Raw genomic sequence first — 57,671 nt, forward strand, 5'->3', positions numbered from 1 at the left:
ATTCTTTCTTACCTTTTGAACGAAAAGAAACTTAGGTACAGCGAATTGAGAAAACGACTGATTGGAATTTCCGAAAGAATGCTAATTGCAAAACTAAAAGAATTGGAAAATGATGGTCTGGTAAACAGGATTGTTCATCAGCAAATACCACCAAAAGTTGAATACGAATTAACAGAACTTGGGCTTTCTCTCAAACAAATTTTAAAGTTAATGGATAAATGGGGCGAAGATAATGTAGCAAGGTAAACGGGGTTAAAACTTCGTTTTACGAGAATAGTCTGTAGAGCATATATAAAAGCGACAAAGGATCTGCAAGTCCTCTGTCGTTTTTTCTTTATTTACTAACTTACTCGTGCTGTATCAAATGCTGTAAATCGGGTTCATTCTTGATACGTTCCATTTCGCTTTCCACAATCTGCACTACGTCTGTTTTGACCTGCCTGTAATCGGAGCTGCCGTGTATTCGGAAAATTGAACGGTTTGTTTTAGTTGATATTTCAATGGCATAAATAAATAGTTGTTGCCTGATTTATTTAATTTAATATAATAACACTTCACAATCAAAACCGTTATTCTGCAAAATTTTGATTACTACTTCCTCTGATATTTCTGACAGACAATCAACGCGTAAAATTTTGTCGCAATCTTCAAGGTCAAAATTCCATTGCGTTTGTTGAAGTTCATCCAAATGTGGTTGTAATGACTGAATGTCAATCTCTGTGAATACCGAAGTTTTAAATATATAAATCACTATACTGAAATTTATTTTTATAATCCTTTTTTACCTTCAAGCCAATAACCTTGTGAGCGTATCTTTCCTGCGGTTTTGCTTTTCAAAACCTGTCTGAATGTTTGAACTGATTTTACGTTTCCTGATAGAACAAAACTTGCGGTATGCCAGTCCAATGTTTGAAAAAAAGGTAAATCACTTATCCATTTTTCATTTCTGAAAGAATCATTTTTGGGAAATACAGTATAGCTTTCCAAGTCTAATAATTCGGGAACATTTTTATTTTCTTCGTCCAATTCAAAATAGAACTGAAATTGCTGTTGATTTTGTTTCAAAAGTGGAAGAAACGAACAGGCAAGTCCTAATGAAGTTTCATCTCCAAAAACAAATTGTTGTTTTATGTTTCGTTCATAAAACTTTTTCCCTCTTGGTGGACTGACAAACAATTCGTCATTTGTTTTTAACGAATTGATAAGCTGGCTTCCAATTCCGTTGCCGTGAATATGAAAAACAATGTCAAAAATTCCATTTTCGCTATCGTGATAAGCAACTGTATAATTTCTAAATTCTGTTTCACTTACACGAACTACGCTTGCGAAACCGATTTGAAAGGTCCATTTTGATATATCTCCTTGAAAACGTATCTTTTTTATTTGTGGACTTAAATAAGCTATTTCCATAATTTTCACATTGGGTCGTAAAGAATTTCCAAATAAATTACTGACCCATTTGGGTATACTTGAAATCATTGTTTGTTATTTTAAAACTCACTGCAAAGGAACAATGAACAATAATATCAAACAATAAAAGAAAAAGGTAAGTATTGGACTATTCACGGTTTTTGTTCCGAAAGGTTAAAGCAGACATTCCCGTGACTTTAGTAAACAAGCGTGAAAAATAGGGGTAATCATCATAACCCAATTCGGTTGCAATTTCTTTTACCGATTTGTTAGAATGATAAAGCAAACGTTTCGCTTCTAAAATCACACGTTGTTGTATATGATGTGTAACGGAATAACCTGTTGTGTTTTTTACACACTCGTTTAAATATGTAACCGAAATGTTTAATTGCTGTGCGTATTCTGTCGGGCGTTTTGCGGTTGTGAAGTTATGCTCCAGCAAGGCTTTAAACCCTTTTGATACAATTTCAAAGCGTGAAAGTTTGTCAAGCGGTTTTGATTGGATTAAATATTGTGAAGTAACTAAAGCAACCAAAGTATTGCAACTGTCTTTTAATAACGAATGGTATAGTTTGTTGTTTTTTCTTTCAAAAATTTTTATGCTCAATGATACCGCTTCGCAAATAATATCAAATGTTTCTTTGCTTAATGATAAAGGTTTTGCAGGCGTAATGTCTTCCAAAAAATTCAGGTATTCAGAATTTAGATTTTCATTACTGATGGCCCAAATGCTTACAACTGCGTTTTTAAACGATAAGGTTCGATGCACCTGATTTTGATGAATAAAGATAACTGATGACGGTTTTATGGTGTATTTCTGAAAATCAATTTCAATTGTAGTTGTTCCTTTTTCTTGCAAGAAGAACAAATGATATTCGTCCCTGTGCGACTGTTTTATGGTGTCAAATTCTTCAAAATGTTCGTAGGAATAAAAATCTTCGCTCGTCATTCTTCCAATAAAAATGCCTGTGCCGAATATATGCGCAATAGAATTTACAGGTATGGCATTTGATTTTTTCGACATTGTTTTTCAATTCATTGTGCAAAGATAACTTTTTGTGTTTTGCTATATATGCCAATCACTATAGGACAGTGATCAAAAGCTCGCTCGATTTGGAAATGAAGAGCAACCGTAAAACGGTCATCGAAAAGAAAAGCCATTTATTTGCATGAAGTCGGGGAAAAATTGTTTCCGGTCGAAGAGAGATGCATAAAGAACGAAATCAACAGGGACACCTACGACCGAACCTCAAAGGTGCGATTGAACGGTTGAATAATGACCAGGGCAAAGCGTTTATCTTAGAAGACAATCACCTAAACCTATTGATCGATATGCACCACGTATATAAGGTGTCCGATGCTCTGCAAAAAAGGGAATTTGTGAACACGGTGTTCGACAGCAATCTGTACTACGAAAACGGTATTTATCGAACATCTACAATGCTCGGTTTATTGTCGCATAACCATTTTGAAAATGAAAGAAAAAGAATTGCTGATTTACGAAAGAAAAGAGGGATCTTCTTGATGAAGACCCTCTCAGCGGAGAGAGAGGGATTCGAACCCCCGGACCTGTTACAGTCAACGGTTTTCAAGACCGCCGCATTCGACCGCTCTGCCATCTCTCCGGGCGCAAAATTAGGGGTGTGGCCTCAATCAGCAAAATAGATTTTGGTTTATCGCAGATTTTTTTTTGAATAAAAAAGACCCGCCGGTAGAGGGCAGGCCTGGTCTTCATATATACGGGTATTAAAAGTCAAATTTTAAACGGATCCCCGCTCCGCCGTAATTCAGGTTTTGACGGGTGCTGACCTTCACCTGTCTCTTAATAAATGGCTCAAGGGAAACAGCATTCCTGCCGGAGATTTTTTGCCTGAAACCAACAGACAGGTTATAAAACCCCAGGAAAGGTATATGCTCATCGGCCGTTACAGGTTGCGATGTTACATTTTGCTCATTGAACATTACCGACCGGTCTTCTTTCAAACCACCCATATTACTTTGTACAGTCACTTTTTCATTCCGGCTGTCTAAATACGTATATTGCCTCTGATCATTAATAACCACCAGCCCTGAAACCCCTGCAGAAGCGTAAAGCTTTTTACCAATATTATAATTCACCTCCACCGGTATATCAATCCCCGAAAGAGAGCCGTCAATTTGCTGCAGGGTGCTGATTTGCTGCGGCGCGGTAACATAACTGTTAGAGGACATGACTCTTTGTGTATTTTTTAATGAGCCGGAAGCAGAGGAAACCTCAGGCATACTGAGCGGCTTACTGGCCATTGCTGCATCTCCGAGTGATGGTGAGGCGGCACCCTCATACGAGCGCGAAGCTGTAACTTTGGTATGGGCAATACCTGAGCTGATCCTGATCTTGTCATTAATAGCATACCCTAATGAAAATCCATAACCCATGTTCACTCCCAGATCCCCAAATAACGGCGATATAAAAATACCTGGTTGCCACCTGCTGCTTTTTTCACCCCGGTTTCTTTTTTCTGCGGAAGCCGCAGTCGAAACTGTAATAAGCCGGGCATTATCTTTTAAAACAGCTTTTTGGTCCTGGTTGTTATCTTCAACAATTTTATTTTTCCAAAAGTCAATTTCGGGTTGTTGTGCCTGCAGTTCCTGAATAGCCGGTACATGCGCTGTTTCCGGAGATTTATCAGGCAATGCGGCAGGAATTACAGTGGGGCCGGGCTGCACTAATACGGCCCGGGATTGTGTTGCAGTTTTTGGGGCGGCAAAAACAATAATTCCATTATTATTATGAACAGTGCTGTTTTTCTTATCAAAAGAAACAATGTCTTCTTTTTGCTCAGCAGATGCCAGGGTATTATTACCAGAAAGCTTATTACTATCAGCCGATTGATGATGAGCCTCCATATCTCCTGCAAGAGGAATATTGATATTATCCTTTTTTCCTGTGTCAAAAACACCGGTAATTAAAATTAAACCGGCAATAACAGCGGCAGCAACAGCCCATTTCCACATCGCAACAACAGCGTTTCTTTTCACAGCGGGTTTGTTCCCGGCTGCAAAACGCTCCCATGCGCCTTCGTCGTACAGCTCCTCATGGTTCTGTAAAACGCTTTTTAAGTGGTTAAAAATATCGTCGTTTTGCTCCTTCATGCTCTAAAATTTTCGCTATATAAAGCCTTTAACTTTGTTTTAGCCCTGGATAAATACGACCGGCTTACATTTTCGGGGATATTAAGAAGCCCCGAAATTTCCTGGTGCGTAAATCCTTCTATTTCGTATAAATTAAAAATTGCTTTCTGGGTTTGAGGCAGCTCATTGAGCAGTTTTAGAATATCCTTGGCCTCTGAATTATATATATTAGCGTAGTTAACGGAGGCCACCTGCACATCTGTTACCTCCTCCCTGCCAAATTCGATCCGTTTTCTACGTAAATAATCAATAGCCGTACGTGAAGCTATTTTGGCCACCCATGCTTTAAAAGACGCCGTTATATCTCCTGTCTGCCTCAGCGCATTAAAAGTTGTTATATTATTAAATATCTTAATAAAGCTATCATTTACCAGTTCTTCTGCAAAGTGAAGATCACTTACATAACGAACCACTACACCCTTCAGGTAGCCATAAAAGCCCCTGTAAAGTGCCTCCTTATGATGCTCAATGTTATTTTGGCATCCTTTCAATATAAGCTCCAGTGCTGCTCCGCTTAATGCCAATGTCTGTTTTTTTAGCCGGCTTATTATTCCTATCGTCAGTTTTGCCACGCTCGCATGTACACCTGTGCAAACATGAGCAAATTATACAATCACGCCTGTTTCAAAGTTCCTGCCCCTCCCCTGATCCTAAAAAATCAGCCCTGCCTGTAAACAAGCGGGGGCTGATTGCAGTTTCCATAAAGTACGGATCAAAATCTAATAATACAAAGGATTATGTGTAAAAGAACTGATCCTTATACGGGTACCGGCAGTCTCATTACCGTTTATATAGCCACCGTTCCACACAGTGTATATTCTGCTGTTCACTAAATTAACCGGGTCTGACGTAGCCAGCAAGGTAGATTGTCCTGTAGCTCTTATCTGAAATACCACATTTACTCCCGATTTATAACTAAAGAAATTACCGGCAGTTTTATAAGTAATATTCGTAGCTATAGGTGTCGGATTATCTTTTACATACAGGTCTAACGCCGGTGCATCGGGGCTCATATTGGCAAAGCGAAGGCGAACAGAGTCTGTACCGGCAGCCCGGCTGCTGTCCCTCAGCAATACTACGTCCATTTTAGAAGCGGTATCTACTATAAAAACGCTGTAATGTTTACCCGCTTCAAACGCCAGGTCTTTGGTGAATAGCGGAGTGGAGCTTGCCGCCCAGGCACTGAATACCTTGAAATTGCGGTTCCCAGGAGTAGCTCTCAAATAATCGATCCGGTCGGTAAAGTTAAAAGTAGTTACCCCCAGGCGGTTATTATCAAATGACACATCTAAAGCCGGCGCACCGGCTGCGGCATGTATAATTTCCACCTGCGCGAACTGGTTAACAGGATAGTCTGATCCAGAATCGCTTTTGCTGCACGAGGCCAGGGCCAGCGCTGCCAAAACTGCTACAGTAAAACCCTGTAGTGGTTTGATACGTAGAAAATTAGTAGCTTTCATCTTTTAATATTCTTTTAAATAAAGTATGGATTAAAAATCAAAAATCAGCTGATTTAAATGTTATAACGTTAATCAAAGTTCAAACGCAACACAGGTAGCAAATTAAATAATCTTTTTTTTAAGCACTGCATAAAAATAAGGACACCCGGCATTCTGCCATTTTTGCATATTTACAGCTTCGGCACAATCATTGAAAATACGCTTATGCTGTACTGTAGGAAGCACAACAGCAAATTATATAAAACAAAAAATCATAAATATTATGGGTAAAATTATTGGTATAGATTTAGGAACTACCAATAGCTGCGTTGCGGTTATGGAAGGTAATGAGCCGGTAGTTATTGCTAATGATGAAGGCCGCCGCACCACGCCTTCTGTAGTGGCGTTTTTAAAAAATGGCGAACGTAAAGTAGGTGACCCTGCAAAAAGACAGGCTATCACTAACCCTGTAAATACGATTATGTCTGTGAAGCGCTTTATGGGTCGCCGCTTCGATGAAGTGGGTGAAGAGATCAGCCACTGGAGCTATAAGGTAGTCAAAGGCGACAATAATACAGTTCGGATTGATATAGATGGCAGGTTATACACTCCCCAGGAAATTTCTGCCATGATTTTGCAGAAAATGAAGAAAACAGCCGAGGATTACCTGGGCCAGGAAGTATCTGAAGCCGTAATTACGGTACCGGCGTACTTTAACGATGCACAGCGCCAGGCTACCAAAGAGGCGGGTGAAATTGCAGGGTTAAATGTTCGCCGTATTGTGAACGAGCCTACTGCTGCAGCTTTAGCCTATGGGATGGATAAAGGAGGCAAAGACCACAAAATAGCCGTATTTGACCTGGGTGGCGGTACTTTTGATATTTCAGTATTAGAACTGGGTGATGGCGTTTTCGAGGTAAAATCGACCAATGGCGATACACACCTGGGTGGAGATGACTTTGATAAAGTAATCATGGACTGGTTAGCAGACGAGTTCAAAACCGATGAAGCTATTGATCTGCGCAAGGATCCAATGGCTTTACAACGCCTGAAAGAAGCTGCTGAAAAAGCTAAGATAGAACTCTCAAGTTCTTCTGAAACAGAGATTAATCTACCTTATATAACTGCAGTAGACGGTGTACCTAAACACCTGGTTAAGAAATTAAGCCGTGCAAAATTTGAACAATTGGCTGATGATCTTTTTGCCCGTTGCTTAAAACCTTGTGAAGCGGCTCTCAAAGATGCCGGCATGAAACCAGGTGATATCGAAGAAGTGATCCTGGTAGGTGGTAGCACCCGTATCCCAAAAGTTCAGGAAATTGTAGAGAAATTTTTTGGTAAAAAACCGAATAAAGGCGTAAACCCGGATGAAGTAGTGGCAATAGGGGCTGCTATACAGGGAGCTGTGCTGACCGGCGAAGTAAAAGATGTATTGCTGCTCGACGTTACCCCGCTGTCTTTAGGTATTGAAACTTTAGGCGGCGTAATGACAACGTTGATCCCTGCCAATACTACCATCCCAACTAAAAAATCAGAAGTATTCTCTACAGCATCTGATAATCAACCTGGTGTACAAATTCATGTAGTGCAGGGTGAACGCTCAATGGCTAAAGATAACAAGAGCCTGGGTATGTTTAACCTGGATGGTATTCCGCCGGCTCCCCGCGGTGTGCCTCAAATTGAAGTGATGTTTGATATTGACGCAAATGGTATTATGCATGTTACCGCAAAAGATAAAGGAACCGGTAAAGAGCAAAAGATCCATATTGAGGCAGGTAGCGGTTTGAGTAAAGAGGAAGTTGAAAAAATGAAAGCTGAGGCAAAAGTTAATGAAGCGGCTGATAAAGCAGAAAAGGAAAGAATTGATAAACTGAACCAGGCAGACAGCCTTATATTCCAGACTGAAAAGCAATTAAAGGAATACGGTGATAAAATTCCGGCTGATAAAAGGACAGTTATTGAAAATGCGGCAGCAAAGCTGAAAGAAGCCCATAAGCAACAGGACATCACTGCTATTGATGCTGCTATGACTGAATTAAACAATGCGTGGACCTCGGCAAGCGAAGATATCTATAAATCTGGTCAGGCAGCAGGTCCAGATGCAGCAGGTGCGCAGGCACAGCAGCCCGGAGACCAACAGGCAGGCAGCACTGGTTCCGCAGCTGAAGACGTAACAGATGTTCCTTATGAAGAGGTGAAGTAAAATTTTAGTTAAAAACTAAAATATATTGATAATAAGAGTTGTCGTTTTATACGGCGACTCTTTTTTTGTAAATGTTGGGAGCATGAGGCAAAGCTACATAATATGTAATATTATTTACAAAAGCACTGTCAGGCAGAGCTTCATCTGATGCAATTTATCTAAATGGTATAAAACTGCCTGACCTGCAGGTATTAACAGGAACAACATATAGCTGCCTTTCGCAGCAATGATAATTACGCTGCGATGAAAAAGTTGTAAGCCTTTAAGCTGTTTCTTTTTTTAAACTTTTTTATTGGTTCAAAAAACAGCTATCTTTTTTTATTTCCTCCTATCTTTGCGATACTAAAAAGATGGAAAGATGAAGCTATTTATTGCCGGTATCCTTGTACGCATACATTAAGTACCCCCGGTTTTTGCATTCCCGAATCAGGAGCTGAGACTTCAGCACCTGGTTATACTTTCCACTAACTTCACAATTACATATAAATGACTTCAATTCATAAAGGTGCTGGTAAGGCAGTCCTATACCTGCGATTGCTAAAAGAATCTTTACAGGGCAAAGAAATTGACTATACTACAGTAAGCATACCTAAAGCCGTCATTATGCTGGCTATTCCCATGATGTTGGAGATGATGATGGAATCGGTATTTGCATTGGTAGATCTGTATTTTGTAGGCCACCTGAAAGAAAGCAGTATTGCTATACAAACGGTTGGGTTAACAGAATCTGTGTTAACCGTTATTTACTCTGTAGCTATTGGTATGAGCATGGCAGCAACGGCTGTTGTAGCCAGACGCATTGGAGAAAAAAACAGCGAGGAAGCATCCCATAGCGCTGCCCAGGTGATTATTATTGCATTTGCGGTTAACACGGTTTTAAGCATTGCAGGGGTGATTTATGCCAAAGAAATATTAATGGCAATGGGAGCAACTGAACCGGCAGCAGCACATGGAAAAATATTTACGCAAATAATGATGGGTAGCAGTATTGCTATTATGCTATTGTTTTTAATAAACGGTATTTTCCGTGGTGCGGGTAATGCTGCAATCGCTATGAAAAGTTTGTGGGTAGCCAATATATGTAATGTAATATTATGCCCCATTTTCATAAATGGATTAGGCCCCATCCCTGCCATGGGCCTTACAGGCGCAGCAGTGGCGACAGCTACCGGAAGAAGCATTGGGGTGCTGTACCAGATATACCACTTATTGAGAGGCAATGGGTTAATACGTTTGGCAGCGAGGCATTTTAAACCTGACCCAAAGATTATCAGGTCGCTGATAAAGATCTCAACCCCCGGTATTTTCCAGTTTGTAATAGCTTCCTGCAGTTGGATCGTATTAGCAAGACTGGTAGCTGTAACAGGTGGCGAGGATGGAAGTGCAGGTTACCAGACCGCATTGAGATTAATGATGTTTTTTATGTTACCAGCCTGGGGATTGAGTGGTGCCGCATCAACATTAGTAGGACAAAACCTGGGTGCTAACGCGCCGGACCGAGCCCAGCAAAGCGTTATGAAAACCGTAAAGTACAACGTTGTTTTTATGATCGGGGTATCGCTTATATTCTTTCTATTGGGAGACTGGCTGGTTGGTTTCTTTAGTGAAGTGGAACATGTGCGCTCAGTAGCTAAAAGAGCCATGTATATCATGGCATCCGGATTTATTTTTTACGGAGTGGGTATGGTGATGATCAATGCATTTAATGGATCGGGTGACACGTGGACTCCAACCAAAGTTAATTTTTTTGGATTTTGGCTATTCCAGATTCCGGTGGCGTACCTGCTGGCTAATTATTTAAAGCTTGGGCCAACCGGTGTTTTTATAGCCATTCCCGTAGCAGAAGCTGCCATTACTATCGTATCTTTTATATTGTTTAAAAAAGGCCGCTGGAAGCTAAAAAAGATATAACATTCTATATGCTATAGAATACCGGCAGAGCGATATTGCTGCTATTTTTTAGTATAAACCAGGTAATCCCAGGGCTGCATACTAAAGCTTTTCGAAGCCGTAAATTCTTTCAATATGCCTGAAAATATTTCATTAAAGGATCCGCTCAGTTGTTGATCTGTAATATCAAAATGAACAGGTTCCCGCGACCAGTTCAGCACTACCAGCACTTCATCCTTCCCGTTTTTCCGCAAATAGGCAAAAATCTTATCATCAGCAGTCGTTGTCAATAGAAGGGTTTGCGCCTGCGGGTCGCCACCTCTTAACGCCGGGTTACTGCTATGAAGGTTCAGCAATGTTTTATAAAAATCGTGCAGTTCATACCTGCCCGTCCAGGGAATAGGATCTTTATCAAAAAATTCCAGGCGCTTATCTTTTAAAGGCAGCTCCTGCCCGCTATAAATAAGTGGCACACCATTCCAGGTACAGCTGAACACTGCAAGCGATTTGGCCATATCTCCATATTTTTCGTATTCCGTTCCGTTCCAGCTATTTTCATCATGGTTAGTGGTAAACCATGCGCGCATGCTGCTATCTCCTATTGCATTATACTGTTGCAAAAGGCTGGACAGCTCATGTAATGGCTGATGCTGCTGATAAAAATCCTTTGTTTTATGCATCCATTTCCAGGAATAACTTGCATCGAAAACCTTACCGTAGTCTGGATTTTCGAGCTCATCAAACTCTCCCAGCCAGAATAAAGGCTTTACCGCATCTACCTGAGGCCGTGCTTCCTGCCAGAAATCTACTTCTACCCACGATGCCAGGTCACACCTGAAACCATCAATATCACATTCTTTCACCCAAAACTTCATGGCTTCTATCATCGCTTTACGCAACCCGGGATTCTGATAGTTCAGCTCAATAATATCATCCATACCGCTGGCCACATGAAAAGTGCCTGTAGCAGAATCGTGTAAATAATAATCAGGATGAGATTTTGTCCAGACATGATCCCAGCCGGTATGGTTAGCCACCCAGTCTATAATTACTTTAAAACCCTGCTGATGAGCCGTATCTACCAGGTTTTTGAAATCATCCAAAGTCCCAAACTCAGGATTGATAGCGGTATAATCGGAACAGGCATAGTAGCTACCCATAGTTCCCTTCATTTTTTCCTTCGCAATAGGTGTTACGGGCATAAACCACAATACCTGCACACCCATATCTTTCAGGCGGGGCAGTTCCTTTATAAAAGCATTAAAAGTTCCTTCCGGTGTATATTGTCTCACATTTACCTCATAAATATTCGTTGAATGCTTCCAGTTTGTATTATGCGTGATTTCTGACATTTTGCTTGTTTTATTTTGTTGATGATCTTTTCCTTCTTTTGGCATCAGCTTGCAGGATGTTACTAAAGTAATGACTACGGCTAATAAAGCTAATTTGCTCATAAAGAAATGTTTTGAGATGAAGATAGGAAAATATTTTGTTCCGGCTGGCAGCTATTTATGTGGGTGCATTTCAAAATTATTATAAAGTAATCGTGTCATTTGAGAAGTCCGTTTGGATCAGTGAGAAGTAAGTCTGTCTCTTGGGAGAGGAGGTTTTCGGGCACGACAATTAGAATGCCCTATTTCTGTTTCTTCAATGCCAATACCCTGTTCCTGTTTATCTTTGCATGCATGAAGCAGTTTGACGTACCCGTTTTTTACAGAAGCGCTCTTATATCAGCAATTAAAAAGCGTAGAAAGGAAAATGACAAGCTTAAAAAAGATTTCACTCCTACCCTGCTCGATTTCGGACCTGTACACATTTATCTTGCAAGGCATTTTGGCTTTTGCTATGGCGTGGAAAACGCCATTGAGATTGCATTTAAAACGGTTGAAGAAAACCCGGGCAAACGTATTTTCTTATTAAGTGAAATGATCCATAATCCACAGGTAAATGCAGATCTCGTAAAACATGGTGTACAGTTTTTACAGGATACATACGGGAAAGAGCTCGTTCCTTTTGACAGTCTTACCAAAAGCGATATTGTGCTAATACCGGCCTTTGGCACCACACTATCCATCGAAAAAAAGTTAAATGATATAGGTATTCCCACCGAAAAATATAATACCACCTGCCCTTTTGTTGAAAAAGTATGGAACAGAAGCGCTGCTATTGCGAAAAAGAATTACACTATTATTATACATGGCAAGCCTTCTCACGAAGAAACAAGGGCTACTTTTTCACATGCCGCTTCAGGTGCACCTGCAGTTGTAGTAAAAGATATGGAACAAACTGTAAGGCTGGCAGGTTATATTACAGGTGAGCGCTGTGCTGATGATTTTTATGAAGAATTCAAAGGGCAGTACAGCCAGGGTTTTGACGTATTAAAGGACCTGGAAAGGATTGGCGTGGTCAATCAAACCACTATGCTGGCCAGCGACACGCAGGCGATAGCCGATTATCTCAAACAGGTAATGACGGATAAATATCAATTGACAAAAGAATCTTTAGCCGAACGGTTTGCCGATACCCGGGATACGCTTTGTTATGCCACAAACGACAATCAAACATCTGTGTCGGCCATGCTGCGTACCGATGCCCACCTTGCTTTTGTTGTAGGCGGGTATAATTCGTCTAATACTTCGCATCTTGTAGAACTTTGCGAAGAACAACTACCTACTTATTATATAAACAGCCCTGAAAAAATTGTTTCTGATAAGGGAATATTGCACTATAATTTTCATACCGGCCAGGAACTGCTGACTCATAATTATTTACCAGTAAAACAGCCTGTAAAAATATTAATAACCAGTGGTGCCTCCTGCCCTGATGCCCTGGTAGAAAAAGTCGTAGAAAGGGTAACCGGATTTTTCCCCGGAGCAACCCCTATCGAAGAAATGGCATTACTTTTCAGTAATGCAGCAAATGATCAGTAAGCGGTTTGAAGCAGGGCTTCCAGCTGGTTATTACCCTTAGAAAGCATATCTTTAATAATGCGGTAGCTCCTCATAGCGCTATCGTTCAGGTCGTTCTTTATTGCCTTTTCTTCAAGCAGCTCAAAATGCGGCATCAGCTTTTTGCCTATAATAACTGCTGTAGAAGATTTCAATTTATGGGCCAGCGCTTTCACGTCAGCATAGTTACCGGAATTAACAGCTATGTCCAGTTCCTGCATCTGAGGGGGTACCTGTGTAAGAAACAGCTCAATAACTTCTTTTTCAAATTCTTTATTATTATCGGACAGTTCATGCAGGTAACTCAGATCTACTACAGAAGACTCTGTTGAAAATAATTGCTGAGACTGGATGGTTGTAATATCAGCCTTACCGTCTTTAGCATGTACAGACGGTTCTATATTTCCGGCCATTAAAGCACTTATCATTTCGAACAGCTTTCTTGTATTTACCGGTTTCGTCAGATATTCATTCATTCCGGCTTCGAGGCATTTTTCTCTTTCTCCTGCAAGCGCATGCGCTGTGAGCGCAATAACCGGCAACTTAACTTTAAGATCGTTCCGGATAATTTTAGTGGTATCATATCCATTCATATCAGGCAGCTCAATATCCATCAATATAATATCGTAAAAATTTTTTTTCACTTTATCTATAGCCTGAGCGCCAGTTTCTGCAACATCTATCTTCACATTCGTACCCAGAAAAATACCGTTGATCAATTTTATGTTCAGCATATTATCCTCTACAAGCAATATGCGCAGGTCTTCTAAAAACGACAGGTCCGCCACAGATTCCACAGTTTTGGCATTTACCATTTTAGTTGAATCGTAATGAGCAAAAGGCATTGTAAAGGTAAATATAGAGCCCACGCCCAGCTCACTGGTTACAGATATTTCCCCACCCTGGCTTTGAACAATATGTTTAGCAATGCTTAATCCAAGGCCCGTGCCCCCGTAAAGGCGTGTGGTTTCTACCCCTGCCTGTTCAAATCTTTTAAACACACGCGATAATTTGTCCTTGGAAATACCAATACCCGAATCTTTTATTTTAAATTCTATTACCGATCTTTTTTCATCAGATGCGATCATCCTTGCAAAGATCAAAATACTTCCTCTTGGAGTAAACTTAATAGCATTGCCAACAATATTGGTAATTACCTGGGTTAAGCGTACCGGATCTCCAATCACCACATCGGGTACATTGGCATCACATTCATAACTGAGCGTAATATCTTTACTCCTGGCTTTAGGCAGGTATAAACTGCAAATGGAGTTTAAAATACCATCAATGCTTACAGGATGTTCTTCAAAAACCATCATATTGGATTCGAGCTTGGAAAAATCCAGTATGTCATTCAATAATCTCAGTAAATTCTCACCTGCTGACTGAATAATCCGCACATATTCATTTTCTTCAGCGCCAATATCCCGTTTGCCCAACAATTCGGCAAAGCCCAGGATCGCATTAATAGGTGTCCTGATCTCATGGCTCATATTGCTTAAGAAGGACTCTTTTAATTTTAAAGATTCCTCAACCAGCTTTTTAGCCTGTATAAGTTCACGTTCAAACTCCTTAATATTACTTATATCATCAAATACAGAAATAGCATATTCCAGTTGTCCCCTTTCGTTATAAATGGGTATAGCGCTTACCCTGAAAGGAATTTCTGCACCGTTTACCACAATGGTGGTTTCATTAAACCCTATATTTTCTTCTCCGTGAATAGCATGGGTAATAAACAGTTTATCGCGTAGCTCATGCTTGAGCGTACTGTTAGGCACTGTAACATTATCCGGAGATTCAAAAACACTGCCATCCGGAAGCAGTTGCTGGCTAAGTGATGCTACAGCCTTATGGTTGGCATGGTACTCATTGCTTTTGGTATTTACTATGATAGTACCAACCGGTAGCTTGTCGAGAATGCTCTCCAGCCTTACTTGTGATTTTAGTAAAAGCTGCTCTGTATTAATCAAACGCTGATAGATTTTTCTGATATAGCCAAGGGTAAACAGTATGATTAAAACAGCAACAATAACGCTTATTATTACCACATAGATCACTTGGTTGAAACTATCATTTTCCTGCTTCAACTTTTGTGATTGCAGCGCTTTTTCGGTGTTTATAAAATTCAGAACACTATATCTTAACTTATTAATAAGCCTGTTTTCTTCGCCATTATTAAAAAAGCTCCATGCTTCTAAAAACGAAATGTACCTGCGTTTAACGATGATGCTGTAAGCTATTTGTCTTTGCTCATTTACCAGCACATCAATACTGTCTAAAAGCATCCGCTGCCTGTACAGCATAGGCAAACGCTTCAGAGAACTGATCCGGATCTGTAAGATCCGGCTTGAAATATCAAATGATTTAAGATAAGAAGAATCGTTGGATATAATATAGCCCCTGTAAGCAGCCTGAACATCCTGTACCGCATTCAGTACATCCTGGGATTGGGTGATAATAATACCGGAAAGATTGACATCGCGCATGGATTTTTTATACCGGACGGTTCTTGAGTTAGCATAAATTCCAAGTCCTATTAAAATAAGCGCGCTTATAGATAAAGCGATTGTTATTTTTACCTTTTCAGATAGCTTTATAGATTTCCCTGCATTCATTTATACTTTGACTGTCAAATTGTTGAAAGGACTCACCTTGGCCTCTTTAGGAATGTCCCAAAGCGGGTTTAAAGGCAAGACGTAAATATAAGCATTAATCTATCACAAATATTAGGGATTCCAAGTTTGCTGTTTTTTTTTAAATTTGCACTGTCGTTACTTATGATATAATATACCAAAAATGAAAATCTACCTCAAAATTAATCTGCTGTTCAAAAAAACATGGTTCTTCAAAAAATCGCCGGGAAAAAAGAATTCAGACATTTATAAACTGATCGAAAAAAAATGGTGGATGGGAGATGATGTATTTGCCGATCAAAAACCATTTCTGATCAATCCGGGTAAAAATATTTCCAGAATATTGTAGTTAATTCATTATTTATTATTCATCATTACTGTATTCAGCCTGTTGTTTTATTAAAAAAACGTTTGTTAAAATCAATTTTATCCTTACCTTTGCCGTCCCCTTACGCGGAGTTGGCTGCGTAGCTCAATTGAATAGAGCATCTGACTACGGATCAGAAGGTTTTAGGTTTGAATCCTAACGCGGTCACTTAATAATTAAGCAGTTACAATAATGTAGCTGCTTTTTTAATATAAGGTAATAAAACAGAATGCGTAGCAGATATGCTATTTCTTATGTTTGTACACATTTGCTCTTTGGGGAGTACAGAGCTGCAGCTTATCGGCTTCAGTAAGAGGCGAAATTTTCTTCGTTTTTATATTGAGTTCAACATACGGTAATAGTGGTTTTTATAGATTACCATAGAAGTGTTTGCCTTTGTCGTTTAACGTATTTCAGCTAAATTCGCAAGGTTTAATTCAAATAGTCCAAGGGGCGAACAATTCTTATCTATCAAACTAAAATATAAAAACTTATAACACATGGCATACGATGTAGTAGTGTTGGGCAGCGGCCCGGGCGGTTATGTAGCTGCTATCAGGGCGTCTCAACTGGGTTTTAAAACCGCGATCATTGAAAAAGAAAGCCTGGGTGGCATTTGCCTGAACTGGGGCTGTATTCCTACCAAAGCCTTATTGAAAAGTGCCCAGGTATATAACGACATTAAACATGCGCAGGAGTTTGGTATTCAAGCCAGCGGTACTCCTGATTTTGAAGCGATTGTAAAACGCAGCCGTGGCGTTGCAGATAAAATGAGCAAAGGCGTTCAGTTTTTGATGCGCAAAAATAAAATTGATGTGATTATGGGTTTTGGCAGTCTGAAAGCCAAAGGAAAAGTAGAAGTGAAAGGCGCTGATGGCAAAACCCAGGTAGTAGAAGGCAAACATATTATTATTGCTACCGGCGGCCGCAGCCGCGAATTGCCGGCTTTGAAACAGGACGGTAAAAAAATAATCGGCTACCGTGAAGCTATGGTATTACCTCAGCAACCTAAAAGTATCATTGTTGTAGGTAGTGGTGCTATTGGTATTGAGTTTGGTTATTTCTATAACAGCATTGGCGCCAAAGTTACAGTGGTGGAATTCTTACCACGCATTGTGCCTATTGAAGATGAAGATATTTCTAAAGAACTGGAAAAAAACCTGAAAAAGCAGGGTATAGATATCTTAACCAATAGCGAGGTAACATCGGTTGATACATCCGGGAACGGGGTTAAAGCCAAAGTAAAAACGGCAAATGGTGAAATTGTTTTGGAAGCTGATGTTTTATTGAGCGCTGTAGGCGTAGCTGCAAATATTGAAGGCATTGGGCTGGAAGCTGTGGGTGTAAAAACCGATAAGGGAAAAATTGTGGTAGACAAGTTCTACAAAACCAATGTAGATAGTTTTTATGCCATTGGTGATTGCGTTCCGGGCCAGGCACTGGCACACGTGGCAAGTAAAGAAGCTATTATTTGTGTGGAAGCTATTGCTCACGCCGAAGGCAAATACAAACACAAACCGGAAGCGATCGACTACAATAACGTTCCGGGTTGTACCTATTGCTATCCTGAAATTGCAAGCGTGGGATATACGGAAGCTAAAGCTAAAGAAGCTGGTTACGAAGTAAAAGTGGGTAAGTTCCCGCTAAGCGCCAGCGGGAAAGCAAGTGCCGCCGGACATACAGAAGGTTTTGTAAAAGTAATTTTTGATGCTAAATACGGCGAATGGCTGGGCACCCACATGATCGGCTACAATGTTACCGAAATGATCGCAGAAACGGTGGTAGGCCGTAAGCTGGAAACTACTTACCATGAAGTATTGAACAGCATTCACCCGCACCCAACCATCAGCGAAAGTATTAAAGATGCTATCGAGGTAGCTTATGGTGAAGCGATCCATTTGTGATTTTTATTTTTGAACTTTATATCAAAGACCTCCCCGGTGGAGGTCTTTGATATAAAAACACCTTTTGTATGATCATTGAATTCCAGGAAACAACGGTCATGCTGAAAAATATCCGGCATAAAGACAATAAATAATCACCCTGATCTTTTAAATCAAAAGGTTTCCGCTCACTCAATTTGTTAATTATCCCCTACACTTACACTATTTCGTTTGTTTCCAATAAATTTGCCACAAAATTTTCTGGCCCATGCCTTTTAATCATTTATTAGTTATATATTTTATTAGCCTACTGCTTGTATTGTTACCGTCCTTTGGTTTGGCTCAATTGTTTAAAAAGGCGGGCCGTGAGTCGTGGAAAGCCTATATTCCCTTTTATAACACCTGGGTGATGCAGGATATCGCCCAGCGCCCAAAGCATTGGGTATTCTGGCAATTTATTCCCGTAGTAGGCTGGTTTATCACCCCTGGTATTTTCATAGAATTTGCAAAAGTATTCTGCCGTTTTTCGTTCCTGGATCATGCCGCGGCAGCAATAGTTCCTTTCTTTTACTTTCCGTGGCTGGCAAATAATAAAGATGCCCGCCTTATAGGTGCAGAAGGTGTAAAAAAACATAAAAAACCCGGCTGGCGTGAATGGGTGGATGCAGCTATTTTTGCTGTTGTAGCGGCTACCCTCATACGTACTTTTGTTTTTGAGGCCTATACCATTCCATCCAGTTCTATGGAAAAAACACTGCTTGTAAGGGATTTCCTTTTTGTTAGTAAGTTCAGTTACGGACCACGTATTCCCAATACACCGTTATCGGTGCCTTTCGTACATAACTACCTTCCCAGGATCAATACAAGATCTTATTCCACTTTGATCGAATTACCTTATATCCGCTGGTTCGCTGCACCGGTAAAGAGAAATGATTGCGTGGTATTTAATTTTCCAGCAGGAGATACGGTAATCCATAAGGAAGGCTTTGAGTCGGCTGTTCCTTATTATGATATTAAAAGAGGAGCAGAAAAAGGAGATCAGCAATTCCGGTATATATTAGATAATCCTTCCGAGTTCCCGGTTGTTTCGCATCCGATGGATAAAACCGATAATTATATCAAGCGTTGCGTAGGGATAGCCGGCGATTCTTTAAAAATCGTTGACGGCATTGTTTACATTAATAATAAACCGGCCTATGTATCTCCTACCGCTGCTACTTATTATATCTTTAAAACAAAAAACAATCTTCAGATTGATGAAGATTTTCTGCGCGATGCAGGTATTGCATTGAATATGGAAAGCGGCAGTCCTGATTTCAGCGCCTGGGGAAATGGCATTTATCATATCAATCTTACCTTACCGGAACTGGAGATCCTTAAAAAATTACCTGCTGTTGATGCCACATCTGTAACAAAAGAAATAATTCCGGCCAACGCGGGCTCCGAAAGCCTTTTTCCCTACTATGACACCGTGCATCAATGGTCTGTGGATCATTACGGCACCGTATGGATTCCCAAAAAAGGAATGACCCTTACGCTTACTCCTGAAAATTATCCTATGTATGAGCGTGTTATCAGATCTTATGAAGGCAACACCTTAGAAAACAGAAATGGCCAATATTTCATTAATGGAAAGCCAGCCAACACCTATACCTTTAAAATGGACTATTACTGGATGATGGGCGATAACCGTCATAAAAGCCAGGATAGCCGTTTCTGGGGCTTTGTACCTGAAAGTGCCGTAGTAGGTAAAGCCTGGATGATCTGGTTCAGTTATGAAAATGGCCCCAGATGGAAACGATTGTTTAATATTATTAAGTAAGGGAGCAAGTCGGAGGCTTATCATAAGAAGCCAACCTGAAACCTTCAAACATTGAATTTTAAACCTGCCGCATTTTAGCTTTCAGTTTATAAACTTTTCTCCTTACCTTCGCACTGCTTTTTTAAAGCAAATGTCCCGTTCTGGCGGGGCCGGTTTCCCGGGGTGCTGATCCGCCGAATGGCGTGAAAAGCTGAGATAATACCCGTAAAACCTGATCAGGGTAATGCCTGCGCAGGGAAGGATGAACATAGACGCCTTTCTTTTCAGCATTTCCCTCTCATTTTTTAATTGTTAAAACAAAAAAACAAATGAAGAGGATTTTTCTTTGGAGCTGCCTGCTCCCGGCAGCGTATGGCGCAAACGCGCAAACAGATTCTACACACAACAAAGACAGTTTTTACCTGCTGTCGCCCATCGAGGTAAGGGCTTTGCGGCTTAGTACCAAAGCGCCGTTTGCAGTAACCAACATCGGCAAAAACGAGATTCAGAAACAAAACCTTGGACAAAACCTACCCTACCTGCTGGACCAGGTACCATCATTAATAACAAGTTCTGATGATGGCCTGGGTGTTGGCTATTCCTCCATGCGCCTGCGCGGCACAGACATTTCCCGCATCAACGTTACCATTAACGGCATCCCGGTAAACGATCCTGAATCGCAGGGTGTATTCTTTGTGAACACGCCCGATCTGGCCTCCTCGACCAGCTCTATACAAATCCAACGCGGGGTAGGCTCTTCCACAAACGGTGCAGGTGCGTTTGGCGGTTCGCTTAATATCTCCAACAACGAACAGAACCGCGAGGCTACTGCTTATGCCTCCAATGCTTATGGTTCGTACAATACCTGGAAGCATACCCTGGGTGCTTCCACCGGGATTTTAAAAGGAGGCTTCCGGTTTGACATGCGCGCATCCAAACTCAGTTCAGACGGTTATATTCAACGTGCTTCCTCCGACCTTAAATCACTGCATTTTATTGGCGGTTGGACATCGCTTAATGAAATGACCAATATCAAATTCAACTTCCTTACCGGGAAACAAACCACCGGGCAGGCATGGAATGGGATCGGCACCTACTTTACAGATAAAGATGACCCCGCTACCGTTGATTACAGCAAACAGTTAGACGCTATCGGCAGGCGTACCAATACACTGGGTAAAATGCATAAAGACGAAAACGGGAACGTTACATATTACAATGACCAAACAGATAATTACCAACAGGATTATTATCAGCTTTTCCTGAATCATAAGTTCAACAGTAAATGGTCGTCCAATATAGGCCTGTTCATGACAAGAGGCCGGGGTTATTACAATGAATATAAAAGGGGAGAATCTTTTTCATCTTACTTCTTACCGGGCAGTATCACCATCGGCGATAGCGTAATCAAACAAACTGACCTTACCCGGCAGCTCTGGTTAGACAACCATTATTACGGAGGCATTTTGTCTGCATCGTACAATTATAAAAACACGAACCTTGTATTGGGCGGTGGATATGCACAATACGATGCCAAACATTACGGTTTTGTTAAATGGGCTGAGATCGGTATACCGGTTGATTATAAATGGTACAACCTTACAGCCTACAAAACAGATTTTAATATTTACGGTAAATTACAACAACAAATTATTGATAACCTGTACGGGTTTGCCGACCTGCAATACCGTTATGTTTCCCATGACATGAATGGCTTCAGGAAAAATCCTGAAATTGAATCTTCCGGCTCCTTCCATTTCTTTAATCCAAAGCTGGGGTTAAGCTACTTTATCAATCATCTGCAAAACAGGCTTAGCAAGGTTTACGCCTCGTTCGCCGTGGCCAATAAAGAGCCCAACCGGGATGATTTTGAGACAGCTGATAAGGCCTCCATGGTTAAGCCGGAAAGATTGTACGACGTTGAGATCGGCTACGGATTTGAAAGCCCGCTATTGCAGGCAGGTATTAACGGTTATTACATGAACTATAAAAATCAGCTCATCAATACCGGAAAAATAAACGATGTAGGTGCTTCCGTACGTGCAAACGTACCCAAAAGTTATCGGGCAGGTATAGAACTAACAGCGACATCAAAACCGCTGGATTGGCTTCAAATCAGCGCCAATACCACTTTCAGTAAAAACAAGATCAAAGAGATCACTGAATATTATACTATTTACAATAATGACGAGGACTGGGAAGAAATGGGTCAGGGGGTGCAGACATTCAGGAACACTGATATTTCCTTTTCACCAAATGCAATAGCCGGCGGTAGTGTAACGATTGAGCCTTTTTTCGGTAAAACCAGGGGGCACCGGCTGTTCCTGGATCTCACGGAAAAATATGTCGGACGCCAATATCTTGACAATTCCTCCAACAAGCTAAAGAGTATCAACCCCTATTACTTAACAAATATCAGAGTAAGGTATTTTGTACCTTCAAACACCTTCAAAGAGCTGGGAGTAATACTCACAGCAAACAATATTTTTAATAGAAAATATGAAAACAACGGGTACACTTATTCTTATTATTTCAACAACAGCGCTATCCTTGCCACAGAAAACTACTATTTTCCGCAGGCCGGCATCAACTGGAACATTGGGATAAATTTTACTTTTTAGAATGGCCCGGCAATACTAGAACAGACTCAAATTTCTGAGCGGGAGTCTGGCGTAAGTTAAGTTATCCCGTTTCACATTATCTTAAAGCTTAAAAGCCCTGTGAGTTTTTACATCACAGGGCTTTTAAAAATTTATTACTGCAATTTTTATTCGCTGTCGAATGTCTCTTTCCAGGCTAAAATGCCTCCTTCCACATTTACTGTTTTCTTAAACCCGATTGAATCCAGGTAAAGACAGGCTGCAGCGCTTCTTTTTCCGCTACGACAATGAACGATAACCTCTTCCTCTTCTTTTCCCTCGAGGGAGCCAATATTTCCGTTTTGAATATCGCCCAGAGGAATTAGGGCAGCGCCAATATTATATTCTTCATATTCGGCTGGTTCGCGGCAATCGATGAGGTTTACTTTTTCACCATTGTCCATTCTTTCTTTCAGCTTTTGAACTGTAATGGTTTCCATGCTTATTTAAAGTTTGATTTGAATAATTATTTTCAAAGCTATTCTATTTCAGCTTCGGTACCTGTATGATCAGGCTTCATGGTATGCAGCGAATCTGTTACAGGTGCCGCTACGCTTACCCAAATATCCATCACCTGCCCTGATCGTATGCTGATCACATGTCCCTCGTCATCAAACCTTTCGGGGCTTTGGCGGTACACATATGCATTAGCAGTATCCCTTACATCCGGATTAGGAATAATAGATGCCAGCATGATCCCTTTGCTTTCGAGCAGCGCTCTTGCCTGGCTGGTGGTAAGTCCTATTAAATTAGGAATAGCATACGCAGTTTGACTAAGCTCAGAACCAATCACCAGGTCTATTTTACTCCCCATTGCTATTTTAGCTCCGGGTTGAATAGTGCCTCCTTTATATAACTGCTCCAATACCGAGTTTTTTGCAAAATCAGGACGGAAGGTTGTATCACCCAGCTTCAGCCCTGCATTTTCCAGTACCATCAGTGCATTCCTGAAACTATACCCGACAATATTAGGCATTTCTATTTGAGGAGGATACATCCTGTTATAGGTAAGATAAACGGTTCGCGTAGATTTCACAACTTCCAGCTCATCCGGAACCTGCCTTATTATCTGTGTGGGAGCTAAAGTATCGTAATAAAGGCTATCCTGGATTTCTACAGTAAAGCCGGCATCTGTCAAAATTTTTTCTGCCTCCGCTAATGGTTTTCCTATCACACCCGGTACCGTTTTAGCACTATCATGATTAGTAAACCAGCCTAATGAACTGATCACACCCACAAAGAATAATACGGCTAATAAAATACCGACCAATACATTTGCCCAAAGCGACTTACCTGTAATGAACTTAAACATTCAAAAAATTTATTTAGTAAATATAATGTTTACGCAAAACATTCTTCTACCAGTAAAGTATAAAATTCTTTTAAGCTTTCGCCCGCCGCTGCAACCTGCTGCGGGATAATGCTGGCAGCACTTTGCCCGGGAACAGTATTTATTTCCAGCATAAATGGCTCGCCGATAGCGTCATTAAAAATAAAATCGATGCGGATAACACCCCTGCAGTTAAAGACCGCGTACACTTTTGCAGCAGCGGCTTTCACTTTTTCAGTAACCGATATGTCCACCAGGGCTGGTGTGATTTCAGTAGACTTTCCTTCATATTTAGCCTCAAAATCAAAAAATACTTTAGAAGCATCCGCTGTTACTTCCGTCATAGGTAATGCAATGATCTGGCCTTTTGATCTATACACACCAATAGTGAACTCGCGGCCTGTGATCATTTCCTCCACCAATACCTGCCGGTCTTCTTTAAAGGCTTTTTCAATAGCGGCCTGAAGCTCCTCAGGATTTAAAACCTTGCTCATACCAATACTGGAACCACCACTGTTCGGTTTTACAAAAAGAGGCAGTGTTAGCGTTTGCAACAATGCTTCCGCCGGTACAGGAGAATGATCGAACAATAAAACCGATCGCGCCACATGAATACCTGATTTGGCCGCTACACCGGTTGTATAACTTTTATTCATGGTAATAGCCGATGTGGCAGCATTACACCCTGTATAGGGTATATTGAGCATATCAAAATAACCCTGAAGCTTTCCATCTTCCCCGGGCGTACCATGCAGCGCTATAAGCACTGCGTCAAATATTATTTTTTCCCCGTTGCTGACAATGGTAAAATCGTTTTTATCCACATCCGACCGGGTTCCGTCTTCTGCCACGTAATACCAGCCATTCAGCGTGATATCTATTCTAAATACATTATATCTTTCTTTATCCAGGTTGTTTTGAATGGTAACGGCGCTTTTATAGGAAATTACGGCCTCGCCTGAATAGCCGCCTGTAACAAGTGCAATATTCTTCTTCATAATATAAAAATATGCCACCCGGGTTAAAATACTCTGGTGGCATAAATAAAAATTTAATAAAACGAGTGGTGTTTCATATTTCAAAAACTGTTCGCCAGGAAAATGAAGGGCCGTAATACACTAGTGACCTTAGATTAAAAAATCAAACGTGTAAACGGTCTTTCTTTGCCATTAACTCTTCCACCGTCTCCTGATACATCTCGTCAGGCACACAACAATCCACCGGGCAAACCGAAGCACATTGAGGCTCCTCGTGAAAACCCTGGCACTCTGTGCATTTATCGGGCACAATATAATAAGTATCAACCGCAAGTGGTTCATTCTTATAGTGCACGTCCACCACATTCCCACTCATTAAAGTAAATGCACCGTTAACAGAAGTGCCGTCTGAGATAGCCCATTCTACCCCACCTTCGTAAATTGCATTGTTCGGGCACTCGGGTTCACACGCTCCACAGTTTATACATTCATCCGTAATTTTTATTGCCATAGTCTATTGTTTGTTTTATGAAACTATATTTGTTCGTAATAAAACGCAAAATTACTGAATGGATATGAATTTATCTACACGCATTGAATTAATGAGCAGGCTGGGACAATATATACAACAAAATAATGAAGAGTGGCAAAGCATAAAAGAAAGGGCCTCTGCCCATAACGCCTGGTTTTTGCCCGAATTCATTGATCTCAGTATTCGGAACATTACCGGTCATTTTTTACAGGAAGAGGCCTTAAAGCGTTGGGTAAGGCAATATCCGGGTATTAAAGAAGACAACCCGGCACCCCGGCTTATTGGCATTGTAATGGCAGGGAATATACCTCTGGTAGGTTTTCACGACTTTTTATGTGTGTTTATCAGCGGCCATAAATGCCTGATCAAATTATCGTCCAAAGACGAAATATTAATGAAGCATATAGCAGAAAAGCTGATGGAATGGCAACCCGAACTAAAAAATTTCATTGCATTTGCCGAACTGCTGAAAAACTGCGATGCCTATATAGCTACAGGAAGTAATAGTACCGCCGGTTATTTTGAGTACTATTTCGGAAAATTCCCACACATTATCCGGAAAAACAGAACTTCTGCCGCCCTACTTACCGGAGCTGAAACAAAAGAAGAGCTGGAGCTTCTGGCAGATGATGTGTATCAGTATTTTGGAATGGGATGCAGAAATATCACCAAGCTTTACGTTCCTGAAGGCTATAATTTTTTGCCATTGATCGATGCATTCAAAAAGTATGAATACCTGGCAGATCATCATAAATACAAAAATAATTACGACTATAACCTGGCATTGCACATTTTAAGCAATAAGGTATATATGAGCAATGCCGCTCTCCTGCTCATTGAAGAAGAAGCCATTTTTTCTCCGGTAAGCCAGCTCAATTACCAGTATTACGAAAGCATAGACGCTGTGAAGAGATTACTTGAACATAACGAATCTGTTCAATGCATCGTGGGCAAAGGCTTTACACCATTTGGAGATGCCCAGCGTCCACGCCTCACCGATTATGCCGATGGTGTGGATACAATGAAGTGGCTGGAAGCCCTGAGGTAACTGCCTGCTTTCTAATACCGGGAATAAAGTACGAAGACTTTAGTAAAACTTTGTTAAACTCATTTATTTGTAGAAGAAAAACGTCTGACAATTTGTTATTTTGTATGTACTTAGGAATAGTTTTTGAATCATTCATTATAAAAAGTGAAAAAGAATATGAAAGTTAAACAGTTATTATTAGTGGTAGTAATTAGCTTACTATCAGCTTTTGCAGGAGTTTACATTTACGGAAAATTTTTCAGGGGGCCATCTGCCAATTTGGGCATGCCTGTTGATGGTAAGCTTCCGGTAAATTATGCAGGTTTTTTTGACAATAAAGGCAATGCAGCAGAGGCAACCGATTTTACAAAAGCCTCTCAATCTGCAGTACCTGCAGTTGTGCATATTAAAACCAAAATCCCGGCTAAAAAATTAACCAATGACCTGCCTAACAGCAGAAGCGGGGATCCGTTCGAGGACTTCTTCGGGGACTTTTTTGGTGGGTTTGGCCCCCAGATCGTTCCGGAGCAAAGAGCATCAGGTAGTGGCGTTATTATAAGCCAGGATGGATATATTGTTACCAATAACCACGTTATTTCCGACAGGGACGGAAAAGGTATTGCCCCTGAAATTAAAGTAACCCTGAATGAAGGCCGCAAAACTTATACCGCCAAAGTAGTAGGACGTGATCCCAGTACCGATCTGGCTGTTTTAAAAATAGATGCCACTAATCTTCCTTACCTGATCTATGGCAATTCCGATAACCTGCAGCTAGGCCAGTGGGTATTGGCTGTAGGGTATCCATTCAATCTTGAAGCTACTGTAACAGCCGGTATTATCAGTGCCAAAGGAAGAAGCATAGGTATCAACAGCCAGCAAAGTGAATCGCCGGTAGAATCATTTATTCAAACTGATGCGGCAGTAAACTCGGGAAATAGCGGTGGTGCATTGATCAATACCAACGGAGAGCTTATTGGTATCAACTCTGCCATTCTTGCACCCGGTGGCACTTATGCAGGTTACTCATTTGCCATACCATCAAGCATTGTTAAGAAAATAGTGAATGATATTGTGAAATTTGGTGATGTAAAACGCGGCTATTTAGGCATTACCTATTCTTCTCAAAGCGCTCAGAACGAAGAATACCTGAAAAGGGCTAAAATTCAGGATGGAGTATATGTTTTAGGAACCGATCCCAATGCAGGAGCTGCCAAAGCCGGTATTAAAAAAGGCGATATCATTACCAAGATCAATGGCAGGAACATTACTTCAGGTCTTGAAATAAGCGGCTCGTTGGCCAGTGCACAACCTGGTGATAAGGTACAAATTACCTATCTGCGCGGCGGAAAAGAAACCACAGCAGATGTAACACTTTCTGCACAATCCAAAATAGCCCAGATCTCATCTGCAGAAGCCATTGGCGACAGGTTGGGCGTTGATCTGAAAAACCTTGATACGCAACAGGCCACCAAATTAAGAATCAAGGGGGGTGTTGAAGTTTCCAATATCCGTGCAGATGGGCCATTAAGGAGAACAAGAATGGAAAAGGGCTTTATTATTACCTCCGTAAACGGAGCAGAAATTAAAAATACAGATGATCTGGCAAAAGCCCTGGCAAGTGTAAGAGGAAGTGTAATTGAGCTGGTGGGTATTTATCCGGGCTATAGCGGAAGATATAGTTACCAGATCAATTTATCAGGAGATGATACAGACGGAGGCACATTCTAATAAAACCGCTGAATAATAATGAAAGGGCTGTCAAAATATCTGGCAGCCCTTTTTTAAAATCGCCCGGTAAGGGCGTGGAATTACTTACAAAATTGATTATAGTCAAACTTGTACATCCCGGTAAGTTTGGTTAATTTCGCGCTTCTATTTTTTGACGAAAAGCCCAAACGCTTTAATATAATGATCCACTTCTTTGTGAACCCCCGGAACACTGTTTATGGTGTTCAGACTGATAAAAACCTTTCTACAGACGACATTCAAAAGCTGAACTGGCTCTTCGGCAATGCTAAAAGACTGGACGACAGCATCATACACCATTATTATATAGGCCCTCGCGCCGCCATGATCACTCCCTGGAGCACCAACGCAGTAGAGATTACTCAAAACATGGCGATCAACGGTATTACCAGGATCGAGGAATTTTACCCCGTGCCTGCCGATTTCAATGATTTTGACCCTATGATCTCACAAAAATATGCGGCGCTTACTCAGGAAATGTACACCATTCATATTACACCGGAACCGGTACTGGAAATTGAGGATATTGATGCTTACAATAAGCAGGAAGGGCTTTCTTTAAGCCCTGAAGAAGTGGCATACCTGGACAATTTATCGGTAAAGATCGGGCGTAAGCTAACGGATTCTGAAGTATTTGCCTTCTCCCAGGCCAATTCTGAACACTGCCGCCATAAGATCTTCAACGGAACTTTCGTGATTGACGACGAGGAAATGCCGGCTTCTTTATTCAAGCTGATCAAAAAAACTTCCGAAAACAATCCCAATGAGATCATTTCGGCATATAAAGATAATGTAGCTTTTATTAAAGGCCCTGAAGTAACACAATTTGCCCCCAGATCAGCCGACAAGCCGGATTTCTATGAAGAAAAGGAATTTGAATCTGTTTTATCTTTAAAAGCAGAAACCCATAACTTTCCCACAACAGTCGAGCCGTTTGCCGGTGCAGCCACAGGTTCGGGTGGTGAGATCCGTGACCGTTTAGCCGGTGGCCAGGGAGCTTTGCCTTTGGCCGGAACAGCGGTTTACATGACCGCTTACTCGCGGTTGGAACAAACCCCTGTCACCATCGAACAGAGAGCTGTTACGGAAGCAGCAGGAGAAGTGATCAACCCAAGAAACTGGGAAAAAGCAATGAAGGAGCGCCAATGGTTATACCAGACACCGATGGATATTCTTATCAAAGCATCGAATGGCGCTTCTGATTTTGGTAACAAATTCGGTCAACCTCTTATTGCAGGCTCTGTGCTGACTTTTGAACATGAAGAAAATGGCCGCAAGTTAGGATATGACAAAGTGATCATGCAGGCCGGAGGCGTTGGATATGGCAAATCCGACCAGGCAAAAAAACATACACCCAGGCAAGGCGATAAAATCGTAGTGCTGGGTGGCGAGAACTACCGGATCGGGATGGGAGGTGCTGCAGTTTCATCCGCCGATACCGGCGCTTTTGGTTCGGGTATTGAGCTTAACGCGGTTCAGCGCTCCAACCCTGAGATGCAGAAACGCGCAGCCAATGCCATTCGCGGGTTGGTGGAATCTGATAATAATCCGATCGTTTCCATCCACGACCATGGTGCAGGCGGCCATTTGAATTGTTTGTCGGAACTGGTGGAAGAAACCGGAGGCTTAATCGATTTAGACAAATTGCCGGTTGGCGATCCCACGCTTTCTGCCAAAGAGATTATCGGTAACGAATCGCAGGAAAGAATGGGATTGGTAATCAGTGAAAAGGACATCGACATTTTACAAAAAGTAGCCGACAGGGAACGTGCGCCCATGTATACCGTAGGTGATGTTACCGGCAACCATCGCTTTACTTTCCAATCGAAAAAAACCGGTGAAAAGCCAATGGATTATGCGCTGGAAGACTTCTTCGGCTCTTCCCCAAAAACCATCATGAAAGATAAGAAAGTTAAGTATCAATATACCAGCCTTTCTTATGATGTCCAAAAAGTTCCGGTTTACCTGGAGCAGGTATTGCAATTAGAGGCAGTAGCCTGTAAAGACTGGCTGACCAATAAAGTGGATAGATGTGTGGGCGGCAGAGTGGCTAAACAACAATGCGCGGGGCCATTACAATTGCCCTTGAATAATGTAGGCGTGATGGCTTTGGACTACAGATCTGCCGAAGGTATTGCTACAACGGTAGGACATTCGCCCCTCACTGCATTAATAGACCCTGCAGCCGGTTCAAGAAACGCCATTGCAGAAGCTTTATCGAATATTGTTTTTGCTCCTATTAAAAAAGGCCTGAAAGGTATCTCCCTTTCTGCTAACTGGATGTGGGCCTGTAACAATGAAGGTGAGGATGCCCGTTTATATGAGGCCGTAAAAGCCTGCTCTGACTTCGCAATAGCGCTTGGCATCAATATTCCAACCGGAAAAGATTCGCTTTCGATGAAACAGAAATACCCGGATGGTGAAAACGTGATTGCCCCGGGAACGGTAATTATTTCCGCTGCCGGAAACTGTACAGATATTAATAAAGTAGTAGAGCCTGTTTTACAGAGAAATGCAGGTGCGGTTTATTATATCAACCTGTCGAAAGATGCATTCCAATTAGGCGGTTCTTCATTTGCACAAATCAATAATAAAATCGGCGCAGAAGCACCCGATATAAAAGATGCTTCCTATTTTGCAAAAGCATTTAATACAGTGCAGGAATTAATCAACAATAATCAAATCGCTGCTGGGCACGATGTGGGAAGTGGAGGATTGATTACAACATTACTGGAAATGTGTTTTGCAGATGTGAACCTGGCGGCAAATTATGATTTAAGCGTATTAAATGAAGCCGACACTGTAAAAGCTTTGTTCAATGAAAATATTGCATGGGTGTTACAAGCCAAAGACAATACGGCTTTTGAAACCGCTTTAAAAGATGCAGGAATTAATGCGGTGAAAATCGGAACAGTACTTGAAGGTACTGACATCAATTTCAAAAATAATGAAGATACCTTTACTTTCAATATTGCAGTAGCCCGTGATACCTGGTATCAAACATCTTTCCTTTTAGATGATAAACAGACGAAAAACGGGTTGGCTAAAGTACGCTTTGATAATTATAAATACCAGCCATTAGTGTATAAGTTCCCCGTACACTTCAATGGCAAAAGGCCCGTTATTTCGGGTAATAGCGAAAAATCTCCAAAACCAAAAGCGGCTGTTATCCGCGAAAAAGGTTCCAACTCCGAACGTGAAATGGCGAATGCCATGTACCTCGCAGGATTCGATGTAAAAGACGTCCACATGACCGATCTCATATCCGGCCGCGAAACACTGGAAGATATCCAGTTTATTGGAGCCGTAGGCGGATTCTCCAATTCGGATGTATTAGGCTCGGCGAAAGGCTGGGCAGGAGCCTTCTTATATAATGAGAAAGCCCAAAAAGCTTTGGTCAATTTCTTTTCCCGCCCCGATACAATGTCTGTAGGTATCTGTAACGGCTGTCAGCTGTTTATGGAGCTGGAGCTCATCAACCCGGATCATGCTGAACATGGCAAAATGCATCACAATAACTCCGGTAAACACGAATGTAATTTCGTTTCGGTAAAAGTGCAGGAAAATAATTCTATTATGCTGAAAACCTTATCCGGAACAACATTAGGCGTCTGGATCTCACACGGAGAAGGAAAATTCCATTTACCCAATACGGAAGACCAGTACCATATTGTAGCAAAATATGCTTACGATCAGTACCCGCATAATCCGAACGGATCGGACTATAACACCGCAATGATGTGCGATGCAACGGGTCGTCATCTGGTAACCATGCCGCATATCGAACGCTCTATTTTCCAATGGAACTGGGCCAACTACCCTACTGGCAGGCAGGATGAAGTTTCGCCGTGGTTAGAAGCTTTTATCAATGCCAGGATGTGGTGTGAGAAAGTAAAAAACCTGTAAGGTTTCAGAAACCTTATAGATTGGTAATACGGGATATCGCACTTTGTTTGATCAAAATAAAAGATAAAAAACTCTTTTATTTATCAATTATCTCTTATCTTTGTACCCTAAATTCCGGCGGATGTTTTCAAAAACTTGTGAATATGCAATTCGTGCTATGTTATTCATAGCCCAAAAGTCGAAAGACGGTGAGCGGGCAGGTATTAAAGAGATAGCAAAAGGTATTGATTCGCCTGAACATTTTGTAGCCAAAATTTTACAGGATCTGAGCAGGAAAAACCTGGTACAGTCTGTAAAAGGGCCCAACGGCGGATTTTATCATGATAAAACCTCTCTGAAATATTCCATGGCCGATATTGTAAAAACGGTGGATGGCGACAAAATATTTGAGGGTTGTGGATTAGGGTTAAGACAATGTTCAGAAACTCACCCCTGCCCTATCCACCACGAATTTAAAAAAATAAGAAAAGAGATCAAACAAATGCTGGAAAACGCCAAACTGGGCACTTTTTCCGAGGAGCTGGAAAAGCAGCTTACTTTTTTGAAGCGATAATTTTTTTGACATAATAAAAGATAAAAATATCTTTATATCTTAATAAATAGAATTTGAATATCATGAGTATCACACAAGAAACAATTGTAGGTGAACTGGTAGCCCGCGATTACAGAACAGCTCCTGTCTTTAAAGAACATGGCATTGATTTTTGCTGTAACGGCAACCGTACCATCCAGGAAGCCTGCGAACAAAAACATGTAGCCATCGATATGCTGATCCAGCACCTGCTGCAAGTTTCGGTCCACCGTGGCAATATCAATATTGATTACCAGTCGTGGCCGCCGGACCTGCTTGCCGACTACATTGAAAAGAAACATCACCGGTATGTAAAAAACAGGATCAGGGAAATTACGCCATTCCTTCAAAAAGTGGCACGGGTACATGGTGAGCGCCACCCGGAACTATTACAGGTTGAATATTTGTTTGCTGCATCAGCAACCGAGCTGACAGAGCATCTTAAAAAGGAAGAACAAATCCTCTTCCCTTATATCAGGAAAACAATAACAGAAGGCCCCAGCCGGCCGGCATTTGGCACTGTTGAAAACCCTATTAGTGTTATGATGGATGAACACAGCAGTGAAGGAGCGCGTTTTCAGAAGATAGCGGAATTAACCGATAACTATACGCCGCCGGAAGATGCATGCAATACCTATCGTGTTACTTTTTCTTTACTGAAGGAGTTCGAGGAAGACCTGCACCTTCATATCCACCTGGAAAATAATATCCTCTTTCCAAAGGCTATTGAATTGGAAAAACAGCTTAGATTGTCATAATCACTTGTACATTTTAATCTTCATAATCATCAGTAAATGAAAAAAACAATACTCTTTTTAAGCATCACAGCTTTATTAGTTACTTCCTGTGGCAGCCCCGACACTCCGGCCGCTCATGAGGCTGAAACTGTACCTGCCGAAGCTACCGTACCTGAAGCCAAAACATCAACAGAAGCTTTCATAACTATTAACGGCGGCGATGATATGAAGTTTGACCTTTCCGAAATAAAAGTAAAAGAAGGGCAAACGGTAAAACTCACCTTACATCATACAGGAAAATCTCCTAAAATTGCAATGGGGCATAACTTTGTATTATTAGCACAGGGAATTTCGCTCACTGAATTTGCCAATGAAGCTATTAATGCCAAGGACAACGATTATATTCCCGCAGGCCGGGAAAAAGACATAATAGCCCATACCAAAGTAATAGGCGGTGGCGAATCTGATTCAATAGAATTTACTGCTCCGCCAAAGGGCAATTATGAATTTTTATGTTCTTTCCCCGGACACTCCGCCATGATGAAAGGAACCTTTATTGTTGAATAACGAGTTACACATCAATGCAGGGAATGTTCCTGCATTGATATTTGTACAGATGCAGATAGATTATGACATATTAGTTACGTATGGTGGTATTGCCAGGAAATTTGAAAAGGGAACTTTTATTTTTCATGAAGATACTATGCCTTATTATTATTACCAGGTGCTTTCTGGTGAAGTAAGACTATTCTCTACCAATACAGAGGGTAAAGAATTAAACCAGGGCATTTTTAAACCAGGACAATGCTTTGGAGAACCGCCTTTGTTACTGGGAAAGGCCTATCCCTGCACTGCACAGGCAATGGCAGACAGCGTTATTATTAAGGTACGGAAAGAACATTTCCTTGATATTTTACACGATTATCCCGAGCTGGTGAACAGAATGATGTACACTTTTGCAGAACGCATTTATAACAAATCATCATCAGTGCAAATATGGGTGCAGCATACTCCAGAGGAAAAGATTATGCAGTTTCTAAAAACCAACAAACAGCATAAAAACAATGGCCAAAAGGAGCTGGTATGCTATACAAGGCAACAAATAGCCGATTTTACGGGCCTCCGGGTGGAGACTGTTATACGCACCTTAATGCGGATGAAAAACAAAGGAGCAGTGAAAATAGAAGATCATAAACTTTATTTCTGATGGCTGATCCAGGTATCGTTAAATGGTTAAGATGGGGATTATTTAACCTCGCTATTGTAGCGCTTTACGGCTTTTTAATGCGTTACAAAATAGCTTTTAGTTTTCCTTTCTTTGAACAGAAGCACCTGTTGCACGCCCATTCTCATTTTGCCTTTAGCGGGTGGATCAGCCAAATATTATACACGGGGTTTGCCATACTTTTATCTCCTCATCTGCCTCACGCCAAACAAAAAAAATACAAGGTGCTGCTGGCATGCAATCTTGTGTCGGCATTTGGTATGCTGGCAGCATTTACTATACAGGGTTACAAAGCTGTATCCATTGCTTTTTCTACTATTTCTATATTAATAGCAATAATCTACGCCGTTGCTTTTATAAGGGATAGCAAACACCTTCCGGCTTCCCACCCTTCAACATACTGGGCTACAGCTGCCTTATTGCTTAATGTACTATCTGCTGCAGGGCCGCTTTCATTGGCCTATATGATGGCTTCTAAAAATGTCCAGCACGATATCTATCTCGGTTCCGTTTACTTTTACCTGCATTTTCAATACAATGGCTGGTTCCTTTTTGGCTGCATGGCCTTAGTTACAGCTTATGTACCTAAGGGATTCCCTTCTCTTAAAAAGCATTTTGTTCTTTTTGCTGCTACTGTTGTACCCACATTCTTCCTGTCTGTATTGTGGGTGAAGCTACCAGCCTGGCTTTATTTACTGACGGTAGCTGCAACCTTTGTGCAACTTTCCTGCTGGATTTCGTTGCTGCCGAAATTGTGGAAATATTACAGCCCGCAGACCTCCGGCACATTACCCTATTGGATAAAGATGCTGTTCTATATTTCGGCTATTGCGCTTACCATAAAGTTTGTTTTACAGACGGTTTCAGTTATTCCATCACTAAGCCAGTTGGTATTTGGATACAGACCGGTAGTAATTGCATACCTGCACCTGGTGTTATTAGGTGTTTACAGCCTTTTTTTAACAGGCTATCTTTTCTGTCAAAAAATAATACGACCTACCAAAGCTGCAAAACTGGCTGCTCTGGGATTCCTGGCAGGTATAACGCTTAATGAATGCCTGTTAGGCATACAGGGACTTGCAGCTTTTGCTTATATACCGATTCCGTATATCAACGAAATGTTACTGGTAGCCGCAGGTGTTTTATTATGCAGCACGACCGGGTTAGCCATCATACAAATCAGCCGGGCTTTTAATATAAAGGATGAATAAATAAATATTGCTCACTACTAAATACAAGGGCTTACACAGAAAGAGCACTGCGATCCTTTGTGTATTTTGTAAGAAATAATAGTACTCAATCCGAACGGATATGGCTTATGGAATCCATAGATTTACACAGGAAAGTTCTGCAACCGTCTATCTTGTTTGTCAGAGAATAATAAAGTGAATTGTCGCTACATTTTTTGCATCATAACAGAAGCTATTGACCCGGCGTGTTGTTTCATTTTGTCTGCATTGACACCGGCAAAAAGATCATCTACAGAAGTATTGAATAGATCCAGCCATTTCTGAAAATGCTCAGGCTTTGTAGCAAAGCGCTGATTAATACCACGATGAGTAGTAATGGGATTCCCCTCATAATTCCCGCTGAAAAATAAAACGTTTTCCCAGAAAGCGCACATTAATGGAATGTGCTTTTTCCAGTCAACCGGTATAACTTCTGTAAAGAAAAAACCAATGGCTGCATCTTCTTTTACTTTTTCGTAAAATGAGCGCACCACCATTTCGATGTCTTCCCTGTTAGATACATCAGGTTTCATTGTTAATGCTTTTATACAGCATCAGGCTGCAGATTAAATAATAGCGGTCATAATCATAACTGTTACAGATCTTTCTTTTTAAACTTTCGTACCGATATGTAAAAAGGAACAATTACCCATAATACGAGCAATGTAAAAGATAAAACAAGACCAGCATTAGTTCCAAAAAAACTTTTAAATATAGCACCCGTATAGCCCATCATTGCCGATACATCTAAGCGTAGCAGAATAAGGATACGGCATAAGTCCACCGGACTCAGCGCGCTTAGCATTACCACCATCTTTTCGACAGGATAATCTGCAAACTGAAAAAAGATAAATAATACCAGCCCGTCAAATAATAATGCAAAGTACAGCCACAACATTATGGAAATACCGATCCCCTTTGCCTTGTCCCGGGTAAGGATACTGCTTAGAAATGCAATGGCCACAAATATAACCGACAATAAAGAGCCGGCTGTGATCATGATCAATGCTATATCCCAATTTGCAAAAATCAACAAAGGGATGCCTGCCCCAATCATATACGCCACTACCATACTTAATGACAGGCCAGTAAACAAAGCCTTCCAGATCTTACTTCGCTTCACAGGGTGGCTTACGAGTAATTCAATAAACTCATTACTGTTGTACACATATATAGTGGTAAATAAAACCGACATTAACGGAACGGTCAGCAATATAATATTCAATACCGTTAATACGCCTTTAGTACTATTATTCTCTAAACTGAAAGCGCTCCAGGAAAACAGCGCCAGCATAACAGCATATACGATTACTACCCTGTTTTTTAGAATATCTATCGCCACATATTTCAAAATCCTTGTCATCAGTTTTCTGTTTCTGTTTTTAAAAGATGTACAATAGACCTGGCTATTGATTTTTGACCGGTTACCGACTTTAGCTCTTCCACATTTTTATGCAGTATCAGCTTACCTTCCTGCATAAAAATAACCTGGCTCACTATATCTTCCAGCTCGCTAAGGAGATGCGATGTGATAAGAACAAGGCAGCCTTTTCTTTTTGCACTGATTATTTTTTCTTTCAGTATTTCAGATGCAACCGGGTCAAGGCCTGCGGTAGGCTCATCTAATATCAATACCCAGGGATTGAAAAGGAAAGCCAGTGTAGCACTTATCTTTTGAGTAGTGCCCCCGCTCAGGGTACGCATTCGCTTGTCTAGCATACCGGCTATTTCAAACTGATGATAGAGGTCTTCATCTAAAGCACTGCCGTCATTTCGAATACCTTTAATCATATCCAGCACATGCCCGATGGTCATATTTTCGGGATAGCGCCCAATCTGTGGCATATACCCAATATGCCGGCGATATGCATCATCATTCATCACCTGTTTGCCATCAAAAATAATTTCGCCTTCATCCGGCAGAACCATTCCTAAAATACATTTAATAAGCGTTGTCTTTCCACAACCGTTAGGGCCTATCAGGGCAATGCACTCTCCTTTCTGTAAATGCAGATCCAAATGATCCAGGACCTTTAGCTTTCCGAAACGCTTGCTTATATTCTTTACTTCTATCATAAACTGTAAGGCCCCATACGAGGCTTATTGTCAACAAAATTCTCCGGTGTAAGGCTTGGTAATATTTTTTCCGATTTGTCCAAAAGTCCTATCATAAAGCTCCTGTATAACAACATAGCAGGAGGATTTTTTTCTACAATAACGGCATACAGGCTAAGCGGGTGATAAGGCACATCACCAATTTTGTCCTTATTTAAATCATAACCCTCATATTTGTCCCAAAAATTCTCACTGAATTGATTAAGTGTTAGCGTACCGTTAGTGGCAACATCGAACGTGTTGCCAATAAAATTGTTATTACGGATCGTATTATCCATACAGTTGGCCTGCATCCGCATTCCCCAGCCATTTGCCTGGAAAAGATTCCGTTCTGCAATGATACGGTTACTGCCATCGAAAAAAACACCGGTTGTATTTTTTATAAACCTGTTGCCAGACAGATAGCAGTCGGACAGTTCTTTAAATAATATACCATAAGCTGCATCACCCCAGTTTTCTTCAAAAGTATTGTTCATCATCACTACTTTTTTCGTAAACATTACTGCTACTCCGGCGCCATTGCTTTTGAAATAATTGGTGATATAGGCATTGCTGTGAGAAAACATGAAATGTAAACCATAACGGAGGTTATACTTTGAAACATTGCGCCAGATAACAGAGCCTGTTACAAATTCGAAATAAATACCATCGCGGTGGCCTTCAATTTTATTACCAATGATCTGCAGGCTGTCGCTTTTCCAGCAATGGATACCATTACCTGACTGACTTTCTTCCTTTTGAGAGGCTTTGATGACATTGCTCTTTACCAGGCAATGAGCCGCATATTGCAGGTAAATACCAAAGTAATTATTGAGTAATACATTACCCGTCACCTTAACGTTGGCAGCGTTATATACTTTGATAGCGCCTGTATCATCCATCACTCCTCTCCCAGAATTTTGAATAACAAAACCTGAAATGGTTACACTATCGCTTTTTACTGATAAAACTTCATATTGCAGCTCGCCATCCAGCACCGGCATATCTTCTCCCATCAGGTATACTGGTTTATCAATAATAATATTGCCTTCTTTATAAATTCCTTTTTTTACCAGAATAGTATCGCCCGCATGACTTACAGAAATCGCCTTTTTAATTGCAGCAATCCTTTGCCCTTCCCCAACATATATTACCCCGGCATAAGCAGCATGGGCTAATAAAATGTAAAAAACAACAGTAATGTAATATATTTTCTTAGTGAACATAAATATATCAATGAGGATCAGCTGCAGCAGTTGTCTTTAGCAAATCCTGCCATACCAAAATATTTGTATTGTATTTTACTGCATATGCTGCCGCTTCGTTTTTACTTTTAAAAGCAGCTGTATTACCTCCCATGGGACTGCGTACCTCTTGATGACGCACATAGAAAACTGTAAGTGCGTCCAGCCATTGCCCGCCCTTCATATAGTCACCTATATAGTATTTCTTTATGTCCGGACTGTTGGCATTGATATAATCCAGCATACAGGAAATATCATCAAACTTATATACCCTGCCTTTTTTTGTAATCAGCTCTGCTGCAAAACGGCTTTCCGATATAGACATTTTACAGGATGCGCAGGTATCTTTGTTATAGTCGATAGCTACCGGTTCATCGGTATTACAGGAAGAAAATATACCTAGCACGGCTATGGCCATAACCAAAGTTTTAACCGGAACACGCGGGCGCTTTCTTATTTCCAGAACTACAGCTATAACCAGTAACAGGCCTGCAGCTACAAACAACCATCCGCCTGTGGAAGGAATAGAATAAGCTCCAAAATTAAGCAGCTGTTTAAAGCCAATCAAAGGAGGCTGGTAAGACATACCCGGAACCTTAATAGCTGCATCGGGATCAAGATTATGTCCGTAATCATATTCCCATTTCCAGAAGTCGGCCATTGCAACTATACCAAACAGTATGAATAAACTTAAAACCATATACAGTCCCTTTTTCTTACCCCAAAAAGCTATAGCCAAAAACAAAAGAGCAAAGACTGCTATTATATAGGGTAAAACTGTAAATTCAACAAAATCGTTGGCATGCAGGGTTTTCATGCCTATATAATGATTAAGGCCATTTATTATGTCCACATCCCCAGCCAGCTTGTTAGCCCAGATCTGTAATATCAAACCTTCGGGATATTGCGGAGCATCGAGATAAATATTCCAGACAGGTACAAAAAGTGATATAATCAAACACAAAGCAGCTAAAACAAGCAAGACTTTTGAAATACCTGAAAGCTTATTATTTTTCATTATAAACGTATTTTACAGTGACTATTATTACCTGGAGCATAAGAACACAAAACTATTTTTTATACGCTTAAAGACTTATGACCACGATCATACTTTGGCTGTAATAAATCGGATAACTTTGTCTGAATTCAGGGCATGCATGGCCATATATCAGCCATTTTTGTTACCTTCGCGCAGCTTTTAATTTTTAGACCAGGTGTTAAAACTTCGTAAAACAGCCGCTTTTATTTTGCTTTTTCTACTGTTTTTGTGTGTCACAAAAAACAGCGCGCTGCTTATTTTTTATAAGGCCAACACCTCATTATTTGTAAGCTTATTGTGCGAAAACAAATCAAGGCCTGCGCTAAAATGTAACGGCAAATGCAAGCTGGCCCAAATGGCTAAAGAGCAGGACCAGCAGGATGGGGCTGCGGCGCTTGCCCATTTACAGCAAGAGGTTTTCCTGTACTACCAGGAACCTGCAACGCTATTGAAAGATCCCGCTTTTAATGATATTCAAACAAGGGCTTTCCCTCTTTATGCCAACAACCGGTATTCTTTTTTATACCTTTCCCGAAACGATAAGCCTCCCGATTTTTTAAGCTACATACGGGTACCTGAAACTTTTCCGCAGTATTGCTGATACCTGCCTGATGCAGGTAAAAAACTGTTGTTTCGCCTTTTTGCCAACATCTAAACGCCGGAAACTTTTATGTGCCCGCCGATAACAGGGTCTTATACAAATGATTCATATCGCTTCAAGGTATGATCAGATATTCTATTGCTTAAATTATATACAATGAATTTATTAAAATATATCAGCGTGCTGGCGCTGGCAGTTACTTTTGCGTCCTGCACCAAAGAAAATATACCCGAAGACAATAATGATGAAACAGCCGGTTTAACACTGGCAGCAACCATTACCAATGCCACACATACAATAGGGCTGTACACCGAAAGCGGTACATTCCAGCAAGGCTATAATAAAGTATTCTTTCAAATAAAAAATAATGATGGCGGCCTGGTAAACAATGCCACCGTAAGCTGGAAACCTGTAATGCACATGATGAACATGCAGCATGCCTGCCCCTACTCACCTGTCACTAAAGTGGCCGGTAAGCATTCGTTATATGAAGGTTTTATAGTATTCCAGATGGCCGGTAACGATACCGAATACTGGGAGCTGGGCATTGATTACACTATTGGGGGAAATAGCTATTCCGCCGGCAGCAAAATAAATGTTACGGCTCCTGCCAAAAGAAATATTGTATCATTTAAAGGAAACGATAATGTAAATTATATAATAGCATTGATAGCACCTGCGAACCCCAAAGTAGCAGTGAACGACATACAGGCAATGGTGTTTAAAATGCAGGATATGATGACATTTCAAACGGTGGACGGCTACACTATCAAAATTGATCCGCGTATGCCCGGCATGGGTAACCATAGTTCTCCCAACAATACCGATCTGAAACAAAGCGGTTCAGATAAAATATATCACGGTAAACTGAGCCTCACGATGACGGGATACTGGAAAATTAATCTGCAGCTGGAAAATCAGTCCGGTACTATATTAAAAGGCGAACCTGTAACTACCGCTAATGAAAGCAGTAGTATTTATTTTGAAATAGAATTTTAATCAGCTTACAATTTACCAGGCATTTTAATACCAACAGTAAAAAATAATTCATGAACCGACAATGCAGCAGCTTCCTGCTGTGCCTTTGCCTTCCATTAATGGCAAAGGCACAAAGGGACTCTATATATCACTACGACAGTATCCGCCATATACAGCTGGAAAATATTATCGTAATTGCCCAACAGCATTCAGGCAATAAAAAAGTCAAGGTACTTTCCACTTTAGATGGATACCTGGAAAATGATAATACCATCAATATGATAAAGCGCGGCGCTTATGCCTGGGAGCCATTGCTGAACGGCATGGCAACAGAACGTTCTGTGATCACTGTTGATGGCATGCGTATATTCGGCGCCTGTACCGATAAAATGGACCCCGTTACCTCTTATGTTGAAATTACCAATTTAAGCAAAGCAGATATACATAGCGGCCAGTCTGGCGCAGCCAATGGCGCTACCATAGCAGGCAGTATCAATTTAGCAAGAAAGACAGCAGGCTTTAGTGACCGCGGTTTTAATGGCAGTGCTTTTACAGGCCTGGAAACGGCCAACATGCAAAAAATTGCCGGTACCAGTCTGCAATATGCTTCCCGCAGATTCTTTACCGATTTTGATTTTACATACAGGGATGCCAACAATTATAAAGCCGGGGGAGGGAAAGAGATTTTGTACTCCCAGTTTACCAAATATAATGTTTCTGCTAACGCCGGTATTCAAATGAACGACCACCAGCAATTATCAGCTTCGGTAATATATGACAGAGCCATGAATGTCGGATATCCTGCATTGCCTATGGATGTATCATTAGCCAGGGCGTTTATAGGCTCGGTAGCATATAAGCACCACCATTTATCTCCTTTTATTGAAAACTGGGAAACCAAACTTTACTATAATGCCGTGACCCATATCATGGATGACAGTAAACGCCCGGTAGTGCCCATACGTATGGATATGCCGGGATGGGCCAGGACCGGTGGCTTTTATTCTAAACTCAGTGGTGCAGGAGGTAAACATAACTGGCTGGCAAACCTGTCAGGATATTATAATACCTCTCTGGCAGAAATGACCATGTTTTCCAACAACCCCGCAGAAAAAGATATGTTTATGCTTACCTGGCCCGATGTGCATAGCCTTTACAGCGGCATATTTATAGAAGATCATATTACTATAAATAATAACTGGAGTACAGCATTCACCCTGGGCTCTGGTATCAATAATAATATAGTAAAAGATGAGCAAGGCTTTGAAAGTCTGAAAATATTTTACCCGCAAATGCAGAAAAGTAACACCAGGTTATTAAATAATATCAGCGCAAAGGTAAATTACCGGCAACAACAGTGGAAGCTGGGCGCTGGTTTAGGATATGGAGAGAGAGCCCCTGCTGTTTCTGAAGGCTATGGGTATTATTTATTTAACAGCTTTGACCGTTTTGATTATATAGGTAACCCCGGTATGCAAAAGGAAAGATCTTTAGAATTAAACGCGGTATCTTCTTTTACTTCCAAAAATTTTTCCATAGAAGCGCAGGCCAATCTTTTCAGAATATCCGGTTATATCATCGGGAAACCCAATCCTGATCTTTCTCCGATGACCATAGGCGCTAACGGCGTAAAAGTATATGAGCAGTTACCACAGGCAATGGTCTTCAATGCAAGCGTGTCCGCTGTCTACCAATTTATGAAAGCGCTCTCTTTATCCGGTAAAACGGTTTACCGGTCAGGAAGATCAGGAGCACTCAGGTTGCCGCTTATACAGCCGCTCAGCTATGGTACTACCCTGCAGTACCAGCGTCATCAATTCATGGCCGAGGCCAGCATGGAAGGAGCATTGGCTCAAACCAGGTACAGCGCCACATTTGGAGAAACACCGGCTAAAGCATATACTGTATTTAATATATCGGCATCGCAACAACTGAATTTTAATAACCATAAGCTGACCATAAAAGCCGGAGTAGAAAATCTCCTGGATAAGTATTACAGCACCTTTGCAGACTGGAACCGTATACCCAGGATGGGAAGAAATGTTTTTATTAATGTGCTTTATGGGTTTTAGCAGGCAGACCGGTCTTCTATACTTAAAGCCTGTTTAAAATTTATCCAATAGTTTTCTGTTATACATAACCGCCAGGAGGTATAATATAAATGCGAAGCGAAGACGCCCACATAGCTGGGATAATATCGAACTATGGAAACAATTTTTGTAACGTAGGTTTTATTCTATTCAATCGTCCATATGATAACATAGGGTTATCGTATGCTCCGGCAATGTTAGAGCCACAAGGAGGCAATCGTCTTTCGGAAAAAAGAGGGCCTGTCAAAGTTCCTACTAACGAGAATACTCCTGTATTTCTGTCTTTAGAAAATATTCCACTTCCACTGCTGCCGTGGTCTAATTGCTCTCCAATCGTTGAAATAACGTATTGGTTTGGATAATATGGCTGATATGGCAGGCATTGATTAACAAAAGAAGCCTTCTTTTCTAAGCCAAAAGGGTGAGAAATGGAAACAATCCTATCATCGTTAAACGTAAGGCTATTGAGTGAGATACTTGCAGGTATTATGTTTGTTGGCGGAGCAGTTGCAAGTTGTAACAAGGCAAAGTCAGTTTCTTTATGAACTAAATAAACATAAACAGCTATATTGTTATCTTTAATTTTACTAAAATCTACCTGTCCGCTACAATAATCTGTTTGATAATTAAATAACGCATATACGTTTGCCATATAACCTTTGTCATCAAAACAGTGATTTGCCGTAACAATATAATAATTATTGTCCTTTGAACTGCGAACCAATGTTCCTGAACAAAACGTGCCGAATGTGCCGTCTGATAACGGAATTGCAAGCGCGACTGACGATGTACCTAACTTAGCAAGTTCTGTTCTTTCTTCTGATGATATTCCGGTATTGGCCATATCAATTAAACAAGCAAAGTTATGAAAGCATACTGCCCTCGGCTCTTGTAGCCGCTGATAATAGTTATTAATACCGCTAATATTAAGTTGAACAGGCCTATTCATAATAGGCTGATTATAGTCCCCATTTGAGTTATAGCCATACGGGCAATAAGGTTGGACTGTTACAAGATCACCTTGGGGAAAACCTATTCCGCCGGTACTACTTTGTAATGTTGTGAAAGTCTGACTACTTCTAACACTGCCGTTACTGTTTGTTGCTGTTAATACTGCACTATAATTTTTACCGGGGTTTAACCCTGTTGCAGTGTAGCTTGTGCCTGAAATTATAATAGGAATGCCTTCATCAATCGAAAGTGAAAGTGCAGAGTAGTTGCTTGCATCAAATAAAAAATTAGCAGAAGTTGTTGTTACACTTACAACAATAAACGAACTAATATTTGGCTCTACATTTTCTTGAGCCATATTCTTGCGGCAACCAATTGCCATAAGAATTGTCAGGAAGGAGAATATTTCTATTGACGACAAAATGATAAATACTCGCTTCATTTTATTTTATGCTTTTATTATTCAAAGAAAATGAGGGAGAAGAATGTTTAATCACTAATTTTTAACGGTACTAACTGACTGAAGAAATCGCTGTACTTATTATGGCCTATTCCTAAAAATGCGCTCCACCCCCATCCCCAAAGGCTGCCATCCGATTTGATGCTTAAACTATGTTGATAACATCCTACAACTTGTTTCCAGTCGCTTGCTGTACCAATCCTTACAGGAATATTTCTATGTGTGGCCGTACCGTCACCCAACTGTCCATAAGCATTAAACCCCCATCCCCAAAGGCTGCCATCTGATTTGATACCTAAACTATACTGATTACCTCCTACAACTTGTTTCCAATCGCTTGCTGTGCCTACTCTCACAGGAACGTTTCTATTTGTATTCGTGCCGTCACCCAATTCTCCATAGCTATTATACCCCCAGGCCCAAAGACTTCCATCTGACTTAATGCCTAAGTTGTGACTAAGGCCTGCTGCGACTTGCTTCCAGTCGGTTACTGTACTAATTCGCACAGGAATATTGCTGCTTTTGGTACCAGGATCAGAGCCATCGTGGAGCGTTCCAGTTAAATTAAATCCCCAAGCCCAAAGGCTGCCATCTGACCTTATGCCTAAACTATGATAATAACCTGCTACAACTTGTTTCCAGTCGCTTGCTGTACCTACTCTCACAGGAACATTTCTATTTGTATTCGTGCCGTCACCCAATTCTCCATAACTATTATCCCCCCAAGCCCAAAGGCTGCCATCCGACTTGATACCAAGACTATGATAATAACCTGCTACTACCTGTTTCCAATCGTTTGCTGTACCGATTCTCATAGGAACATTTCTGCTTGTATTGGTGCCGTCACCCAATTCTCCAAAATTATTAGTCCCCCAAGCCCAAAGACTGCCATCTGACCTTATGCCTAAACTATACTGAGGACCTGTTACAACTTGTTTCCAGTCGCTTGCTGTACCTACTCTGACTGGAAAAGGATCAATTCCGCCAGCAGCACTGTTACCGATAAAATAGCTCTCCCCCCATCCCCATAAGCTGCCATCCGATTTGATGCCTAAACTATGATGATCGCTTCCTTCAACCATTTCCCATTTTATACCACTACTACCCCCACTCACCGTCACATTTATCACTTTCGACTGACCGGTTCCAAAATCTCTTACCGAGATAGTGGTTTGCCCGGCGGTCAGGCCTTTGATGGTTAATATACTCCCTGATTGTGTAACAGAAGCAATTGCGGTATTGGCAATTATAAATGTATAAGGCCCCATACCGTTTGTTATGGTAGCCTGTTTGCTTTCGCCCGCGTTCAGCGCAATACTTTCCGGTGTAATTACCATTTCGGCCATGGCAGCAACCGTAACAGAAACAGTTACCTGCTGCCCGCTTTTATCGTCCTTAATAATAAAGCTGGTGTTGCCAGCCGATATCCCTGTAATCTTTATGGTAGTGGCATTCAGTTGCCACACATTGGTGATATTTGCATTACCTGGAATTAAAGTATAATCACCGCTGCCCTGTATAATGGATATCGTTTCAGACTGCCCCACATTTACTCCAACAGCATCTTTAGAAACGCTTAAAGGCACAATAGTAAATGGAGTAACTGTAACAGCAATGGTTTTGGTTTGCACCAGCAAAGAATCGTGAACAGATATGGTGGCACTGCCTTCATTTTTACCCGTTATGGTAATGCTGTTGCCAGAAACAGAGGCCGTGGCTATATTGGTATTACTGCTTTTTACCCCATACTTCCCGCTACCGGAGGTTATGGTGATAAATTCGCTTTTACCGCTAAGTACAGATATTGAAGTTTTGGACAGCGCCAGGTCTTTTTTTTCTGTTGTAAAAATACGCTCACTTCCATACCCTGTACCGTTGGCATTAGTAGCATAAGCCCTTACGTAGTACTTTGTATCAGGAGTTAACCCGGTTATATTACTGGTAAACGAACCGGGTCCTGTTCCATCTGAGGTTTTACTGTTGGCTATGGTAGGATTTGGAGAAGTGCTCCAGCAAACGCCACGGGCGGTAGCCGTAGGAACGCCAACCTCTGCCAGGATGGTACCCCCACTAACAGCGCTTGTAGCATCAATATCGCTTATAGCTTTTGTAACCAGTTTCGGTACAGGTGCCCCAAGGGTTGTAAAATTTACTTCCTCTCCATACGCTGTTCCATTAGCATTGGTAGCATAAGCTCTTACATAGTACTTTGTATTGGGTGTTAAGCCGTTGATACTACTTTCAAAAAGGCCGGTGCCGGTTCCATCAATGGTTTTACCGTTGGCTATGGTAGGGTTTGGGGAAATATTCCAGCAAACGCCGCGGGCGGTTACAGGGCTGCCCCCGTCGTAAGATACGGTTCCTCCACTTGTTGCAGTATTACTAGTTATACCATTGACGGAAGTAGTTGAAACTTCAGAAGTTAAATTCGTTGGAAGAATAAAATAAGTGTTGAAAATATTATCTGCATACTCAATCGTCAGTCCTCCTCCTAACGAAGTTGAAACATTCAAATACTTTGCATTTAAGTCACGATCGGCATACGAGAAGGTATTTATTGAACCATCTAAATTATGAGTAAATTTTTTTTCTATGTCAGGTATATTAGGATCATAATAATAAAATGTCTTTAAATCCTTATCATATTTATAAACAACTACAGCGTGTTTATTCGTCCTATTCTCATCAGCAATGGCCAGAAAGACAGGCTGCTTCAAAGTATTCAAGGCATTGTAAATATTCTTGGCCGAGTTTATACTGTTGATCGATGTATAATCAAAAAAGTCTTTCTTAATTAAGGAACTCCAAAAGGCATCTAAATATGTATTCAGATGCTTTGAAGTCTTGTTGACACCTTTATATATGGCATCATAGTTATTATTAATTAATGCTGGAGAGTATATATTGGGATCCCTTCCTCTATAAGAATATTTATAAAGTCCCATTCCCGTGGCATCTTTCTTATAAAGAAAGTACAAAATTGATAAAGCAGAAAAACCTACGCAATTGCCAATTGTATTGCTGCCAGTAGATGATGCCTTATTATAGGGAGAAGGGAAGTTATTAATAATTGAGAAGCCATCAATCGCTGGCGAAAATCTGGTATTGATGGAGCTCAACAGATTACCGTCTAATTTAGTATCAAAAAGAGCCCAATCTGAAAAATGAGTAGTATAAAATTTTATTTTATGACTATTTGTTTCTATTTTTAAAACATCGGCTGGGATCCATTTTTTCAGAGCATCAGAATAATATGCAATGCCTAATGCGTCTAAATTTGAAATACTGTTAGAATTATATGGTATGGTAACTATTGCACATGAATCTAATCCCTCTCTGCCTTCCATGTCTATTTTTAAAATATCTCCAACAGGAGGATAACTATTCCCTCCAATAAAATCTAAATTTGCACTTACTGGAATATTTTTAGTAATAGTAAAGTTTACATTTTGATCTACAGCGTTCTTAGGTATTTCAATTATTACCCCGGTTGCTTTATCGTCAATTATACCGCCATCGCTGGTAATAGTATATTTTGTTTCTTTTGCAGGTGGTTCTGTGGGTGGGGTTGAAGCAGGTGTATCTTTATCTTTCTTGCAGCTAAAAACAAAAAAAATACATGAAATCAAAAGCAATGTCAGTCTATTCATTTTTATTGTTTTTGAATTTTAGTTTTTCTTAATGATTTTGAGACTATTTTCAAACAGATGGCACTCATTTAAAAATGCACCACTGCGTTTACTAAAATTTTTTATAAAATCATCAATCTTCTACAAGCGTACCTGATGATCTCCATACTCCCACACCGGTTATATCCGAAAATTCAATCTCAATTTTTCCATCGGTAACATCAACAACTACATTCTTGCCGGGTTGTGCGTCATATCAGGAAGCATTTACTGTGTACATTATTTCTTCTTATAAGTAGCTTTATAAACCCTGGCTCCGGACCCGGTTGAACCATTCGGAGTATCGGCCTCTCTGTACCTCTCTCTGTACTCATAAACAAGAATTTTATCTAACTGCAAAATGGTTACATTCCCTTCTCCCATTTCCGCATTGTTATATTTCATATACAGGTTATTGCCGGTAAGCGTATACTGGCCCGGTTCCGGAGCCCCTGTCTCAAATTTATATATGAACGTACCGTCACTTTTAAATTGAATAGTTTTGGCCGGATTGGGTTCCTCTGTTTTATAATTCAATTGTTCAGTACTGCCATTAGGTTGAAAATACGCTATCGACCCATTAAAGTACCAGGTGCCTATAATACCGCTGCTGCTCATTTCCTCCTTCTTGTCTTTTTTGCTGCAGGAAGAAATTATTGAAACAGACAACAGTAATAAAGCAAACATAGCGGTGGTGCGGTTTGCCTCAAAAAGCATTGTGTGAATTTTTCTCATAAATCTTTTTTTTCGTTAATAAGGATATACTATCGGCATATTAGGAAACGGGGAAATATTTCATATTTAAAGATCTTCCGCCTGCTCTTACCGGCTTTTTGATTCCCCGTCTTACTATAAATTTTTATGAGTTATCAGTACCAGCTCTTTTAAAAACAAAAATTCACGAACGGCAGCTTTAGCTGATTGTTAATTATACCTCTTATAAGCACCTGTTTCATTTTGCTGGTGGCAATTTAAAGCAACACGTTCATTCAATCAGCAGCAGCATTTATAAAGCTGAAAAAAATGCATATGAAACCGAAAATGCCTTTTCAAAAGTCCCGGTAGCAGATATAAGCATTAGGCATAGATCCCTGCGACAACAGAACTCAGGCAAGGCTTCTTATTGTTGCACCACCCTGATCACTTTAGAATAATGCTTTGTACCATCTTTATCTACCTGCATAATCCGCACAAATAATTTACCGTTTCCGTCTACATCAACATCATTATATGCACGGCTGCACTGTGTAAAAAATAAAACTGATAAAAACAATACTGGTATATACCATAATATGCTCCTGCTCTTTTTGCTCCTCATTAAAATTGAAAACAACATCCCGAAAACGACTATAACAACTGCAATGACCGGATTTCCTAATTGCAAACCGTAAATATCTTTTTCTATGGAATAATATAAAGCAGTATCTGAATTACCATCAACTGCTTTGGTTGCTACCGTTTCACCAGGGTAAAAATGCACCCCATCTTTAGAAGCTTCTACAATAAAATGATCATTATTGCTTTCTTCCATAGTTTGCCAGTTAACACGTAGCTTACCGTTCTGTATTTTTGCTTCAATTTTACCAAACCTGACAGGTAAAACTGAGCTTAACAAATCACCTGTCTGCATGGTACCAATTCCATTGGTTGCCTCCCAAAAGTTATAATAAGCAGGCAAACCATCATCTCCCGGGGTACCAAATTTTTGTGAATGATAATCTAAAAAAGACCAATCGGCCTCTGTTAAGGGTGAGGGGGTAATTACAACAAATAATGTTCTGAAATTCTTTTGGGATGAGGAGCTGGAAGGGATGCGTGGCCCTCCTAATACCTGCTCCAGTTTTGCATTATCGTAAGTGGTTCGTGTTGCTGCGGTAAATGTAATATTAGAGCCGGCAACACCTGCCTGTGTTATACCACTAAATACATCAAAGTTGGGAACGTTTGTAATGGGAACCATACCCATTAAATAAAGCTCCAGCTGATTATAGGGGACACTGTTACCACCATTCGCAAACCCTCCAAAGCTGGAAACGCTATATTTATTGGGGTTTCCGTCAATATTTGTTTGCAAAGTATTTTGCTGAAAACCTCCTAACTGGCCTTTGGTAGAACCGCCTGTAAATCCCCAATGTGCGTAATAGGGAATTTCCTGGCTTCCGTCCCACCACTTTGAAGGGATACCATAATTAGCCCATGTATGACAAATTTCATGCAGGGTAGGGCCATTCAGAATATTGGTATTCCTGGTTAAAACAATAGCGCTTTTAAGCCTCCCCGACGATCCGTAAGCAACGGTATTGTCAAAAGCGCCAAGCCCAATGCCCTGCACTGAGTTTGACACAAGCGACGTTTGTCCATAAAACCCAAATTGTGCTCTCAGGTCATCGTTACTGGCATTAAATAAATAAATGACAAAATCAAAATCATCATTAAATTTTGTATAGATATCTTTTGAAAAATTTTTTAGGCTATCCCATAAAACCGTAGCATTATTCGCAATAAGATAATCGTAATTTTCGGTTGTCATCTCCAGCGATGCCACATAATTATTGGGACTGATTGTAATTTTATGATTTTGAGAATAGCCTGAAAACAGCACTCCAAAAATCAACAATACCAGGATCGTACTTTTTCTAAGAAAATCGTGTTGGTTCCTCATATCTAATTATTTTTTCACCTACTCTTTTTAATATCTGGTTTTCGGCTGCCCGTTTGCATTGCACAAAAAACCTGTGAGCCAGTATTCTGTTCTGCGAAGCCGCCCTTCAAAAGAAAAGATGTTTTTAACCTTAGTTTTTATTATTGATGGATACTTTTAGTTTAAATAATGTATAAGTTTTATGTCAAACTTTGTCTATTTCCCCAATTACCCTTAATTGCAACTATTTCTACCTACCCCCTTATAAGCTCACTTACTGGCCCAAAAATCTGAAATTTTATAAGTGAAGAAATCAATGTGGGGATATAGCACTCTTCCCAATATTCTGTATTTTTCGAAATTGGCTTTGTCTCTTTTACCTGCATAATATCTTACCAAGCCCTGATAAACGGCTGCGTAGGAGGCACCTTGATACTCTTTTATATTTGCATCGGAAAGGCGGATATAATATCCCATAGCTTCATCCAGATGGCTTGTATTTTCTGCCAATAGCCCCGCATAATAAATCGCCGCTGTATCCATTTGTTTATTCAATATTTTTTTTGAAATAAGAAAATCGGAATAATATACAGTATGCTTAAACTCTTCATATGCCAAATCATACTTTTTATTATTAATATCAGCGATACCCGCATTATAATAAGACGCATATATATTGTACGGTGTATTTTTATACGCTTGATTCTCCTCCAACAATTTTGTTTCAGGATCCACTTCCCTGTATTTTTCAAATGCTGCAGCAGCTTCGGCCATGTTATTAACTTTATCTTCTACTTTAGAACTATCTGCCGCTAGCCTTGCAAATAAGGCCGCTTTTATTAGATACCCTTCCGGCTTTGTAAAAAAAATGGAGTTGGTTACGCTTTTATCAAAAAAAAAATTTGCCTCATCTGCTTTACCCAATATAAGCGCATTTTTTATATCATCGTATTTTTGGGCAAAAAGAGTGACAGCTGGCAATACAATTACCAATACTAAAAAGATTCTTTTTTTCATTTATTTGTTTTAGTCGTCAGGATTATTACAACTCTGCTTTTTGATCATCAGTTTTTTTAATATTCATCGTTATTAAATAGAAAAATTTTCAATACTTGCAGATGAAACTATCTTGGTAGAGAGCCCGAAACAGATTTAATTATTATATTTTTCGCCAATATTTTTTTATTATCATTTTTAGCTTTATATCCATATACTTGAACGTCTGAGCCATTAACCAGTTGAACATTAATTGCCAAACGTTGAGTTCTACTTACAGGGTCTTGAACAAGCGTTTGCTCATTAATAAGAATATCGTAGTTGCTTGAAAAGAAACCCATTCCTATACTCATGATAAATTTACCAGGAGCAACTTTACTTATTTTTCCCGTATAGGGAATCAAACTCCTAGTATCAAAATCATTTGTACTTACGGAACTGGAGTTACTGTTTGTTCTCTGTTGCGCTAAACTTTGTTGTTGTATTTGTTGATCACGAAGTTGTTGCTGTTGGTAATCATTGGCACTTTTCTGTTTTAAAGATTCGTTGATCTGATTTATTCGCTTTACCTCAGGATCATCATTTTCATTCCAATAAAAATTATCCGCACACGGGCTAACACTATATCCCATAATCAAGCCCAAACATTTTGCCCGATTATTTACTTTTATAAATGTTCTCGACATATCAAGTTCATTAGGCAAAACTGCACGATTCCCTGATATAGGATTATTTTGAGTAGCATAAACTAATTTAACTTTTCCACCCTCACTTTTGAAAACACAATTTAAATAGTAATCACCTCTTACAACTTTACCATTATAACAATGAGCTATTAAAATTTCTCTTATATTGTTATTATTCAAAAACGTTATTATTTGTTGCAGTTTAAACTGCTCCTGCCTTTGTTGCTCCAATTGTTGTTGCCTCAACTGCTCCTGCCTTTGCTGCGTCAATTGCTGTTGCCTTAACTGTTCCTGCTTTTGTTGCTCCAATTGTTGTTGCCTCAATTGCTCCTGTCTTTGCTGTGCCAATTGCTGTTGCCTCAACTGCTCCTGCCTTTGCTGCTGCCTTAACTGTTCCTGCTTTTGTTGCTCCAATTGCTGTTGCCTCAACTGTTCCTGCCTTTGTTGCTCTTGTTGTTGAGCCCTACTATCAATCGCCGGCTGCGCACTCTGTTGATTTTGTACATTAGCCTGACTCTGAAGACCTTCCAAATCAATATGGGGAACACATGGTGATGTTTGAACACCCATCAACGTACCAATGCTTATTGCAAAACGCCCATTTGGTATATACAAATCATTTGCATTAATTCTGCCCGCTACAGATTGTCCATTCATTGTTCCCGCTATTCTCAGCGCATATAAATTGTTACCGCAACTTTCGGTAGAATAACTATTGATACTCAATTTAGTTTTGGAAGCATTAGCTCCATAGCATGACTGCCAGTAATAAACATCCTTTATTTGGTTTCTGGTCAGGTAAGAGATTACTGTATTAATTTGCTCTGCCCTAAAACAACCCTGTTGGCCATAACTTGTACTAAACGATACTATAATAATAAAAAATATAATTGCCGTTGTTTTCATATTACATCTGGTCTATTCACTTTCGGGAGTTACAGTCATAGTATTTACAACGCTTTTAGGCACCTTTGCATTCTTCAATTTAATCAAGGCAGAAGGTGAAATATCAAATTGGTGAGGTGTAGACCTGATCTTAATATTAATGAGATCATCGGATACTCTTGCTGTTGCCAGTTTTACTATTTCATCGTTAGTAATAAAATCTTTCCTAGGCGGAGACACAATAAACATAGATTTAATAATCTTTTCGCTTAGCTTCTGACTCTTTAATGCAATCAATCCATCGGTTGTTAAATCAAAATCACACTTCCCTGTTGCCATAGTAGATATAATATTTTTATCAGAGAACTTCGCATTTCTCATTGATAAAACATCATCATTGGTTATGGGCTTTTGTGCCATCAAAACCTGTACAAGAAAACAAACTGTTAGTGAAAGTAAAATATGCTTTACCATTGCCTGTCGTTTTATTTATAAATTATTTAAACAATTTTTCTTTTTCCTTTTTAACCCTTTCCTGCTCGTCAATATTACCTTTTATCTTTTCGACTTCTTTGAGTTTTTCCGGAGTAATTTTTTCCAAAAAATCGTCTATTTCCGATTCGTTATTAAAGGCAATGTATATACCATCAAATTGCTCAATAACTTCAGATTTATTGCTAACCATATTGGCAACGGCAGTAACAGCAGCAAATCCAGTTGGATTATCGGGTATCCATCGATCAGTAACAACACCATTCTTATCTGTAAAACGATAATGTTTTATACCCCCAGAATTAAACATAAGCATGTAGTTCTTTACGCCATTATTTGTTACAACAAAAAACCGGTATTTACACAAAACCTTGGACGTAATAACCTTTCCATTTAAAGTAAAATACACTTCTGTTTTATAAGAGAATGGAAGGTCCTTTTCCATTTCTCCCACATCTTGGGCTTCCGCAATCTTTTTCCACTCGATGTATTTATCCTTTGCTTTTTTAAATCCTTCATAAAATTCAGTCAACTCCTTTACACTATTGGTAATTCCGGCCGGGTAAGCCTCGGTATTGCGACTGTAAGCATTGATATATATTCGCTTTGACTTTACAAAATAACTCATCTCAAACTCGTTATTTGCATCCATATAAGACCGATAATGATCAAAGACCAACTGTCCCTTTACAACATTTAAAGCAAGAACAGCTATCGTGATAAAAATCGACTTTTGTATTATTTTTCTCATTTCCCAAGTAATTTTTCGCCTACTCTTTTTAATATCCAGTTTTCGGCTACCCCGTTTGTTTTGAAATACTATCAGCAGCTAATAAAAATCATAAACAGCTACTTTCATACTGTTCAAGCCAAACTTCTAAAAACTTATTATTGAAAACAATAAAACAGGATAAACAATCCATTTTCAGGATAAAAAATAAAGCAGCCTGGTTTATGCCGTAACGTTCATTCGTAAGTAGTCAATAGTGAGTAGTGAATGGTGAGTGGTGAGTGAAAGCAAAAGGCTGAAATTTCAAATACGAAATGCTAAATAGGGCCTGCTGGTTAAACCGAATGCTCACAGAGCATTCCGCAAAACATTAGATACAGCCACGAATGCACGAATATTTTGTAAAAATGCATGTGCTAATTCGAAGTGAATACTTTTTTCGCTTTGACTACGAATCGCAGGATTTTTGCTGCAAGGATTTTGCACTTATATTGAAAATGTGCATGCAGAATAATAACGCAGGCTATAATAGCGAATTACACGAAACCTTGTGCCAACGGCACATTTGTGCATTCGTGGCAGTCAAACAGCAAGCCCTAAATATGGAATCCCAAACCTCAAATACGAAATCCCAAATTTGAAATCTGAAATCCGAAATTCCGACCTCGGACCTCCGACTTCCGGACTTTCCGACTTCCTGACTTCCTGACTACTCACTTCTCTCCCCTATTTCCTAAACGCCGGGCCTACAGGTACGTTCTCATTTCCTACTGTTATATAGCGCCCCTCCCGCTTTGCAGAAATATAGCATGTGTTAATGATAAAAGACTGGTGTACCTGCTCAAAACAGGCCGGCAAAATCTCCTGTATCTTTTCAATAGTACTGCCAATAACAAAAAAAGTATCCGGCTCCTTAAACTTGAATAAAAGGGTATTGCGCCTCACGTGATTAAAAGACTGTATAATAGTAATATCGCTTAACCGGATCTCTTTACTTACAAAATCATACGCTGAAAAAGATGTTCTTACCAAATGTTCATAGGCCATGTTTTCAAAGTACCTGCCCTTTAAAAAAACCGTTTTGATTTTTGGAGCATCTGCTTCGGGTAATGCCATTTTAATAGCCGCCAGCAATTGCTTTTCTATAACAGGTTTGGTAATAAAAGTGGCCGGCCTGTACAAGCGGGCTTGTTTTAAAGTGATGTCGTCCGAATAACCGCTAAGGAATATAAACGGGATGCTGTAATGATCCTGTACATAATGCGCAATGCGGATGCCGGCGTCTTTATCCTCAAACAAACGGATATCCAGCAAAATCAAATCCGGCAGCTCTTTCCTGATCCATTCCATGCTTTCTTTATAAGTATCTTTAACGGTGCAGCTGCCAAGCCTGTTATTTTCCAGGAGCTCTTTGATGCGATCAGCAATAATAAACTCGTCTTCTATAATCAGTATCTTTTTCATTATTACAGTTTTATCATGCAGCAGGCGCCGTCTTTGTTGTAAAAATTTATTTTAGCTCTTAACTGGTGGGCAAGTCCTTCTAACAACACCCGGCCAAACCCGGCTGTTTTTCGTTTCAGGAAATCATTGGGATATCCGTTACCGTTATCCCGGTATAAAACTGAAATCTGATCACCCTGTTTTGTCACTGTATAAAAAACCGCTTTCCCTTCAGTATGCCGGAAGGCATATTTAAGAGAATTTGTAAATAGCTCATTAAATATTAAAGCAAGTGTAGTAGATTTTTTCTGGGGTATAATTACGTGCGCATCAATATGCACCATTACAGAATCCCCCAGCTCTTTTTGCGTTAAAAGAGATCCGGCTATATGTTCCAGCACCGGCTGAAAGTTTATATTTTCGAGATCGCTTCCTTTGTATAATTGCCGGTGCACGGTAGAAATAGCAATAATGCTGTTATCAATATCAGCCAGCTTTTCAGGATTTATATTATTCTTATATTTATTCAGCAGGCTGCTTACCAGGCTTAAGCTGTTATGTACCCGGTGATGCTGCTCTTTTTGCAGGTTTTCCAGGTATCTCTTTTGCCTCCGTATTTTATTATTCTGAAAAAGCAGGATGATCGTAAACAGGATTGCCAGTAACAATATGGGCAGGATATATTTGAAAAGCCGGGTAAAGAAAAACGTTTCTTTTTGTATCTCCTCAATCTTCGTAAAGCGCCTATTAAGGCTGTCGATAATACTGTTCTTCAGGTATGTTGTTTTATCATTGGCATTTACAATAGTGTTTAAAGAATCCAATGCATGCGCCATCCTGGTGTCCATTTGCTTTTGATCAGCTTCCCTTTGAAGTACAGCTTCGGGCTTTTTTAATATGGTATAATCAGGAGTATATTTCACTGTAGTTACGAAGTCCTTATTGCTATTAACTATCTTTACCTGAATAGATGATGGTGAAGTGTAGCCATATTCCGTTTTAAAAA

General features: G+C 40.3%; 45 protein-coding genes, 2 tRNA genes and 1 riboswitch (1 of these 48 cut by a window edge). Of the genes, 20 read left to right on the plus strand and 27 right to left on the minus strand.

Annotated elements, in window-relative coordinates; all coding sequences use genetic code 11:
- Window positions 1-246 (plus strand): winged helix-turn-helix transcriptional regulator (locus tag ACYVBM_RS17995; RefSeq protein WP_460687088.1); only part of this gene is annotated, 246 nt, incomplete at its 5' end.
- 522 nt (window positions 247-768) lie between these two features.
- Here ACYVBM_RS17995 and ACYVBM_RS18000 read toward each other — a convergent pair.
- The 6 genes from ACYVBM_RS18000 to ACYVBM_RS18025 all read right to left on the minus strand — a co-directional run bounded on the left by ACYVBM_RS18000 (window position 769) and on the right by ACYVBM_RS18025 (window position 6,041).
- Window positions 769-1,479: an FAD-binding oxidoreductase gene (locus tag ACYVBM_RS18000; protein ID WP_460687089.1), complete on the minus strand. Its 711-nt coding sequence runs from the start codon at window positions 1,477-1,479 to the stop codon at window positions 769-771.
- Window positions 1,480-1,558: 79 nt separating this feature from the next.
- Window positions 1,559-2,434 carry a helix-turn-helix domain-containing protein gene (locus ACYVBM_RS18005; protein WP_460687090.1) on the minus strand — a complete coding sequence of 292 codons (876 nt, stop codon included), beginning with the start codon at window positions 2,432-2,434 and terminating at the stop codon, window positions 1,559-1,561.
- Window positions 2,435-2,950: 516 nt separating this feature from the next.
- Window positions 2,951-3,035, minus strand: a tRNA-Ser gene (locus tag ACYVBM_RS18010).
- 121 nt (window positions 3,036-3,156) lie between these two features.
- Entirely contained in the window at window positions 3,157-4,542 is a 1,386-nt protein-coding gene (locus ACYVBM_RS18015) for a hypothetical protein (protein ID WP_460687091.1), read from the minus strand.
- Window positions 4,539-5,105, minus strand: coding sequence for an RNA polymerase sigma factor (locus tag ACYVBM_RS18020; RefSeq protein WP_460687092.1), 567 nt, complete (start codon window positions 5,103-5,105; stop codon window positions 4,539-4,541). The genes ACYVBM_RS18015 and ACYVBM_RS18020 overlap by 4 nt, the downstream gene beginning before the upstream one ends.
- A 195-nt stretch (window positions 5,106-5,300) precedes the next feature.
- Window positions 5,301-6,041 carry a DUF4397 domain-containing protein gene (locus ACYVBM_RS18025; protein ID WP_460687093.1) on the minus strand — a complete coding sequence of 247 codons (741 nt, stop codon included), beginning with the start codon at window positions 6,039-6,041 and terminating at the stop codon, window positions 5,301-5,303.
- 262 nt (window positions 6,042-6,303) lie between these two features.
- Here ACYVBM_RS18025 and dnaK point away from each other — a divergent pair, with 262 nt between their 5' ends.
- On the plus strand, window positions 6,304-8,223 hold the full coding sequence (gene dnaK / locus ACYVBM_RS18030; protein WP_460687094.1) for a molecular chaperone DnaK: 1,920 nt from the start codon (window positions 6,304-6,306) through the stop codon (window positions 8,221-8,223).
- 486 nt (window positions 8,224-8,709) lie between these two features.
- A complete protein-coding gene (locus ACYVBM_RS18035) occupies window positions 8,710-10,134 on the plus strand; it encodes an MATE family efflux transporter (protein WP_460687095.1) in 1,425 nt (474 codons plus the stop codon).
- Between the two features lie 41 nt (window positions 10,135-10,175).
- Here ACYVBM_RS18035 and ACYVBM_RS18040 read toward each other — a convergent pair whose 3' ends face one another.
- The gene (locus tag ACYVBM_RS18040; RefSeq protein WP_460687096.1) at window positions 10,176-11,567 is read right to left on the minus strand and encodes an alpha-amylase family glycosyl hydrolase; all 1,392 of its coding nucleotides are present in this window, start codon (window positions 11,565-11,567) and stop codon (window positions 10,176-10,178) included.
- A 231-nt stretch (window positions 11,568-11,798) separates the two neighbouring features.
- Here ACYVBM_RS18040 and ACYVBM_RS18045 point away from each other — a divergent pair, with 231 nt between their 5' ends.
- Window positions 11,799-13,043: a 4-hydroxy-3-methylbut-2-enyl diphosphate reductase gene (locus ACYVBM_RS18045; protein ID WP_460687097.1), complete on the plus strand. Its 1,245-nt coding sequence runs from the start codon at window positions 11,799-11,801 to the stop codon at window positions 13,041-13,043.
- Here ACYVBM_RS18045 and ACYVBM_RS18050 read toward each other — a convergent pair.
- Entirely contained in the window at window positions 13,037-15,679 is a 2,643-nt protein-coding gene (locus tag ACYVBM_RS18050; protein ID WP_460687098.1) for a hybrid sensor histidine kinase/response regulator, read from the minus strand. The two genes, ACYVBM_RS18045 and ACYVBM_RS18050, sit on opposite strands and share 7 nt — an antisense overlap.
- Window positions 15,680-15,860: 181 nt before the next feature.
- Here ACYVBM_RS18050 and ACYVBM_RS18055 point away from each other — a divergent pair, with 181 nt between their 5' ends.
- From ACYVBM_RS18055 to ACYVBM_RS18075, 5 genes are all read left to right on the plus strand, one after another.
- A complete protein-coding gene (locus ACYVBM_RS18055) occupies window positions 15,861-16,046 on the plus strand; it encodes a hypothetical protein (RefSeq protein WP_460687099.1) in 186 nt (61 codons plus the stop codon).
- Window positions 16,047-16,158: 112 nt separating this feature from the next.
- Window positions 16,159-16,232: transfer RNA gene (locus ACYVBM_RS18060), tRNA-Arg, on the plus strand.
- 332 nt (window positions 16,233-16,564) lie between these two features.
- Window positions 16,565-17,968, plus strand: a complete 1,404-nt coding sequence (gene lpdA / locus ACYVBM_RS18065; protein ID WP_460687100.1) for a dihydrolipoyl dehydrogenase — start codon at window positions 16,565-16,567, stop codon at window positions 17,966-17,968.
- Window positions 17,969-18,215: 247 nt separating this feature from the next.
- Window positions 18,216-19,769, plus strand: coding sequence for a S26 family signal peptidase (locus tag ACYVBM_RS18070; protein ID WP_460687101.1), 1,554 nt, complete (start codon window positions 18,216-18,218; stop codon window positions 19,767-19,769).
- Window positions 19,770-19,917: 148 nt separating this feature from the next.
- A riboswitch (TPP riboswitch) is annotated at window positions 19,918-20,024 on the plus strand.
- A gap of 53 nt (window positions 20,025-20,077) precedes the next feature.
- Window positions 20,078-22,369: a TonB-dependent receptor gene (locus ACYVBM_RS18075; protein WP_460687102.1), complete on the plus strand. Its 2,292-nt coding sequence runs from the start codon at window positions 20,078-20,080 to the stop codon at window positions 22,367-22,369.
- Between the two features lie 146 nt (window positions 22,370-22,515).
- On the opposite strand, the gene ACYVBM_RS18080 is transcribed toward ACYVBM_RS18075, so the two are convergent.
- The 4 genes from ACYVBM_RS18080 to ACYVBM_RS18095 all read right to left on the minus strand — a co-directional run bounded on the left by ACYVBM_RS18080 (window position 22,516) and on the right by ACYVBM_RS18095 (window position 25,205).
- Complete coding sequence (locus ACYVBM_RS18080; protein WP_460687103.1) at window positions 22,516-22,827, minus strand: rhodanese-like domain-containing protein; 312 nt, start codon at window positions 22,825-22,827, stop codon at window positions 22,516-22,518.
- A gap of 38 nt (window positions 22,828-22,865) precedes the next feature.
- Window positions 22,866-23,699 carry a PASTA domain-containing protein gene (locus tag ACYVBM_RS18085; RefSeq protein ID WP_460687104.1) on the minus strand — a complete coding sequence of 278 codons (834 nt, stop codon included), beginning with the start codon at window positions 23,697-23,699 and terminating at the stop codon, window positions 22,866-22,868.
- Between the two features lie 29 nt (window positions 23,700-23,728).
- Window positions 23,729-24,715, minus strand: a complete 987-nt coding sequence (locus ACYVBM_RS18090; RefSeq protein WP_460687105.1) for a D-alanine--D-alanine ligase — start codon at window positions 24,713-24,715, stop codon at window positions 23,729-23,731.
- Window positions 24,716-24,857: 142 nt separating this feature from the next.
- Window positions 24,858-25,205 carry a 4Fe-4S dicluster domain-containing protein gene (locus ACYVBM_RS18095; protein ID WP_460687106.1) on the minus strand — a complete coding sequence of 116 codons (348 nt, stop codon included), beginning with the start codon at window positions 25,203-25,205 and terminating at the stop codon, window positions 24,858-24,860.
- A gap of 64 nt (window positions 25,206-25,269) precedes the next feature.
- Between ACYVBM_RS18095 and ACYVBM_RS18100 the strand changes: the two genes are divergently transcribed.
- From ACYVBM_RS18100 to ACYVBM_RS18135, 8 genes are all read left to right on the plus strand, one after another.
- A complete protein-coding gene (locus ACYVBM_RS18100) occupies window positions 25,270-26,274 on the plus strand; it encodes an acyl-CoA reductase (RefSeq protein WP_460687107.1) in 1,005 nt (334 codons plus the stop codon).
- A 156-nt stretch (window positions 26,275-26,430) separates the two neighbouring features.
- Window positions 26,431-27,981, plus strand: coding sequence for a trypsin-like peptidase domain-containing protein (locus ACYVBM_RS18105; protein ID WP_460687108.1), 1,551 nt, complete (start codon window positions 26,431-26,433; stop codon window positions 27,979-27,981).
- A 180-nt stretch (window positions 27,982-28,161) separates the two neighbouring features.
- The gene (gene purL / locus ACYVBM_RS18110; RefSeq protein WP_460687109.1) at window positions 28,162-31,905 is read left to right on the plus strand and encodes a phosphoribosylformylglycinamidine synthase; all 3,744 of its coding nucleotides are present in this window, start codon (window positions 28,162-28,164) and stop codon (window positions 31,903-31,905) included.
- A gap of 121 nt (window positions 31,906-32,026) precedes the next feature.
- Entirely contained in the window at window positions 32,027-32,458 is a 432-nt protein-coding gene (locus ACYVBM_RS18115; RefSeq protein WP_460687110.1) for an RrF2 family transcriptional regulator, read from the plus strand.
- A 62-nt stretch (window positions 32,459-32,520) separates the two neighbouring features.
- Entirely contained in the window at window positions 32,521-33,234 is a 714-nt protein-coding gene (ric, locus tag ACYVBM_RS18120; RefSeq protein ID WP_460687111.1) for an iron-sulfur cluster repair di-iron protein, read from the plus strand.
- Window positions 33,235-33,270: 36 nt separating this feature from the next.
- Window positions 33,271-33,780: an azurin gene (gene azu / locus ACYVBM_RS18125; protein WP_460687112.1), complete on the plus strand. Its 510-nt coding sequence runs from the start codon at window positions 33,271-33,273 to the stop codon at window positions 33,778-33,780.
- On the plus strand, window positions 33,773-34,420 hold the full coding sequence (locus ACYVBM_RS18130) for a Crp/Fnr family transcriptional regulator (protein WP_460687113.1): 648 nt from the start codon (window positions 33,773-33,775) through the stop codon (window positions 34,418-34,420). The genes azu and ACYVBM_RS18130 overlap by 8 nt, the downstream gene beginning before the upstream one ends.
- The gene (locus tag ACYVBM_RS18135) at window positions 34,420-35,649 is read left to right on the plus strand and encodes a hypothetical protein (RefSeq protein WP_460687114.1); all 1,230 of its coding nucleotides are present in this window, start codon (window positions 34,420-34,422) and stop codon (window positions 35,647-35,649) included. The genes ACYVBM_RS18130 and ACYVBM_RS18135 overlap by 1 nt, the downstream gene beginning before the upstream one ends.
- A gap of 185 nt (window positions 35,650-35,834) precedes the next feature.
- Here ACYVBM_RS18135 and ACYVBM_RS18140 read toward each other — a convergent pair whose 3' ends face one another.
- From ACYVBM_RS18140 to ACYVBM_RS18160, 5 genes are all read right to left on the minus strand, one after another.
- Window positions 35,835-36,200: a group III truncated hemoglobin gene (locus tag ACYVBM_RS18140; protein ID WP_460687115.1), complete on the minus strand. Its 366-nt coding sequence runs from the start codon at window positions 36,198-36,200 to the stop codon at window positions 35,835-35,837.
- 62 nt (window positions 36,201-36,262) lie between these two features.
- Window positions 36,263-37,030 carry an ABC transporter permease subunit gene (locus tag ACYVBM_RS18145; protein ID WP_460687116.1) on the minus strand — a complete coding sequence of 256 codons (768 nt, stop codon included), beginning with the start codon at window positions 37,028-37,030 and terminating at the stop codon, window positions 36,263-36,265.
- Window positions 37,030-37,743 carry an ABC transporter ATP-binding protein gene (locus tag ACYVBM_RS18150; RefSeq protein ID WP_460687117.1) on the minus strand — a complete coding sequence of 238 codons (714 nt, stop codon included), beginning with the start codon at window positions 37,741-37,743 and terminating at the stop codon, window positions 37,030-37,032. Before ACYVBM_RS18150 ends, ACYVBM_RS18145 begins: the two co-directional genes overlap by 1 nt.
- Window positions 37,740-38,987 (minus strand): nitrous oxide reductase family maturation protein NosD, encoded by a 1,248-nt coding sequence (locus ACYVBM_RS18155; protein ID WP_460687118.1) that lies wholly within the window; start codon window positions 38,985-38,987, stop codon window positions 37,740-37,742. Before ACYVBM_RS18155 ends, ACYVBM_RS18150 begins: the two co-directional genes overlap by 4 nt.
- A gap of 7 nt (window positions 38,988-38,994) precedes the next feature.
- Window positions 38,995-40,023 carry a nitrous oxide reductase accessory protein NosL gene (locus ACYVBM_RS18160; protein WP_460687119.1) on the minus strand — a complete coding sequence of 343 codons (1,029 nt, stop codon included), beginning with the start codon at window positions 40,021-40,023 and terminating at the stop codon, window positions 38,995-38,997.
- A 376-nt stretch (window positions 40,024-40,399) separates the two neighbouring features.
- Between ACYVBM_RS18160 and ACYVBM_RS18165 the strand changes: the two genes are divergently transcribed.
- From ACYVBM_RS18165 to ACYVBM_RS18175, 3 genes are all read left to right on the plus strand, one after another.
- Window positions 40,400-40,645 (plus strand): hypothetical protein, encoded by a 246-nt coding sequence (locus ACYVBM_RS18165; RefSeq protein ID WP_460687120.1) that lies wholly within the window; start codon window positions 40,400-40,402, stop codon window positions 40,643-40,645.
- Between the two features lie 156 nt (window positions 40,646-40,801).
- Entirely contained in the window at window positions 40,802-41,644 is an 843-nt protein-coding gene (locus ACYVBM_RS18170; RefSeq protein WP_460687121.1) for a hypothetical protein, read from the plus strand.
- Between the two features lie 50 nt (window positions 41,645-41,694).
- Window positions 41,695-43,695 (plus strand): TonB-copper family protein, encoded by a 2,001-nt coding sequence (locus ACYVBM_RS18175; protein ID WP_460687122.1) that lies wholly within the window; start codon window positions 41,695-41,697, stop codon window positions 43,693-43,695.
- 130 nt (window positions 43,696-43,825) lie between these two features.
- Here the strand turns inward: ACYVBM_RS18175 and ACYVBM_RS18180 are convergent, their stop codons facing one another.
- From ACYVBM_RS18180 to ACYVBM_RS18225, 10 genes are all read right to left on the minus strand, one after another.
- Complete coding sequence (locus tag ACYVBM_RS18180; RefSeq protein WP_460687123.1) at window positions 43,826-45,106, minus strand: S1 family peptidase; 1,281 nt, start codon at window positions 45,104-45,106, stop codon at window positions 43,826-43,828.
- 47 nt (window positions 45,107-45,153) lie between these two features.
- The gene (locus ACYVBM_RS18185; protein ID WP_460687124.1) at window positions 45,154-48,774 is read right to left on the minus strand and encodes a hypothetical protein; all 3,621 of its coding nucleotides are present in this window, start codon (window positions 48,772-48,774) and stop codon (window positions 45,154-45,156) included.
- A gap of 258 nt (window positions 48,775-49,032) precedes the next feature.
- Window positions 49,033-49,527 (minus strand): lipocalin family protein, encoded by a 495-nt coding sequence (locus ACYVBM_RS18190; protein WP_460687125.1) that lies wholly within the window; start codon window positions 49,525-49,527, stop codon window positions 49,033-49,035.
- A 385-nt stretch (window positions 49,528-49,912) separates the two neighbouring features.
- Window positions 49,913-51,454 (minus strand): hypothetical protein, encoded by a 1,542-nt coding sequence (locus ACYVBM_RS18195; RefSeq protein ID WP_460687126.1) that lies wholly within the window; start codon window positions 51,452-51,454, stop codon window positions 49,913-49,915.
- Window positions 51,455-51,703: 249 nt separating this feature from the next.
- Entirely contained in the window at window positions 51,704-52,450 is a 747-nt protein-coding gene (locus ACYVBM_RS18200) for a hypothetical protein (RefSeq protein ID WP_460687127.1), read from the minus strand.
- Between the two features lie 107 nt (window positions 52,451-52,557).
- On the minus strand, window positions 52,558-54,021 hold the full coding sequence (locus ACYVBM_RS18205) for a hypothetical protein (RefSeq protein ID WP_460687128.1): 1,464 nt from the start codon (window positions 54,019-54,021) through the stop codon (window positions 52,558-52,560).
- A 12-nt stretch (window positions 54,022-54,033) separates the two neighbouring features.
- A complete protein-coding gene (locus ACYVBM_RS18210; protein ID WP_460687129.1) occupies window positions 54,034-54,474 on the minus strand; it encodes a hypothetical protein in 441 nt (146 codons plus the stop codon).
- 22 nt (window positions 54,475-54,496) lie between these two features.
- Window positions 54,497-55,243, minus strand: a complete 747-nt coding sequence (locus ACYVBM_RS18215; protein WP_460687130.1) for a hypothetical protein — start codon at window positions 55,241-55,243, stop codon at window positions 54,497-54,499.
- Window positions 55,244-55,948: 705 nt separating this feature from the next.
- Entirely contained in the window at window positions 55,949-56,686 is a 738-nt protein-coding gene (locus ACYVBM_RS18220; RefSeq protein ID WP_460687131.1) for a response regulator transcription factor, read from the minus strand.
- A gap of 2 nt (window positions 56,687-56,688) precedes the next feature.
- Window positions 56,689-57,671 carry the 3' portion of a sensor histidine kinase gene (locus tag ACYVBM_RS18225; RefSeq protein WP_460687132.1) on the minus strand. It continues 748 nt past the right edge of the window, so the window shows 983 of its 1,731 coding nt (coding positions 749-1,731); its start codon lies beyond the right edge, outside the window; it ends in the stop codon at window positions 56,689-56,691.

Source organism: Niabella aquatica (assembly GCF_054779315.1).

What these genes read in the sequence shown, in the direction of transcription:
- ACYVBM_RS18115 (WP_460687110.1), top strand. Translation starts at nt 32,027, where the DNA reads ATGTTTTCAAAAACTTGTGAATATGCAATTCGTGCTATGTTATTCATA.
- ACYVBM_RS18045 (WP_460687097.1), top strand. Translation starts at nt 11,799, where the DNA reads ATGAAGCAGTTTGACGTACCCGTTTTTTACAGAAGCGCTCTTATATCA.
- purL (WP_460687109.1), top strand. Translation starts at nt 28,162, where the DNA reads ATGATCCACTTCTTTGTGAACCCCCGGAACACTGTTTATGGTGTTCAG.
- ACYVBM_RS18160 (WP_460687119.1), bottom strand. Translation starts at nt 40,023, where the DNA reads ATGAAAAATAATAAGCTTTCAGGTATTTCAAAAGTCTTGCTTGTTTTA.
- ACYVBM_RS18220 (WP_460687131.1), bottom strand. Translation starts at nt 56,686, where the DNA reads ATGAAAAAGATACTGATTATAGAAGACGAGTTTATTATTGCTGATCGC.
- ACYVBM_RS18150 (WP_460687117.1), bottom strand. Translation starts at nt 37,743, where the DNA reads ATGATAGAAGTAAAGAATATAAGCAAGCGTTTCGGAAAGCTAAAGGTC.
- ACYVBM_RS18040 (WP_460687096.1), bottom strand. Translation starts at nt 11,567, where the DNA reads ATGAGCAAATTAGCTTTATTAGCCGTAGTCATTACTTTAGTAACATCC.
- ACYVBM_RS18005 (WP_460687090.1), bottom strand. Translation starts at nt 2,434, where the DNA reads ATGTCGAAAAAATCAAATGCCATACCTGTAAATTCTATTGCGCATATA.
- ACYVBM_RS18085 (WP_460687104.1), bottom strand. Translation starts at nt 23,699, where the DNA reads ATGTTTAAGTTCATTACAGGTAAGTCGCTTTGGGCAAATGTATTGGTC.
- ACYVBM_RS18170 (WP_460687121.1), top strand. Translation starts at nt 40,802, where the DNA reads ATGAATTTATTAAAATATATCAGCGTGCTGGCGCTGGCAGTTACTTTT.
- ACYVBM_RS18190 (WP_460687125.1), bottom strand. Translation starts at nt 49,527, where the DNA reads ATGAGAAAAATTCACACAATGCTTTTTGAGGCAAACCGCACCACCGCT.
- ACYVBM_RS18080 (WP_460687103.1), bottom strand. Translation starts at nt 22,827, where the DNA reads ATGGAAACCATTACAGTTCAAAAGCTGAAAGAAAGAATGGACAATGGT.
- ACYVBM_RS18200 (WP_460687127.1), bottom strand. Translation starts at nt 52,450, where the DNA reads ATGAAAAAAAGAATCTTTTTAGTATTGGTAATTGTATTGCCAGCTGTC.
- ACYVBM_RS18070 (WP_460687101.1), top strand. Translation starts at nt 18,216, where the DNA reads ATGCCTTTTAATCATTTATTAGTTATATATTTTATTAGCCTACTGCTT.
- dnaK (WP_460687094.1), top strand. Translation starts at nt 6,304, where the DNA reads ATGGGTAAAATTATTGGTATAGATTTAGGAACTACCAATAGCTGCGTT.
- ACYVBM_RS18180 (WP_460687123.1), bottom strand. Translation starts at nt 45,106, where the DNA reads ATGAAGCGAGTATTTATCATTTTGTCGTCAATAGAAATATTCTCCTTC.
- ACYVBM_RS18000 (WP_460687089.1), bottom strand. Translation starts at nt 1,479, where the DNA reads ATGATTTCAAGTATACCCAAATGGGTCAGTAATTTATTTGGAAATTCT.
- ACYVBM_RS18025 (WP_460687093.1), bottom strand. Translation starts at nt 6,041, where the DNA reads ATGAAAGCTACTAATTTTCTACGTATCAAACCACTACAGGGTTTTACT.
- ACYVBM_RS18090 (WP_460687105.1), bottom strand. Translation starts at nt 24,715, where the DNA reads ATGAAGAAGAATATTGCACTTGTTACAGGCGGCTATTCAGGCGAGGCC.
- azu (WP_460687112.1), top strand. Translation starts at nt 33,271, where the DNA reads ATGAAAAAAACAATACTCTTTTTAAGCATCACAGCTTTATTAGTTACT.
- ACYVBM_RS18205 (WP_460687128.1), bottom strand. Translation starts at nt 54,021, where the DNA reads ATGAAAACAACGGCAATTATATTTTTTATTATTATAGTATCGTTTAGT.
- ACYVBM_RS18155 (WP_460687118.1), bottom strand. Translation starts at nt 38,987, where the DNA reads ATGTTCACTAAGAAAATATATTACATTACTGTTGTTTTTTACATTTTA.
- ACYVBM_RS18215 (WP_460687130.1), bottom strand. Translation starts at nt 55,243, where the DNA reads ATGAGAAAAATAATACAAAAGTCGATTTTTATCACGATAGCTGTTCTT.
- ACYVBM_RS18105 (WP_460687108.1), top strand. Translation starts at nt 26,431, where the DNA reads ATGAAAGTTAAACAGTTATTATTAGTGGTAGTAATTAGCTTACTATCA.
- ACYVBM_RS18195 (WP_460687126.1), bottom strand. Translation starts at nt 51,454, where the DNA reads ATGAGGAACCAACACGATTTTCTTAGAAAAAGTACGATCCTGGTATTG.
- ACYVBM_RS18075 (WP_460687102.1), top strand. Translation starts at nt 20,078, where the DNA reads ATGAAGAGGATTTTTCTTTGGAGCTGCCTGCTCCCGGCAGCGTATGGC.
- ACYVBM_RS18165 (WP_460687120.1), top strand. Translation starts at nt 40,400, where the DNA reads ATGGCTAAAGAGCAGGACCAGCAGGATGGGGCTGCGGCGCTTGCCCAT.
- ACYVBM_RS18055 (WP_460687099.1), top strand. Translation starts at nt 15,861, where the DNA reads ATGAAAATCTACCTCAAAATTAATCTGCTGTTCAAAAAAACATGGTTC.
- ACYVBM_RS18095 (WP_460687106.1), bottom strand. Translation starts at nt 25,205, where the DNA reads ATGGCAATAAAAATTACGGATGAATGTATAAACTGTGGAGCGTGTGAA.
- ric (WP_460687111.1), top strand. Translation starts at nt 32,521, where the DNA reads ATGAGTATCACACAAGAAACAATTGTAGGTGAACTGGTAGCCCGCGAT.
- ACYVBM_RS18145 (WP_460687116.1), bottom strand. Translation starts at nt 37,030, where the DNA reads ATGACAAGGATTTTGAAATATGTGGCGATAGATATTCTAAAAAACAGG.
- ACYVBM_RS18135 (WP_460687114.1), top strand. Translation starts at nt 34,420, where the DNA reads ATGGCTGATCCAGGTATCGTTAAATGGTTAAGATGGGGATTATTTAAC.
- ACYVBM_RS18050 (WP_460687098.1), bottom strand. Translation starts at nt 15,679, where the DNA reads ATGAATGCAGGGAAATCTATAAAGCTATCTGAAAAGGTAAAAATAACA.
- ACYVBM_RS18210 (WP_460687129.1), bottom strand. Translation starts at nt 54,474, where the DNA reads ATGGTAAAGCATATTTTACTTTCACTAACAGTTTGTTTTCTTGTACAG.
- ACYVBM_RS18100 (WP_460687107.1), top strand. Translation starts at nt 25,270, where the DNA reads ATGAATTTATCTACACGCATTGAATTAATGAGCAGGCTGGGACAATAT.
- ACYVBM_RS18035 (WP_460687095.1), top strand. Translation starts at nt 8,710, where the DNA reads ATGACTTCAATTCATAAAGGTGCTGGTAAGGCAGTCCTATACCTGCGA.
- ACYVBM_RS18175 (WP_460687122.1), top strand. Translation starts at nt 41,695, where the DNA reads ATGAACCGACAATGCAGCAGCTTCCTGCTGTGCCTTTGCCTTCCATTA.
- lpdA (WP_460687100.1), top strand. Translation starts at nt 16,565, where the DNA reads ATGGCATACGATGTAGTAGTGTTGGGCAGCGGCCCGGGCGGTTATGTA.
- ACYVBM_RS18015 (WP_460687091.1), bottom strand. Translation starts at nt 4,542, where the DNA reads ATGAAGGAGCAAAACGACGATATTTTTAACCACTTAAAAAGCGTTTTA.
- ACYVBM_RS18185 (WP_460687124.1), bottom strand. Translation starts at nt 48,774, where the DNA reads ATGAATAGACTGACATTGCTTTTGATTTCATGTATTTTTTTTGTTTTT.
- ACYVBM_RS18140 (WP_460687115.1), bottom strand. Translation starts at nt 36,200, where the DNA reads ATGAAACCTGATGTATCTAACAGGGAAGACATCGAAATGGTGGTGCGC.